The sequence below is a fragment of the Sporosarcina siberiensis genome (assembly GCF_042681925.1).
GTDB classification, from domain to species: Bacteria; Bacillota; Bacilli; order Bacillales_A; family Planococcaceae; genus Sporosarcina; species Sporosarcina siberiensis.
In genome coordinates, this window is record NZ_JBHUGI010000024.1 from 234,941 (window position 1) to 292,611 (window position 57,671).

Annotated in this window: 60 protein-coding genes and 1 riboswitch (1 of these 61 cut by a window edge); of the genes, 49 read left to right on the forward strand and 11 right to left on the reverse strand. The window is 36.4% G+C overall.

The window, feature by feature from the left end; translation table 11 throughout:
* The first annotated feature begins 193 nt into the window (after positions 1-193).
* From ACFSFY_RS09120 to ACFSFY_RS09160, 9 genes are all read left to right on the forward strand, one after another.
* Entirely contained in the window at positions 194-781 is a 588-nt protein-coding gene (locus tag ACFSFY_RS09120; protein ID WP_381537360.1) for a GNAT family N-acetyltransferase, read from the forward strand.
* Between the two features lie 217 nt (positions 782-998).
* Positions 999-1,700 (forward strand): response regulator transcription factor, encoded by a 702-nt coding sequence (locus ACFSFY_RS09125; RefSeq protein ID WP_381537362.1) that lies wholly within the window; start codon positions 999-1,001, stop codon positions 1,698-1,700.
* Positions 1,697-3,154, forward strand: a complete 1,458-nt coding sequence (locus ACFSFY_RS09130) for a HAMP domain-containing sensor histidine kinase (RefSeq protein WP_381537364.1) — start codon at positions 1,697-1,699, stop codon at positions 3,152-3,154. Before ACFSFY_RS09125 ends, ACFSFY_RS09130 begins: the two co-directional genes overlap by 4 nt.
* A complete protein-coding gene (locus ACFSFY_RS09135) occupies positions 3,151-4,239 on the forward strand; it encodes a LolA family protein (RefSeq protein ID WP_381537366.1) in 1,089 nt (362 codons plus the stop codon). The genes ACFSFY_RS09130 and ACFSFY_RS09135 overlap by 4 nt, the downstream gene beginning before the upstream one ends.
* A gap of 40 nt (positions 4,240-4,279) precedes the next feature.
* Entirely contained in the window at positions 4,280-4,462 is a 183-nt protein-coding gene (locus ACFSFY_RS09140) for a hypothetical protein (RefSeq protein ID WP_381537368.1), read from the forward strand.
* Positions 4,463-4,599: 137 nt separating this feature from the next.
* Positions 4,600-4,830: a hypothetical protein gene (locus ACFSFY_RS09145; RefSeq protein WP_381537370.1), complete on the forward strand. Its 231-nt coding sequence runs from the start codon at positions 4,600-4,602 to the stop codon at positions 4,828-4,830.
* Positions 4,831-5,148: 318 nt separating this feature from the next.
* A complete protein-coding gene (rlmD, locus tag ACFSFY_RS09150) occupies positions 5,149-6,540 on the forward strand; it encodes a 23S rRNA (uracil(1939)-C(5))-methyltransferase RlmD (RefSeq protein WP_381537372.1) in 1,392 nt (463 codons plus the stop codon).
* Positions 6,541-6,744: 204 nt separating this feature from the next.
* Positions 6,745-7,656 carry a tetratricopeptide repeat protein gene (locus ACFSFY_RS09155; RefSeq protein ID WP_381537374.1) on the forward strand — a complete coding sequence of 304 codons (912 nt, stop codon included), beginning with the start codon at positions 6,745-6,747 and terminating at the stop codon, positions 7,654-7,656.
* 508 nt (positions 7,657-8,164) lie between these two features.
* Positions 8,165-9,733, forward strand: a complete 1,569-nt coding sequence (locus tag ACFSFY_RS09160; protein WP_381537376.1) for a BCCT family transporter — start codon at positions 8,165-8,167, stop codon at positions 9,731-9,733.
* Positions 9,734-9,837: 104 nt separating this feature from the next.
* Here ACFSFY_RS09160 and ACFSFY_RS09165 read toward each other — a convergent pair whose 3' ends face one another.
* A complete protein-coding gene (locus tag ACFSFY_RS09165) occupies positions 9,838-10,374 on the reverse strand; it encodes a GbsR/MarR family transcriptional regulator (RefSeq protein ID WP_381537378.1) in 537 nt (178 codons plus the stop codon).
* Positions 10,375-10,582: 208 nt separating this feature from the next.
* Here ACFSFY_RS09165 and ACFSFY_RS09170 point away from each other — a divergent pair, with 208 nt between their 5' ends.
* The 7 genes from ACFSFY_RS09170 to ACFSFY_RS09200 all read left to right on the forward strand — a co-directional run bounded on the left by ACFSFY_RS09170 (position 10,583) and on the right by ACFSFY_RS09200 (position 18,209).
* Positions 10,583-11,845, forward strand: a complete 1,263-nt coding sequence (locus ACFSFY_RS09170; protein ID WP_381537380.1) for a quaternary amine ABC transporter ATP-binding protein — start codon at positions 10,583-10,585, stop codon at positions 11,843-11,845.
* Positions 11,838-12,686, forward strand: coding sequence for an ABC transporter permease (locus ACFSFY_RS09175; RefSeq protein WP_381537382.1), 849 nt, complete (start codon positions 11,838-11,840; stop codon positions 12,684-12,686). The genes ACFSFY_RS09170 and ACFSFY_RS09175 overlap by 8 nt, the downstream gene beginning before the upstream one ends.
* Positions 12,686-13,603 (forward strand): glycine betaine ABC transporter substrate-binding protein, encoded by a 918-nt coding sequence (locus ACFSFY_RS09180; RefSeq protein ID WP_381537383.1) that lies wholly within the window; start codon positions 12,686-12,688, stop codon positions 13,601-13,603. The genes ACFSFY_RS09175 and ACFSFY_RS09180 overlap by 1 nt, the downstream gene beginning before the upstream one ends.
* Before the next feature lie 77 nt (positions 13,604-13,680).
* Positions 13,681-14,595: a glycine betaine ABC transporter substrate-binding protein gene (locus ACFSFY_RS09185; protein WP_381537385.1), complete on the forward strand. Its 915-nt coding sequence runs from the start codon at positions 13,681-13,683 to the stop codon at positions 14,593-14,595.
* A 319-nt stretch (positions 14,596-14,914) separates the two neighbouring features.
* Entirely contained in the window at positions 14,915-15,391 is a 477-nt protein-coding gene (locus tag ACFSFY_RS09190; protein WP_381537386.1) for a glutathione peroxidase, read from the forward strand.
* Positions 15,391-15,846 carry a MarR family winged helix-turn-helix transcriptional regulator gene (locus ACFSFY_RS09195; RefSeq protein WP_381537387.1) on the forward strand — a complete coding sequence of 152 codons (456 nt, stop codon included), beginning with the start codon at positions 15,391-15,393 and terminating at the stop codon, positions 15,844-15,846. Before ACFSFY_RS09190 ends, ACFSFY_RS09195 begins: the two co-directional genes overlap by 1 nt.
* Before the next feature lie 410 nt (positions 15,847-16,256).
* Positions 16,257-18,209 (forward strand): bifunctional metallophosphatase/5'-nucleotidase, encoded by a 1,953-nt coding sequence (locus tag ACFSFY_RS09200; protein ID WP_381537389.1) that lies wholly within the window; start codon positions 16,257-16,259, stop codon positions 18,207-18,209.
* 163 nt (positions 18,210-18,372) lie between these two features.
* On the opposite strand, the gene ACFSFY_RS09205 is transcribed toward ACFSFY_RS09200, so the two are convergent.
* Together ACFSFY_RS09205 and ACFSFY_RS09210 are read right to left on the reverse strand one after the other, a co-directional pair.
* On the reverse strand, positions 18,373-19,251 hold the full coding sequence (locus tag ACFSFY_RS09205) for a DMT family transporter (RefSeq protein ID WP_381537391.1): 879 nt from the start codon (positions 19,249-19,251) through the stop codon (positions 18,373-18,375).
* 134 nt (positions 19,252-19,385) lie between these two features.
* Positions 19,386-20,336: an alpha/beta hydrolase gene (locus tag ACFSFY_RS09210; protein ID WP_381537393.1), complete on the reverse strand. Its 951-nt coding sequence runs from the start codon at positions 20,334-20,336 to the stop codon at positions 19,386-19,388.
* 251 nt (positions 20,337-20,587) lie between these two features.
* Between ACFSFY_RS09210 and ACFSFY_RS09215 the strand changes: the two genes are divergently transcribed.
* A complete protein-coding gene (locus ACFSFY_RS09215) occupies positions 20,588-21,298 on the forward strand; it encodes a YwaF family protein (protein ID WP_381537395.1) in 711 nt (236 codons plus the stop codon).
* Positions 21,299-21,401: 103 nt separating this feature from the next.
* Here ACFSFY_RS09215 and ACFSFY_RS09220 read toward each other — a convergent pair whose 3' ends face one another.
* Both ACFSFY_RS09220 and ACFSFY_RS09225 read right to left on the reverse strand, forming a co-directional pair.
* Positions 21,402-23,024 (reverse strand): ABC1 kinase family protein, encoded by a 1,623-nt coding sequence (locus ACFSFY_RS09220; protein WP_381537397.1) that lies wholly within the window; start codon positions 23,022-23,024, stop codon positions 21,402-21,404.
* 34 nt (positions 23,025-23,058) lie between these two features.
* A complete protein-coding gene (locus ACFSFY_RS09225) occupies positions 23,059-23,244 on the reverse strand; it encodes a hypothetical protein (protein WP_381537398.1) in 186 nt (61 codons plus the stop codon).
* 197 nt (positions 23,245-23,441) lie between these two features.
* On the opposite strand from ACFSFY_RS09225, the gene ACFSFY_RS09230 reads away from it, so the two are divergent.
* From ACFSFY_RS09230 to ACFSFY_RS09270, 9 genes are all read left to right on the forward strand, one after another.
* Positions 23,442-24,128, forward strand: a complete 687-nt coding sequence (locus tag ACFSFY_RS09230; RefSeq protein ID WP_381537400.1) for an endonuclease V — start codon at positions 23,442-23,444, stop codon at positions 24,126-24,128.
* Between the two features lie 249 nt (positions 24,129-24,377).
* Positions 24,378-24,872: a DsrE/DsrF/DrsH-like family protein gene (locus ACFSFY_RS09235; protein WP_381537402.1), complete on the forward strand. Its 495-nt coding sequence runs from the start codon at positions 24,378-24,380 to the stop codon at positions 24,870-24,872.
* A 51-nt stretch (positions 24,873-24,923) separates the two neighbouring features.
* On the forward strand, positions 24,924-25,223 hold the full coding sequence (locus ACFSFY_RS09240; RefSeq protein WP_381537404.1) for a rhodanese-like domain-containing protein: 300 nt from the start codon (positions 24,924-24,926) through the stop codon (positions 25,221-25,223).
* A gap of 37 nt (positions 25,224-25,260) precedes the next feature.
* Entirely contained in the window at positions 25,261-25,824 is a 564-nt protein-coding gene (locus tag ACFSFY_RS09245; protein WP_381537406.1) for a sulfurtransferase TusA family protein, read from the forward strand.
* A gap of 80 nt (positions 25,825-25,904) precedes the next feature.
* Positions 25,905-27,032 (forward strand): MBL fold metallo-hydrolase, encoded by a 1,128-nt coding sequence (locus ACFSFY_RS09250; RefSeq protein WP_381537408.1) that lies wholly within the window; start codon positions 25,905-25,907, stop codon positions 27,030-27,032.
* 62 nt (positions 27,033-27,094) lie between these two features.
* Positions 27,095-27,322, forward strand: coding sequence for a sulfurtransferase TusA family protein (locus ACFSFY_RS09255; RefSeq protein WP_381537410.1), 228 nt, complete (start codon positions 27,095-27,097; stop codon positions 27,320-27,322).
* A gap of 61 nt (positions 27,323-27,383) precedes the next feature.
* On the forward strand, positions 27,384-28,160 hold the full coding sequence (locus ACFSFY_RS09260; RefSeq protein WP_381537412.1) for a sulfite exporter TauE/SafE family protein: 777 nt from the start codon (positions 27,384-27,386) through the stop codon (positions 28,158-28,160).
* A gap of 556 nt (positions 28,161-28,716) precedes the next feature.
* On the forward strand, positions 28,717-30,510 hold the full coding sequence (glmS, locus tag ACFSFY_RS09265) for a glutamine--fructose-6-phosphate transaminase (isomerizing) (protein ID WP_381537414.1): 1,794 nt from the start codon (positions 28,717-28,719) through the stop codon (positions 30,508-30,510).
* 365 nt (positions 30,511-30,875) lie between these two features.
* A complete protein-coding gene (locus ACFSFY_RS09270) occupies positions 30,876-31,196 on the forward strand; it encodes a hypothetical protein (protein WP_381537416.1) in 321 nt (106 codons plus the stop codon).
* A gap of 193 nt (positions 31,197-31,389) precedes the next feature.
* Here the strand turns inward: ACFSFY_RS09270 and ACFSFY_RS09275 are convergent, their stop codons facing one another.
* Positions 31,390-32,583, reverse strand: a complete 1,194-nt coding sequence (locus tag ACFSFY_RS09275; RefSeq protein ID WP_381537418.1) for an MFS transporter — start codon at positions 32,581-32,583, stop codon at positions 31,390-31,392.
* A gap of 51 nt (positions 32,584-32,634) precedes the next feature.
* Positions 32,635-32,734: riboswitch (purine riboswitch) on the reverse strand.
* A gap of 129 nt (positions 32,735-32,863) precedes the next feature.
* Entirely contained in the window at positions 32,864-33,748 is an 885-nt protein-coding gene (locus tag ACFSFY_RS09280; protein WP_381537420.1) for a fructose bisphosphate aldolase, read from the reverse strand.
* Between the two features lie 265 nt (positions 33,749-34,013).
* Here ACFSFY_RS09280 and ACFSFY_RS09285 point away from each other — a divergent pair, with 265 nt between their 5' ends.
* The 4 genes from ACFSFY_RS09285 (at position 34,014) to ACFSFY_RS09300 (ending at position 37,283) form a co-directional block, all read left to right on the forward strand.
* On the forward strand, positions 34,014-34,367 hold the full coding sequence (locus ACFSFY_RS09285) for a DoxX family protein (protein WP_381537422.1): 354 nt from the start codon (positions 34,014-34,016) through the stop codon (positions 34,365-34,367).
* 178 nt (positions 34,368-34,545) lie between these two features.
* Positions 34,546-35,409, forward strand: a complete 864-nt coding sequence (locus tag ACFSFY_RS09290) for a DMT family transporter (protein ID WP_381537424.1) — start codon at positions 34,546-34,548, stop codon at positions 35,407-35,409.
* Between the two features lie 122 nt (positions 35,410-35,531).
* The gene (locus tag ACFSFY_RS09295; protein WP_381537425.1) at positions 35,532-36,431 is read left to right on the forward strand and encodes a mechanosensitive ion channel family protein; all 900 of its coding nucleotides are present in this window, start codon (positions 35,532-35,534) and stop codon (positions 36,429-36,431) included.
* Between the two features lie 138 nt (positions 36,432-36,569).
* Entirely contained in the window at positions 36,570-37,283 is a 714-nt protein-coding gene (locus ACFSFY_RS09300) for a hypothetical protein (RefSeq protein ID WP_381537427.1), read from the forward strand.
* 86 nt (positions 37,284-37,369) lie between these two features.
* On the opposite strand, the gene ACFSFY_RS09305 is transcribed toward ACFSFY_RS09300, so the two are convergent.
* Together ACFSFY_RS09305 and ACFSFY_RS09310 are read right to left on the reverse strand one after the other, a co-directional pair.
* Positions 37,370-38,131, reverse strand: a complete 762-nt coding sequence (locus ACFSFY_RS09305) for a YibE/F family protein (RefSeq protein ID WP_381537429.1) — start codon at positions 38,129-38,131, stop codon at positions 37,370-37,372.
* Complete coding sequence (locus ACFSFY_RS09310; protein ID WP_381537550.1) at positions 38,128-39,255, reverse strand: YibE/F family protein; 1,128 nt, start codon at positions 39,253-39,255, stop codon at positions 38,128-38,130. Before ACFSFY_RS09310 ends, ACFSFY_RS09305 begins: the two co-directional genes overlap by 4 nt.
* A 311-nt stretch (positions 39,256-39,566) precedes the next feature.
* On the opposite strand from ACFSFY_RS09310, the gene ACFSFY_RS09315 reads away from it, so the two are divergent.
* The 5 genes from ACFSFY_RS09315 to ACFSFY_RS09335 all read left to right on the forward strand — a co-directional run bounded on the left by ACFSFY_RS09315 (position 39,567) and on the right by ACFSFY_RS09335 (position 43,366).
* Positions 39,567-40,058 carry an LURP-one-related/scramblase family protein gene (locus ACFSFY_RS09315; protein ID WP_381537431.1) on the forward strand — a complete coding sequence of 164 codons (492 nt, stop codon included), beginning with the start codon at positions 39,567-39,569 and terminating at the stop codon, positions 40,056-40,058.
* 124 nt (positions 40,059-40,182) lie between these two features.
* The gene (locus ACFSFY_RS09320; RefSeq protein ID WP_381537433.1) at positions 40,183-40,713 is read left to right on the forward strand and encodes a D-glycero-alpha-D-manno-heptose-1,7-bisphosphate 7-phosphatase; all 531 of its coding nucleotides are present in this window, start codon (positions 40,183-40,185) and stop codon (positions 40,711-40,713) included.
* Between the two features lie 78 nt (positions 40,714-40,791).
* Positions 40,792-41,898, forward strand: a complete 1,107-nt coding sequence (locus tag ACFSFY_RS09325; protein WP_381537435.1) for a flavin monoamine oxidase family protein — start codon at positions 40,792-40,794, stop codon at positions 41,896-41,898.
* A 266-nt stretch (positions 41,899-42,164) separates the two neighbouring features.
* A complete protein-coding gene (locus ACFSFY_RS09330) occupies positions 42,165-43,082 on the forward strand; it encodes an HD domain-containing phosphohydrolase (protein WP_381537437.1) in 918 nt (305 codons plus the stop codon).
* Complete coding sequence (locus tag ACFSFY_RS09335; protein WP_381537439.1) at positions 43,079-43,366, forward strand: hypothetical protein; 288 nt, start codon at positions 43,079-43,081, stop codon at positions 43,364-43,366. The genes ACFSFY_RS09330 and ACFSFY_RS09335 overlap by 4 nt, the downstream gene beginning before the upstream one ends.
* A 155-nt stretch (positions 43,367-43,521) precedes the next feature.
* Here the strand turns inward: ACFSFY_RS09335 and ACFSFY_RS09340 are convergent, their stop codons facing one another.
* Positions 43,522-43,968: a universal stress protein gene (locus ACFSFY_RS09340; protein WP_381537442.1), complete on the reverse strand. Its 447-nt coding sequence runs from the start codon at positions 43,966-43,968 to the stop codon at positions 43,522-43,524.
* A 384-nt stretch (positions 43,969-44,352) separates the two neighbouring features.
* Here ACFSFY_RS09340 and ACFSFY_RS09345 point away from each other — a divergent pair, with 384 nt between their 5' ends.
* From ACFSFY_RS09345 to ACFSFY_RS09405, 13 genes are all read left to right on the forward strand, one after another.
* Positions 44,353-46,233 (forward strand): ABC-F family ATP-binding cassette domain-containing protein, encoded by a 1,881-nt coding sequence (locus tag ACFSFY_RS09345; RefSeq protein WP_381537443.1) that lies wholly within the window; start codon positions 44,353-44,355, stop codon positions 46,231-46,233.
* Between the two features lie 24 nt (positions 46,234-46,257).
* Positions 46,258-46,518, forward strand: a complete 261-nt coding sequence (locus ACFSFY_RS09350) for a NifU N-terminal domain-containing protein (RefSeq protein WP_381537445.1) — start codon at positions 46,258-46,260, stop codon at positions 46,516-46,518.
* Between the two features lie 15 nt (positions 46,519-46,533).
* On the forward strand, positions 46,534-47,655 hold the full coding sequence (locus ACFSFY_RS09355) for a conserved virulence factor C family protein (RefSeq protein WP_381537447.1): 1,122 nt from the start codon (positions 46,534-46,536) through the stop codon (positions 47,653-47,655).
* A 420-nt stretch (positions 47,656-48,075) separates the two neighbouring features.
* Positions 48,076-48,960 carry an ectoine/hydroxyectoine ABC transporter substrate-binding protein EhuB gene (gene ehuB, locus ACFSFY_RS09360; RefSeq protein WP_381537449.1) on the forward strand — a complete coding sequence of 295 codons (885 nt, stop codon included), beginning with the start codon at positions 48,076-48,078 and terminating at the stop codon, positions 48,958-48,960.
* A gap of 576 nt (positions 48,961-49,536) precedes the next feature.
* Positions 49,537-50,421, forward strand: a complete 885-nt coding sequence (gene ehuB / locus ACFSFY_RS09365) for an ectoine/hydroxyectoine ABC transporter substrate-binding protein EhuB (protein WP_381537450.1) — start codon at positions 49,537-49,539, stop codon at positions 50,419-50,421.
* Between the two features lie 68 nt (positions 50,422-50,489).
* Positions 50,490-51,152, forward strand: coding sequence for an amino acid ABC transporter permease (locus tag ACFSFY_RS09370; RefSeq protein WP_381537452.1), 663 nt, complete (start codon positions 50,490-50,492; stop codon positions 51,150-51,152).
* Entirely contained in the window at positions 51,149-51,838 is a 690-nt protein-coding gene (gene ehuD / locus ACFSFY_RS09375) for an ectoine/hydroxyectoine ABC transporter permease subunit EhuD (protein WP_381537454.1), read from the forward strand. Before ACFSFY_RS09370 ends, ehuD begins: the two co-directional genes overlap by 4 nt.
* Before the next feature lie 12 nt (positions 51,839-51,850).
* Positions 51,851-52,627: an ectoine/hydroxyectoine ABC transporter ATP-binding protein EhuA gene (ehuA, locus tag ACFSFY_RS09380; protein WP_381537456.1), complete on the forward strand. Its 777-nt coding sequence runs from the start codon at positions 51,851-51,853 to the stop codon at positions 52,625-52,627.
* Positions 52,628-52,808: 181 nt separating this feature from the next.
* The gene (locus ACFSFY_RS09385) at positions 52,809-53,246 is read left to right on the forward strand and encodes a BrxA/BrxB family bacilliredoxin (protein WP_381537458.1); all 438 of its coding nucleotides are present in this window, start codon (positions 52,809-52,811) and stop codon (positions 53,244-53,246) included.
* Positions 53,243-54,022, forward strand: a complete 780-nt coding sequence (locus ACFSFY_RS09390) for a class I SAM-dependent methyltransferase (RefSeq protein WP_381537552.1) — start codon at positions 53,243-53,245, stop codon at positions 54,020-54,022. Before ACFSFY_RS09385 ends, ACFSFY_RS09390 begins: the two co-directional genes overlap by 4 nt.
* A 266-nt stretch (positions 54,023-54,288) precedes the next feature.
* On the forward strand, positions 54,289-54,876 hold the full coding sequence (locus ACFSFY_RS09395) for a YpjP family protein (RefSeq protein WP_381537460.1): 588 nt from the start codon (positions 54,289-54,291) through the stop codon (positions 54,874-54,876).
* A gap of 139 nt (positions 54,877-55,015) precedes the next feature.
* The gene (locus tag ACFSFY_RS09400) at positions 55,016-55,954 is read left to right on the forward strand and encodes a thymidylate synthase (RefSeq protein WP_381537462.1); all 939 of its coding nucleotides are present in this window, start codon (positions 55,016-55,018) and stop codon (positions 55,952-55,954) included.
* 13 nt (positions 55,955-55,967) lie between these two features.
* The gene (locus ACFSFY_RS09405; protein WP_381537465.1) at positions 55,968-56,456 is read left to right on the forward strand and encodes a dihydrofolate reductase; all 489 of its coding nucleotides are present in this window, start codon (positions 55,968-55,970) and stop codon (positions 56,454-56,456) included.
* Positions 56,457-56,465: 9 nt separating this feature from the next.
* Here ACFSFY_RS09405 and trhA read toward each other — a convergent pair whose 3' ends face one another.
* The gene (trhA, locus tag ACFSFY_RS09410) at positions 56,466-57,101 is read right to left on the reverse strand and encodes a PAQR family membrane homeostasis protein TrhA (protein WP_381537467.1); all 636 of its coding nucleotides are present in this window, start codon (positions 57,099-57,101) and stop codon (positions 56,466-56,468) included.
* A 72-nt stretch (positions 57,102-57,173) separates the two neighbouring features.
* Between trhA and ACFSFY_RS09415 the strand changes: the two genes are divergently transcribed.
* Positions 57,174-57,671 carry the 5' portion of a DegV family protein gene (locus tag ACFSFY_RS09415; protein ID WP_381537469.1) on the forward strand. 342 nt of this gene lie beyond the right edge of the window, so the window shows 498 of its 840 coding nt (coding positions 1-498); its start codon is at positions 57,174-57,176; its stop codon lies beyond the right edge, outside the window.

Genomic DNA, 57,671 nt, shown 5'->3' on the forward strand with positions numbered 1-57,671 from the left:
AAGACCTTACTATTTATTTGGTAAGGTCTTTTGTGAACCGAGAGAATTACGTTATAATCTAGATTCTATAACCGTGGGAGCGAAATGGTTTTTGTGATACTCTGTCCTATAAGTCTGTTCATAAATGTAGTTGATACAGGTATAATTATAAACTGAAATTGAGTTTATAATTGGAACAAAGGAGGCGATGAGGATGAAAGAGATTTTATTGAAAGGAAAGCAAGTCACGCTAAGAGAGATGACAAAAAGCGATGCTCATGATCTCTATGAAGTTGCTCAAGACGAGCGAATTTGGGCTCATATGATGAATCGAATGGAAACTCAAAAAGACATGGAAAGTTACATTAATGCAGCTCTAAACGCAAAAGAACAAGGAAGTGAGTATCCCTTCGTCATTATTCATAATGAAACTAATAAGATCATCGGATCGACACGATTTATGGATATCAATTTGGCCCATCAACGGTTGGAAATCGGAAACACTTGGCTTAATCCTAAGTTTTGGCGAACACCAGTTAACACTGAATGCAAGTATTTGCTGTTCAAACATTGTTTTGAGGAATTACATTTGAACCGTGTGCAACTGAAAACAGATCATGAGAATATTCGCTCCCAACAAGCAATCAAGAGGATTGGTGCAAAAAAAGAAGGAATACTTCGCAATCATATCATTCGGGTAAACGGAACGATTCGCCATACCGTAATGTTTAGTGTAATTAAAGAAGAGTGGCCGGAAGTGAAAAAAAGCATTGAGTTAATTTTAGAAGAAGCCCATAAATAATAACTGTGTACAGATTCCATTGATGCAAACTTCAATATATATGTACAAATCACTGATGTTCTTTATTTACGCTCTTTTAAGCAGATAAATCTGATTCGCTACCATTCCAGCGGGTCTTTTTTTATTCCCAAAGATAAATGGTAGGATGATTATAAAGCATTTATAAAGTTTAGAAGATATCGCAAAAATGGTGTTAGTGTGATTAGGAGGAATTGTAATGTGTGAACAGATATTACTTGTGGAGGATGACGTGGATATTGCACGTATTGTCCGAGATACATTGCGTCAGGAAGGTTATGTAGTTACATGGGCGACAACGGGACTAGAGGGTTGGGATGATTTCCAAAAAGCAAGTTATGATTTGGTGGTTGTCGATTGGATGTTACCCGAGATGGATGGTATCACATTGTGCCAGAATATCCGATGGAAAAGTAATATACCGATTATTATGATCAGTGCGCGAAAAGAAGATGCGGACAAGGTAGAGGGGCTAGAAATTGGTGCGGATGACTATCTTGCAAAGCCTTTTAGTCTAGCGGAGCTAAAAGCACGCGTTGCTTCACAGTTGAGGAGATGGCGGCGATATAACGGTATCGAAGAACAGGTAGAGAGAGCGGAATATGTTTGTGGACTAAAGATTGAGTGGCAACAAAACCGAGTTTTTTCGAAAGATAAAGAACTATCACTGACCTTAAAAGAGTTTGAACTGCTGAAGCTACTTGCTCAAAATCCGGAACGCGTTTTTTCTAAAAGTGAATTGTATCGCCATGTGTGGCAACAACCAGAACTTGGTGATGCACATACAGTAACTGTACATATAAAGGCTTTGCGTGAAAAGTTAGAGGACCCTGTTAAGAAGCCACATTTCATACAAACCGTTTGGGGCAAGGGCTATCGTTTCATCGGTGAGTTGGAATGAAAATTAAAACATGGTTGTTGCTATCGTATTTCATTATCATGTTTTTGCCGTTACTAGCAGCATACGGTTTATTCGTGTGGATCAATTCTTATCATGATGACCGTAACGTCGCCGAGTATATGGATAATTTAGCCGAATTGACTGCAGTGCAAGATGTTCTAAAGGAACCATCGATTTATCGGCCAAATGGTGATTGGACAGAGGTTGAGCAGATTGCAAATGACCGGTTATCAATTACACTTTATACCGATATCGGTTTCATGTTATATTCCTCCAATCCAATGAAACAAACACCTATATCTTTTATTCCAAAAGAGAAACTATATAAAGAATTTTATGAGTTGCGGCAGAAGTTTGGGACTATTACATACAAAGAACCTGTGTTTTTTAAAGGGGTACTTGTTGGTGTGTATGAGATTGAATTGCTTCGTGATGAATGGGTGTCTGGTGTGGAGCGACGGTCCTTGCTAGTAATCGTACTTTTTTCAGTGTTTTTCATAGCATTGTTCATTGGAATGACATTCCTAGTCAATCGGAAGTTAAATAGGCCGCTTCATCTATTGATGGGTCATATGGATTCGTTTGCAAAAGGAGAGCAAGTACTACCAATGCCAACGCGTAAAGATGAAATTGGTGAACTTGCCGAGAGTTTCGAAATGATGAGACGGGACCTTGAAGCGGCAAACCGGAAACTTAATGATGAACATCGACAGAAGGAGTTTATGATTGCGAGCATTTCACATGATTTGAAAACACCACTCACTTCCATTCGGGCCTACGCAGAGGCTTTGCAGTCGGTGACGTTGACTGATAAAGAACAACAGGAATATCGGGAAGTCATCATTACAAAATCGAATTATATGAAACTGATGTTGGATGACCTTTTGATGTATACACTGTTGCAATCCAGTACGTATGAGATGGAGTTTGTCACTGTGGATGGTGAAGAGTTCTTCGACATGCTTGTCTCCGGCTATGAAACATTATGTGATGAGAAGTCTATTGTGTTAGTCGTGGAAAGTGCTGCAATTGGAAATTATTCGGTAAACACAAAACAACTTATGCGCGTTGTGGATAATATTATGTCAAATGCAATTACGCATTCGCATCGCGGCGGAAGAATCGAACTTGCAACTATGAATGTGGGAAATACGCCGGAATGGTGTTTTGAAAGTGTGAAAGAGGTACTTACACAGAAAGATGGTATGTATTTGATAGTACAAAACTCAGGATACGGACTTTCCGAAGAGGACCTGAAACGTGTATTCGAACCGCAGTTCCAAGCTGATCAGGCGCGGTCAAAAGCCGGAGAACGAGGAACAGGTTTAGGATTGAGCATTACAAAACAAATTATGGAAAAACACGGCGGCATGGTACAGATGGTTTCTAGTAAGGGACTTGGAACTGCGATCATTTGCTGGCTGCCGGAGTTGAAAGGGGAGTACCTATCATGAAATGGATAAAACCTACAATAGCTATTTGTGTCTTGCTGTTTTTCGCGGTTGGGGTTGCTGCGTGTAATTCAGGGGAAGGTGAGTTTTCTCCACAAGAAGTTATCAATACTGCATTGAAGGAAACTGATACTCCAATGTCGTACTACGGTGAATTTACACTTCAGTCAAACGATGACGAGGGCGACTATACAGCTAAAGAATGGGTATCAAAAGAAGGTGAACGACGAATTGAAATGACATCGGTAGAAGGCCCTGAACACATGGTCGTTGTCAATAACGGCTTAAATATTACGATGTATGACAAGGCAAGTAATAGCGTACAAATCATGGATATGTCCGAAGTAGATCTGCATCAAATAAGTGGACAATCTCCTCGCCAACAAGCTGAAAAAATGTTGGAAATGATCAAAGATTCGCATGAACTTTCGATAGTTGGTGATGAAAAAATTGCAGGACGTGATACGTATCATATCAGTGCCAAAGTGAAAGACACCAATACATTGTTTGGTGATCAAGAATTATGGGTTGATAAGAAAACATGGATGGTTCTAAAATCTGTTTCCAAAAGCGAGCAGTTAGTCCTCACACAGGAATATACGAAAATCGATTTTCAACATGATTTAAATAAGAATGTGTTCGTTTTTGACATCCCAGAAGGAGCAACAGTAGAGGCGATTGATTCGGAGAGCATTGCTCCAAAAGAAGCAACGAAGGAACAGGTTCAAGAGGCACTTGGTGCATACTATCAAGTTCCAGAATCTAATGATCTAAAGTTATCAACAATAACTTTTTATGAAGTTTTGGAAGAGCGTCCCGAGTTTTCATTCGACTACATGCAAAACGACATTCCAGCATTCTCGGTTACAGTGTTTAGAGAAACGCCGGATATGGAGTCATTGGATGAAATGCCTAATGAGGATGAAATCGTTATTCGCGGACAAAAAGGCTCTAAGTTAGAAAGTGGCGATTTTAGGTTGTTGAATTGGGAAGAAGCTGGCTTGCGGTATAGTGTGATTCTTGAAAACCCAATGATCGAAATTGACGAAGTCGTGAAGTATTTGGATGATATGAAGTTGGTCGAATGAAGGAAAATCAAAACATCAATACTTGACGGAGGTGTCTTAATTGAACTGGCCAGTTTTGAGAGATTGGAAGTGGTTAGTGTTGCAGGCTACAGCGATATTGTTTGCGATTGTTGCAATTGGGCTTGCGGTGGCTGATTTGAGGGGTTGGGTTATTGCAGCGGTGCTATCCATTATAATGAATACTTTTGGAGTGGCTAGAGCATCTCACTTATCAGGTTTTTAATCTTACACCGTTGCAGGATACGCTTGTAGTATCGAAACTGAAAATCCTAATTATTCAAGTCTATTTAAAAGGTTTTTTAAAGTAGGTTTCATGTTACAATTCGGAAATGAATATGAGCGAAAGGGATGAGTTTTTCAATGTTATGGATATCCACACAAGATAAGAAAAGCTTGATAAATATAAAAGAAGTTACGGTAAATGGGAAAAAAATAAAAGGGTTTGTTAGCAGTTCGACATTAGATGAATGGAGTAAAGATCTAGGGAAGTATGAATCAAATGAAAGAGCATTAGAAATCCTTAATGAAATTTTTACGAAAATGTCAGAAAGTAAAGGTGTTTTTGTAACATTCGTTATGCCCGAAAAATAAGGTTGAGAAAATAGTACTTCTATAAAAAAACATTGAAAAAACTTCAATGTTTTTTTATTTGATAAATTACTTATTTCCCTCCTACGCATATTTCATTTTGACTACTATATCAACGTTAACCTCTAGACAAAACTTCGAAATATGCAATTTTGAAAGAGTGTGCATTCGAAAAAGTTTTATGATTTTTTAATGTAGATGTAGGAATTGAAATTTAGTAGTTTTTCAGCAAATCACTAAAGATATATACTATAATTAGGTATGGACAATATAAACTTACGAGTTTGATTAATAATTGAATTTTATAAGGGGGATCATTCCTTGAGTACTGTTGAGAAAGAAACAATGATTGCTGAAATCGATTATATTGATGACAAAGGAAATGGACAAGCTGTATTATGGCGTGAAAGTACGGGAAGCAATCCTAAAAAATTAAGATTAACGATTCCACGTACAATCCCAGGTGAGTCTGTAGAGGTTGTCTTAAAACACCCAATTATGAGAAAGAAAAAAGCCATGCCGGAAGAAATCTTAATTCCTAGCCCTGAACGAATAGGTGCGTCTTGTCCACATTACGAACTTTGTGGCGGTTGCATGTGGCAACACTGGAGTTACGATGGCCAACTGAAACAAAAGACGAATCATGTAAAGGAAGCACTTAGAAGTGTGGGTATGAATCCAGACTTAGTAGAAGATACAATTGGAATGGAAACTCCCTGGCATTATCGTAATAAGATGGAATTTACTTTTTCTCCAGAGGGTGATATAGGTTTACATGAACAAGGGAACTACCTAAAGATTATTCCACTTGAAACTTGCTTGATTGCAGGCCGAAATATAGTCGATGTCATGTTGGAAGTTGGCAAATGGGTAAAAGAATTCGAACTAAAAGGATATAACAAAGAATTACATAACGGGCTGCTGCGTAATTTAATGGTTCGGGAGTCGTTCGCCACGGGTGAAATTATGATTGCCTTGTTTGCGACGGAAGCTCCTGATAGGGATTTAAAAGTTGCTACTGAAAACCTTATTGAAAGAATCACTGAGAAACTACCTAATGTGAAAAGTCTACTTTGGTTAGTGAACACAGAATGGGCAGATCGTACACAGTCCCAAGAAACTCATATATTAGCTGGTCGCGACTTCATTTATGATGAAATGGCCGGCTATCGATATCGTCTTTGGTTTGATACGTTTTTTCAAACGAATCCTGTGCAAGCGGAAAAACTCGTTGAACTAGCTTTAGAAATGGCACAACCGAAAGAAAACGAAAAAATGATTGATCTATTTTGCGGTGTCGGTACATTCTCTTTGCCATTTGCAGCACGTGTAAAGGAATTGGCTGGAATTGAAATTGTCGAATCTTCCATTGAATCTGCAAAACGAAATGCCGTAGATAATGATTTGCATAATACGACATTCCTAGCCAAAGACGCCAGACTTGGACTTGCAGAAATTCATGAGAGCTTCGGTTTCGCAGATCTTTTATTAATAGATCCACCGCGTTTTGGTGCGGGCGGAAAAGTGATGCGTCGAATTGGTCGTTCACAACCAAAAAGGATTGTCTATGTTTCCTGCAAACCGGACACATTCGCTGTGGACATTGCTGAATTACAGCAGTTCGGTTATTCACTTCAGAAAGTGCAACCGGTTGACCTCTTTCCACAAACAGTTCACGTCGAATGCGTTGCGCTTTTAACATTAGATAATTAAATATAGATAAAACAGGGAACAAACAAGATATTATATCTTTTGTTGCCTGTTTTTTAATAAGTAAGGATGCATTAACGAAACCAATATCAGATTCGAACGTAATGAATAGTAGAACGTCAAATATCTAAATCGAAAAATCTACTTAATAAAAGAAAAGAATATAATGGTAAGTAAAATAAAGATTTGTTGAAAGAGAGGACACTAATGTCACTAAATCAAAAAGCACTATTATTATTTGAAAGTAATCAATATAATGAAGCGCTGGCTTCATTTGAAAGAGCTGTGAGCAAGGAACGTACCGTGCAAGCATTGAATAATTTAGCATGGATGTATTTATACGAAGAAGAAGAAGCACAGCGTGCCAAAGTTCTGCTTGAGGAAGTTCTAGTTCATGATCCGCAATCTCATTTTCCATACAATATGCTTGGTGAAATTGCGATGCAAGAGAAAAATTGGTTAGAAGCAAAAGAAATATTGGAAAAATCAATCAAAATAGTACAATCAACTGAAGCGATACATAACCTAGCGGTAATTCATTACAAGATGGGTGATTTTCAAAAAGCTGTGAATTTCTTTTCGGAAATTGCAGAGGATTCTAATCTCATTCGCTGGTTCGAAGTCCTGGCACGAATTCGAAATCAAGATGTAATTACCGCAAAATCGATTCTTGATAGCTGGAACGAACATGCGGATGATTACACAGGAGCTATTGAACCGGCTGATGCATATGTGGAAATAGACTGTTTCAAAGAAGCTAAGATTATGTTTGAAAAAGAATGGGAGGAGTACTTTGTATCTCCTTATATTATCAACAGATATGCTTATGCTTTATTTCAATTGAATGAATTTCGAAAGTGTGAAAAACTCATTCAAGAGTCTATTGATAAGAAAATCATTGAAATAGTGGAAGAAAAGCAAGAGCCTTACGACGGACAATGGACAGAAGCTGACAAAAGTGATCGAATTGCAGAACTTCAATTTGAATTAACTGGACTTAGACAATTAACTACCAAGCTTGAAGCAGGTTATAGACCTCCGTTAGAAATTGAACTTCATGCAACGAGCAGCTGCTATTTGTTTGGCTGTGTGCAACATGGGAATGCGGAATATTTATGAATCTATTTTCAAAATGATGATGTAACATATCGTAAGCAAATAATGAAAGGCAAACCCCGTATATAATGATAGACAGAATCATTGAAAGTAAAAAGCATCTTTATTGATGCTTTTTTGCTTTCTAAAAATATATTTAAATCGCAATCCGTCTATAACTCTATTTCTAAAAAATGAATTTAATTATTGCAATAAATAAGAAGGTTTCGTTCACTGACAATAATGATAATTTCCCTTTCTATTTAATGATTTAGCGTATACAATAATAAGTCACTAAGAATTGTAGAGGAGCACATTGATCTGAAAAACATCATAAAAATAGGAACATTCTTACGAACGGCACCATTATCTGTCGTCTGAATAAAACTTCAGGCCTAAGGACATCATAAAAACTAGTGTAGATTAGGAATATTTGATGCTCAGTAATTTAAAATAAAATGAACTATACGTATCTGAAACAATTTTTATACAGTAAGCGCTTATGTTGTGTGCGTTAAATGGAGGTTATATTTTGAAGAAATATGAGTCGAAGACGGATTGGAACGTACTTTTCATAAGTGGTGGCTTACTTATCGCTTTTGTCATAGCATCATTCATCAATATTGATTTTGTTTCGAACATGGTCAATCAATCATTCAATTTTGCGGTTCAATATTTCGGGGCATTTTGGCAAGTTTTGTTATTAGGTACGTTCTTTATTGCACTCTTTTTGGGATTCTCAAAATACGGTAATATTCGTTTAGGTGGTGTTCAAAAACCAGATGTTGCCTATTTTAAATGGATTGCAATGATTATGACTACGCTACTTGCTGGTGGAGGTGTATTTTGGGCAGCAGCTGAACCGATGTTTCACTTTCTAGATGCACCACCTATTTTTGCTGGTAAAGGTGTAGTATCGGGCACTGCAAGCGCCATTATCCCGGCATTTGCGCAATCGTATTTGCATTGGGGATTTCTTGCATGGTCGATTCTTGGTACATTAGGAACGATTGTACTGATGTATGCCCATTATGAAAAAGGTATGCCGTTAAAACCACGGTCATTGCTATACCCGTTGCTTGGTGAAAGAATCATGAAAAACAGTGTGCTTGGTACTTTTATTGATGCTTCTGCGATTATTGCAGTAGCTGCGGGGACGATTGGGCCAATTGGATTTCTGGGCTTACAGGCCGCTTACGGAATGGAAGCATTGTTTGGAGTACCGAACAATTTGTTTACTCAAGTCATTATTATCATTTGCGTAGTAGCAATAGCCACAATATCCGCTATTACAGGTTTACGTAAAGGAATACAGTTTTTAAGTAATTTAAATATCATCATTACATTAATCTTAATGGTTGCAATATTATTGTTAGGACCAGGTGGCTTTATCCTTGATACCTTTCTCGCAGCTACTGGGGTTCATCTTCAAGAATTCCTTTCGATGAGCACTTTCCGCGGAGATTCAATTTGGTTAGGTTCTTGGACTATCTTTTTCTGGGGTTGGTTCCTGGGATATGGTCCAATGATGGCCATTTTTATTGCAACAATTTCACGCGGACGTACAATCCGTGAGTTGATTTTAGCGGTGTCTATTACCGCACCAATCGTTACTGCATTTTGGTTTACAGTGGTTGGAGGGGCAGGAATGTTCTATGAGCTCGCTCAGCCAGGAGTTGTTTCAGATGCGTTGAATACATCTGGAATGCCGGCTGCGATGGTGGCAATTGCACAACAATTACCGCTTAGTTCTTTCATTGCACCCCTTTTCTTGTTAGTAACAATATTATTTGTAGTTACAACCGCCGACTCGATGGCATATACAGTTTCGGTTGCAATAACGGGAGATGCTCATCCTCCAAAGACTATGCGTGTTTTTTGGGCAATTATTATGGGTACTGTAGCAATTGTGCTCTTAATGATTAGTGAAGGTGGAATTGAAGCGATTCAATCGTTTATTGTTGTTACGGCAATACCTGTTTCATTAATTTTATTGCCAACATTTTGGGCTGCTCCAAAAGCAGCGAAAATCATGTACGAAGATCAGTTTGGCGCAAAAGCAAAAGTTACTAGAAAAGTTATTGGTAAAAGAGAAAGATAAGACGTTGAGAAGAAATCAATCTATTAAAGGATTCCTAATAAAAAGACAAAAAACCCTGTCAATTTGACAGGGTTTTTTGATTGGCTTCATTAATGAATTTAAGTTTACTCATCTTCTATTGGAACAAGATTGAATATTTCATGGTCTTCAAAAGCATTTATTAGTCGGTCAAGCCAAGCATAATATTGCTTAATGTAGATGAGTCTTTCCATATCTGCTTTTGCTTCTTCTAATATAGTTGAACTAATTGTTTCATCTTCTATTAGCTGTTCTAGTTCCGAAACTGATTTTCTAATTGCGGCAGTATGAATTGAAACAGATCTTCTCCACTTCATTGTAAATGTGTCTATAAAACTTTGATACCAGTCTTCCTTTACCTCATATAAGTCCTTCCGTACTCCACGTTCCCATACGCGCTCTACAAGCTTCGCTTCGGATAAAGCTCGTATAGAAGTACTCATACTTGTTTTACTCATACCAAGCTCGTTGGCCATATCATCCAATGTAGAGGGCTTATTTTGGAAAAACATCATTCCAAACTGTCTACCTGCAGATGGAGGGAGACCGTATAAATGGATATTTTGTGCAATGGATTCCGTAATGCGCTTACGTGCTTTTTCTAGTCTTTCTTTACCATCCATAAAACGCGATCCTCTCTCTTGTTATATAGTGAAAAAAATATGTTTTAGTTTATACAGTATAGCTTAATATAGTTAACTGTGGAAATCAAATGAAATATACGGAAAAAACTGTACGTTCAAATTGTTTGTGTATATTGGTTGTATTACAAACAGATTACAGTTATGCTATTAAACATCAAAAGATTTTAAATTTGTAGGGAGTGTACGGATGCTAGAAAATGAAGCCAAAAAGAAAATTGAAGTTCAACAGACAACTAAAATTTTCGGCAAAAACAGTAAACGAGCAGCACAGCTGCTACGTGAAGGTAAGTCAAAAGATGAAATATTGAAAGAGACAGGCGCAACTATTGGTGTTAAAAATGCAACATTTGAGGTGTATGATGGTGAAATATTTGTCATTATGGGTTTATCTGGAAGCGGTAAATCAACACTTGTCCGTTTACTGAATAGACTAATTGAGCCAACATCGGGTCAGGTTTTGATAGACGGAGACGATATTGTCAAAATGAACAAGGAACAACTTAGAAATGTTCGTCGTAAAAAAATAGGTATGGTCTTCCAAAACTTTGCACTGTTTCCACATAAAACGATTCTTGCAAATACAGAATATGGTTTAGAAATCCAGGGTTTTCCTAAAGAAGAACGTGAAATGGATGCGAAAGTGGCATTAGGACTCGTTGGTTTAGCTGGATATGAAGAACAATTCCCAAGCCAATTAAGCGGTGGAATGCAGCAACGTGTCGGACTTGCTCGGGCACTCGCAAATGATCCAGATATTTTACTTATGGATGAAGCCTTTAGTGCTTTAGATCCTCTTATTCGTAAAGATATGCAAGATGAGCTTTTGCAACTGCATAGTGATATGGGGAAAACAATTATCTTTATAACACATGATTTAGATGAGGCCCTTCGAATAGGAGATCGCATAGCCCTAATGAAAGACGGGGAAATTGTTCAAATTGGAACACCGGAAGAAATCTTAATGAGCCCATCTAATGAGTATGTTGAACGTTTTGTTGAAGATGTTGATTTATCAAAAGTTCTTACAGCAGCTCATATAATGAAGCATGCCGATACGGTTCAAATAGATCGGGGTGCACGAGTTGCACTTAGATTGATGAAACGGTTACGTATTTCATCCATTTATGTTGTGGATAAGCGTGGACGTCTACTCGGCGCTGTAACAGCACAAGATGCGGTGACAGCAACAGAGAATAATCAGTTGCTTGAAGAAGTATTAATCACGGATGTCATTAAGATTCCAGAAGAAAGTGTACTAACTGATCTATTTGATAAGGTTTCAACTGCAACTATACCAGTTGCAGTAGTTGATACAGAACAAAGGTTAAAAGGAATCATCATACGTGGTGCACTAATTGGTGCATTGGCTGGTAATAATCAGTTCATTAACGAAAATGGAATTGTTGATGAAATCGTTGAACCGGAATCAGAGGTGAATACAAATGGATAAGTTCTTACCAAGATTACCATTTGCAGATTGGATAGATAACGGTGTCGATTGGCTTACTGAGACATTCGGTTCTGTTTTTGATGGTATTGCGGTCTTATTAGAAACAATTGTAGAAGGGTCCGTTGATATTCTTGCATTAGTACCGTCTATTCTTCTGGCCGTAATATTTGCCCTGTTAGCGTGGCTCATATCTACTCGAAAAATAGCTATTTTTTCATTAGCAGGATTTCTGTTCATAGATTACCTAGGTTATTGGTATCCAATGATACAAATGCTTGCATTAGTGCTCACTTCAGTAATATTTGCCATTGTAATTGGTATACCAATTGGAATATGGGCTTCACAACAAGCAACGACAAGAAAAATAGTGCTTCCAATTCTGGATCTCATGCAGACAATGCCAGCTTTTGTTTACTTGATACCAGCAATTTTCTTTTTCAATATAGGAGTAGTGCCAGGGGTCGTCGCATCCGTTATATTTTCGATGCCGCCGACAATCCGAATGACGATATTAGGAATAGAACAGGTGCCTAATGATTTAATTGAAGCAACTGATGCATTCGGTTCTACAACTTGGCAAAGATTAAGTAAAGTTCAAATACCACTTGCCAAACAGACGATGATGGCAGGAGTTAACCAGAGTATTATGCTGTCACTTTCTATGGTAGTAATTGCTTCAATGGTAGGTGCACCAGGGCTTGGAGCAAAAGTATATCAAGCCGTAACACAACTGAAAACAGGAGTCGGTGTCGAAACAGGTGTCGCCATCGTAATCGTAGCGATTATTTTGGATAGAATCACTCAGTCAGCCGGAACCAAAAATCAAGGGGGAAATAAATAATGAAATTAACGAAAAAAGTATTAGGTCTTAGTGCAGTTGCATTACTTGCTGTTGGATTAGCAGCATGTGGCAACGATAAAGAGGATAACAAAGATACTGACGAGAATTCAACTGGAGACAAGTCAGAAGCAGTTGGTGAAACAGTCGACTATAAAATTACAGGTATCGATCCAGGTGCAGGTATTATGGAAGCAACGGATCGAGCAATCGAAGACTATGATTTAGATGAGTGGTCAGTAGTAACTGGTTCTGGTGCAGCGATGACAGCTGCTTTGAAAAAAGCATATGACAAAGAAGAGCCCATTATTATCACTGGATGGTCGCCGCATTGGAAATTTGCAAAATATGATTTGAAATATCTAGAGGATCCTGAAGGTTCATATGGTGGTTCGGAAGAACTTCATACCATTACCCGTCTTGGATTAGAAGATGACTTTCCGGAAGCTCATGCTATGCTTCAAAACTTTAATTGGTTAGAAGAAGATATGGCTGAAGTGATGATTGAAGTCATTGACGGTGAAAAGCCTGAAGTAGCAGCTCAAAACTGGATAGATAAAAATGAAGAAAAAGTTACTGAATGGACAGATGGCATCGATAAAGTAGATGGCGATGAAATTAAATTTGTTTATGTTTCATGGGATAGCGCTGTTGCTAGTACGAATGTAGTGGCACTTGTATTAGAAGATCTGGGTTATGAAGTTGAAATGTTACAAGTGGAAGCAGGTCCTATGTGGGCAGCAATCGCTGATGGAAGTGCAGATGTACTATTAGCAGGCTGGTTGCCAATCACTCATGGAACTTATGCTGAAAAATTTGAAGGTAAATATGAAGATATTGGGACAAGTATGGTTGATGTTAAAATTGGTTTAGTAGTACCAACATATATGGACATCGATTCAATTGAAGACTTGAAGTAATAAGAGCATCAATTAAATTACCCAGCTAAGATTTTTTAAACTGTACATTTAATAAAAAAACTAGGGGGAAATAAATAATGACACTTAAGAAAAAAGTATTTGGACTTGGCGCAGTTGCTCTATTGACTGTTGGCCTTGCTGCATGTGGTAGCGATAAAGAGAATGACACAGACGAAGGTACTGCGGATACTACAACTAAGGAATCGATTGGTGAAACAGTCGACTACAAAATTACAGGTATCGATCCAGGTGCAGGTATTATGGAAGCGACAGATAGAGCAATAAACGACTATGCTCTAGAAGACTGGACGGTAGTAACCGGTTCTGGTGCAGCAATGACAGCAGCTTTGAAAAAAGCGTATGACAAAGAAGAGCCAATTATAGTGACAGGTTGGTCGCCACATTGGAAATTCGCAAAATATGATTTGAAATATCTAGAAGATCCTGAAGGTTCATATGGTGGAGCAGAGGAAATTCATACAATTGGTCGTCTTGGATTAGGAGATGACTTACCAGAAGCACATGCTATTCTTGAAAAATTCAATTGGGAACAAGAAGATATGGCTGAAGTAATGGTTGAAGCCATTGACGGTGCAAAGCCTGAAGTAGCAGCACAAAATTGGATTGATAAAAACGAAGAAAAAGTTTCAGCTTGGACAGAGGGCGTTGAAAAAGTAGACGGCGATAAAATTAAATTCGTTTATGTTGCTTGGGATAGTACTGTTGCAAGCACAAACGTAATGGCGCTTGTATTAGAAGATATGGGTTATGAAGTTGAAATGCTACAAGTAGAAGCAGGTCCTATGTGGACAGCAGTTGCCGATGGAAGTGCAGATGTACTTTTAGCAGGATGGTTGCCGATCACACATGCTACTTATGTAGAAAAATTTGAAGGTAAATTTGAAGATATTGGTACAAGTATGGTAGACGTTAAAATCGGTTTAGTAGTACCGACATATATGGATATCGATTCAATTGAAGACTTGAAATAATAAGTCTGATAGAATTTCACCCCAGTTTCCTTAGTGGAACTGGGGTGTTTTTTGGTTTTGGTTAGTTATACTCAAATAAAAACGATGGATTATAATCAATAAATCAATTAAATACCGGTGAAGCATTGATATTATTCTGTTTCAATTAGTACACAAGATAGAAAATATTCAAGACACCCTAGGACCTCTTACAATCAAGCATATATATTGTAATAATGATTTGCAACGCCTATAATCAAATCGTGTACGATGTATATTTAAATCTTTTAACTGTAAATGTCGAGGTCAAAATCTCTAGAAAATTAAAGGAGGAATTAGAATGGTATCCGTTTATGATTTTGAAGTAAAGAAACCAAATGGTGATACGCTGTCATTAAAAGAGTATGAAGGTAAACCTTTAGTCATTGTAAATACAGCGAGTAAATGCGGGTTAACTCCACAGTTTACCGGTTTGCAATCGCTATTTGAAACATACAAAGAGGATGGTCTAATGATTCTTGGATTTCCTTGCGATCAATTCAATGACCAGGAATTCGATAATATTGATGAAACTACGGAGTTTTGCCAATTGAATTATGGTGTAACATTCCCGATTATGGCTAAAATCAACGTTAATGGTGATGATGCAGATCCGTTGTTCAACCACCTGACTTCAGAGAAAAAAGGGATGCTCTCCAAGAAAGTTAAATGGAATTTCACAAAATTCCTAGTAGATCGTAACGGAAAAGTCGTTGAGCGCTACGCACCCCAAACAGCACCTGAAAAACTCGTGGAAGATATAGAAAAGTTATTATGATGAAAGACTTTCTGACGCTTGATAAACAGCTATGTTTCTCTGTTTATGAAACGGCGGGAGAATTTACTAAGTTGTATTCAAGCGTACTGAAGCCATTCGGGCTTACGTATCCGCAATACTTAGTCCTACTTGCTTTATGGGAACGTAATGGTATTACGATGAAAGAGCTAGGCGGGCAACTCGGCCTTGGTACAGGCACACTTACACCGATGATCTCCCGTATGCAAAGAGATGGCTGGCTCAGTAAAGCTCGTTCGACAGACGACGAACGGAAAGTATATGTCTCTCTTGAAGAGAAGGCATATCAGGAACAAAGCAATATCACGCAGCGAGTCACTGAAGAGATTCAACTGTGCAATATCAGCTTAACTGAATACAATGAGCTGATGACGAATTTGAATGAACTGCATAGGAAATTAAAAGAGCGGGCGAAACCCACTGATATTAAAATATAGAGCACAAACGAGCAGAGACCTAGTTAATGGGTCTCTGCTTTTATTTGGCCACTAATCGTTGCATTTCTTAAACAATTAGCAAGTTTGTCATTATCAATTTGATATCTCTCAAAAAAAATTAGTAGATAGGTGACCACAAAGAATTTTCTTTTTATTCGTTTAAAGATAGTCTATTCCTATATAATGAAGATAAAGAAATTAAATCATTTTATAAAAGGAAGATAAAACGATAGTTATTCAAAGATTTTAGAAGTGGATTATGAATATATCGATTGAATCGTAAAATCTAAAGTAATGAGAACTGATTAGAACAATCTCTATTTTAAAGGGTATAAGAAGCATATGTTTAAAGAGTAAATTATAGTGTCTGATCATCACACGATATAGGGGGAATTACAATTCATAAAATAGTGTTTAAGTTATTTTCAATACTCACATTGATTGCAGTGATAGTCGGCATTAATAGTTCAAACGGGAAGACTGCTTCACCCGAAGATTCGATTACAATTCTTTTCTCTCATGATTTACATGATAATTTTCTACCATTTGAAATTCGTAAAGGTCAAGAAAGATTTACAGTCGGCGGTTATGCACGCTTATACAGTACCATTAAAAAACAAAGAGAAATTGACCCTGATGCATTATTAGTAGATGCTGGAGATTTTGCCATGGGTACCTTATTTCAAACAATCTATGCCTCACATGCGCCTAGTCTTAGATTAATGGGTTTAATGGGATATGATGCTACAACTCTAGGGAATCATGAGTTTGACTTTAGAGCAGCGGGATTAGCAGCAAGTTTACGAACTGCAAAAGAAAGTGGCGATAAATTGCCTACTATAGTTGCCTCGAACACTGTTTTTCCGAAAGATGAAGATGGTGAAATACCTGTTGACTTACAAGATTTAAAAGAGGCAATGGAAGAGTATGAAGTGAAGGATTATCATATTTTGGAACGAAAAGGTATAAAAATAGGCATCATTGGTTTAATGGGTGAAGAAGCAGATGGCAATGCTCCTATGGCTGGGGTAACATTTGGCGATATTATTGAATGCGCTAAATCAACAGTGGCTACATTGAAGAATGATGAAAAAGTGGACCTTATCGTTGCTGTTTCCCATTCTGGTACATCCGATGAAAAATCCAAATCAGAAGACGAACTAATGGCAAAAAGTGTACCCGATATTGATGTCATTATTAGTGGGCACAGCCACACATTGTTAGAACAACCTATTTTAGTAGGGAATACGATTATAGGATCTGTAGGAGAATACGGCGAAAATTTAGGAGTTCTAAATATTTCACAAGATGATAATGGGAAATGGAAATTAAATAACTATGAATTAGTATTAATAGATGATGCCGTGGCTGCAGATCCTACGATTTCTGATTTAATTGATGAGTATAAAGAAATCGTACAGGAGAACTACCTAAATAATTTTGAAATGGGATTTGACGAAGTTCTTGCATACTCACCATTCGATTTTACAGCTTTTTCGGATTTAGGCGCTGAGCAGAAGGAAGAGCCAATAGGGAATTTAATTGGAGATTCTTTTATATATACGATTAAAGAACTTGAAGGCAACGAATACGAACCAATCGCTGCCGCAGTTATGCCATATGGGACTATCCGGGATACCTTTAGCAAAGGAAATATAACTGTTTCAAATGTTTTTAATGTCAATTCATTAGGAATAGGACCGGATGAGATTTCAGGGTATCCTTTATTAAATATTTATTTGACAGGTAAAGAATTGAAGACCATTGCTGAAGTTGACGCATCTGTTCAACCAATCATGAATGAGGTGCAGTTGTATGTAGCGGGTTTAAGTTATACTTTTAATACAAGAAGATTTATTTTCAACAAAGTAACAGATGTAAGTTTGCAAGACTTCGATGGTAAAAAAGAAGAGATTGACGACGAAAAACTTTACCGAGTTGTTGCAGGATTGTACTCCGCTCAAATGCTCCCTTATGTAAATGAAAAATCTTTTGGGATTCTGTCGGTCGTTCCGAAGACTAAAGAAGGTACACCTGTTACAAATTTTGAGGAACAAATCATTTATATGAATGGCGATCAAGAAGTGAAAGAATGGTATGCCATGGCAAACTACTTTAAGTCATTTGATAAAGTAAATGGTGTTCCACAGGTTCCAGTTTATTACAAAGTAATGCAAAACAGAAAAATTGTGGAAGAGAATTCGAATATTGTTGCAATACTTAAGAACCCTAATCAATTTATAGTTACTATTTATGCAATCGCCCTTACCTTACTGATAATAGTAGTCTTACTTATAACGTTCATAGTAAAACGAAGAAAACGTAAAAACAGAATTCGCGTACCTAAGAATCTTTTGACTTAAACATTGTTTAAAAATAACCTACTACTCACAAGGATATATGAGTAGTAGGTTATTTATTTCTAATTCCCTAGTTTCTTAAGAATGATTGCCATTGTGCCAGGGTTTTTAAATACTATCCAGAATCCCATTGTATGACGTGAAAACAGTTATGGCTAACAAAGCACTACTTCTTAGCCAGTTTAGCGGGAACAATTTCACCATCTTTATCTTTAAGGAACATGTAAAGTGATGCACCAAAAATGATTGCATATCCTAAGATACTATAGATGTCAGGTACTTGACTTAGAAAAGTAAAGCCAAGCAAAGCTGTGAATACGACTGTGAAATAATTAAACACTGAAATTTCATTTGGAGGCGCTAACTTATAGGCGAGTGTAATACCTAATTGACCAACTGTTGCAAACACTCCGCCGAGAAGCAAGTATACTGTTTGTTGAAGTGTCATAGGTTCATATATATAAATTACAAATGGCAAAAGAATGACCGTAGTAAAACCTGAAAAGTAAAAGACGATTGTATAAAACTGTTCTCTACCGCCAAGTGCCCTCAGTACAGTGTAAGCTGCACCAGCGAAAACTGCTGACAAAATACCCGCAGCATACGGAACGACATCTAGTGAAAATGATGGTTTGATAATAAAGAGCATTCCAACGAAGGCTATGACAATGCTGTATAGTTGAAATCGTTTAACATGCTCTTTCAGAAAAACAGCAGCAAATAGAATGGTGAAAAATGGACTCATTTTGTTAAGCATATCCGCATCTGCGATAACGAGATTATCAATTGCATAAAACAGTAACACAATACCGATTCCACCAAGAACTGAACGGAGCAGCAACAACGGTTGATTTTCACGTTTGCCAAATAACCGTTGTTTAAAATAAATGACGAGAAAAAATGTGATAATCATTGTTACGCCATTTCTGAAAATGGTCTTTTGTAGTGTAGGTACGTCACCTGAAAGCTTAACAAATAATGTCATAAGCGAAAAACCGAATGCTGATAAAATGATTAATAATATACCTTTATTTCGATTCGTCATAAAATCCTCCGGTTCAATTTGAATGCCTTAACCGGCTATTCATAGTATTGGGATATAAAGTTAGACCTGTACAATTTAAGAATCATCATCTAATAAATTTGAATTGGCAGCTGATATGACAATTGAATTCGCTATCAATTGGCTAGTACATGATCTAAAAACTTTTGAACGTGTTGCTCAAATTCAATTGTCTTATTGTCATAGGATTTAGTATGCCCTGCATCGGGAACAATCCACATCTCTTTCTCGCCACCCGCGGCTTCGTAGATTTGTTCTGCCATAATGGTGGGAACAAGGTCATCCGCATCCCCATGTATAATGAATAAGGGAAGTGTGTTTTTTTGTACTTGATCGACTACGGAAGCTTCTCCGAAGGTATATCCAACTCTTAAGTTTGTAATGATACTTGTAACATTTAATAGAGGAAATGCTGGTAAATTATAGATGTGCTTCAATTGATGCGCAAGTTCTTCTTTAACACTGCTGTATGAACTATCTGCAATAATACCTTTTACTTCATTAGGAAGTTCTTCACCACTCGTCATAAGAACTGTAGCGGCTCCCATTGAATTACCATGTAGAATTATTTGCTGATTACCGTATGTAGTTAAAAAGTCAATCCAATTTAAATAATCTAGACGGTCATGCCAGCCAAAACCGATATAATCACCTCCGCTATCTCCGTGACCACGTGCATCAGGCAATAATATATCAAAGCCTTGATCATAATAGAACTTGGCGAATTTCCCCATATCCTCACCAGTATTACGGAAACCGTGTGCAAGGATTACTGCTTTATTCTTCGGAATTTCTTGAGCAATAAACTGTGCTTTCACTTCAATTCCTTCGTCTGTTTCAAAGTTCACAATTTCTGGATGTTGTAGATTGAACCAATCTTTAGCATTTTGTAGATGAAGTTGATCATCTTCACTTGCCAGTGCATTTGTTGACGCGGATTCTGAATGTAAGACAACATCTGTACCTCTTTGCACAGCTTGGGAATAAAAATAATCTCCCGCAAATAGGAGGGCAACCGTTATCAATACAATTAAAATACTTGCCGTTAGTTTAATCTTTCTTTTCATTCGAAAACCCCTTTTTGATAAACCTTTATTCTACTGTCTTTAGTATACGTATAAACCTTCTAGCTTTCTATTAAAGTACTTCTTAAGCTTCTTTATTCCTATGTCAAAGAACTCACTGCAAAATGGTGCTTTTGTTCGAATTGTTAAGGAATCTTTTTACCTTATACACTATAATAGATATATACTATATAAATTGGATGAGAGGTATCAATCCCTCTTTAGAATTCTTCAATTGGAATGGGTTGAAATCGATGGCAGTATCTACTATACCTTCATTCACGCTTTTTTCAACAGTCCATTTTGTGTCACTTGGGACACTTTTACTCTTGATTATTTCAGTGTTTATCTTCAGAAAAGATTGTGGAATTCAACCAAAACAAAGACGGTTGTTTGAACGTTTTTTTGCACTATCTTTAGTGATAATGGAAATCCTATATCATGTTTGGATGATAAATACCGGGAGATGGAATTTAAGTAATTCACTACCGCTTGAATTATGCAGTATTAGCTTGGTTTTTACGATACTTTTACTTTGGACTGGTAATCGAAAATTAATTGATTTCGTATTTTTTGCCGGAATAGGAGGCGCCTTACAAGCGGTTATTACACCTGTTTTAGATGTCGGTTTTCCACACTTCAGATATCTCCATTTCTTTTATACGCATACAGGAATTATATTGACGACCTTTTACTTTCTTTGGATGAAAGAATACAGACCAACATTCAAAGGAGTTATCAAAACGATGGTTTTTTTAAATGTGCTATTACCGTTAGTAGTCGGAATGAATTTATTAGTCGACGGAAATTACATGTTTTTGAAAAACAAACCAGGTAGTAATAGCTTGTTGGATTTCTTAGGCCCACATCCCTGGTATATCTTATCACTTGAAGGCATTGCGTTTAGTATGTTTATCGTTTTATGGCTATTATTCAGGGGATCTCAAAGAACTCATAACGCCTGAAATTTCTTTAAATATAAAACCGAGCAAACTTCAGTCAGAAGTTTGCTCGGTTTTGATTTTATTAAGTTTTTAGTTCGGATTCTTTCGATTGAATGGTGTTCTATTATTTTCCTAACCGGTAAAATCTCCATAATGAGATCAAGAAAACAACACTAGAACCAATCATCAACTCACTGTAATCATCTATGAAACCATAAACCAAGGTCGTGAATGCACTTAGTGAAATAACCCCGGCGAATAAACGGTTTTGTAGTTTAACACGAAACCGACGTTCCTCTATATCACGCTGTTTTAAATAGTGATGAATTTCCTCAGGCGCCTCTAAAAACTTTGAGAGTTTGGGAGCGAAGCTACGTATTTGACCAATGTTTTGCAGCAGCATTTGTTTAAGTTCTTTTTTATTTGTGAATGGATTCTTGGCACGGCTGTGCTGTTTTGCCCATTCAGTGATTCTAGGACGCGCAATGATAAGCAAATCAATCTCAGGATCTAATACATGAAGTACTCCTACAAAAACAGAAACGGCTCGCCCTAAAAATGCAAAATCAGCCGGCAATTGGACAGGTTGAGTTCGAACGATTGTCTTTAGGTCATTCAGAAGATTATCTACTACAAAGCCGTTCATATCTTGTAAATCATTGGACTCGTAGGCTTTTACTACACGTTCAATTGCGCTGGCTAAAACAGGTCGATTCGCATTAGGAAGTAAGAAATTCAACGTTTCAAGTCCATCTAACACGCGATCATATTGCTTGAACAAGATGCCTTCCACAATAATGAATATAGCATCAGCGTCTTTAGATGTAATATTTACGACCATCCCGAAGTCAATCAAGACCAATGTGCCATCTGGTCGTATTAATAAATTACCGCCGTGGGGATCTGCATGAAACTGTCCTCCTTCGAGGATTTGTTCCAAAAATAAATGGAAGAGGCGAACAGATAATTCTTTCCGATCAATATGATGCTCCTTTAAAAATTGAAGGTCTGTGATTTTGGAACCTTCAATCCATTCCATAACCAATACCTTGCGAGTCGAAAATTGTTTATAGTATACAGGGAAATGCACACCATCTAAACTTGGAAATCGTTCTGAGAAACCTTGTCCATTTTTCATTTCTTGTATGAAATTCAGTTCCGCACCAATTACGTCGGTCATTTCTACGTATAATAAATCCAAATCAACTTGTTTACCTAATGAAGAAAAGCGTTTTGCAAGCCAAATGACGATTCGGATTGCTTTGAAATCCGCCCGCAAAATCCACTCAATATCTGGCCGTTGTATTTTAATGGCGACAGGAGAACCATCATGCAAGAACGCTTTGTAAACCTCTCCAATGGATGCAGATGCAATCGGTTCTGGTGATATGTTGGTGACATACTCTTGATGCGGTCTTTCCCATTCCTCATCCAGTAAACGTAATGCTTCCTCGGTAGGGACGGGTGTAACATGATCTGTTAAACCTTCTAATTCTTCAATGAAAGAAATTGGCATTATGTCTGCTCGGGTAGAAAGGAATTGTCCCAATTTTACCATTAATCCGCCCAGTTCTAGAGCGGTACGTTTGTATATTTTTGCTTGATTGGTCACTAGCTTATCCCACTTTACTGTTACAGCAGGAGTGAATTTGCCACGATGACGACGCTGGAATAACGCTACTTGAATGAAAAACACAACCGACATCCAGACACTTCGGATGATTCGATAATTTGCGGAACGTTTCATAAATAACACTTCTCCCTGTAGAAAATAAAGTATATTAGTTCGGTTTCATCTCTTTCAGACCATACTTCATTGCAGCTACAGCACTTATTCCATTCAAGATTATAGCTATAGCTAATAATAACCACTTAAACTTTTCAGGAAGGTCGAGAAAGATTGCCAAAACTAAAAATGTACAACCAATTACTAACATTAATAAATATATGAATAACTTCTTAAACAATGCTCGTTCACCCCTATTAGTTTCTACCCTTATTCTAGCATGAAAAACCATATGAACTTAGCGTTAAGCTATTGTTTCTTCCCACTATCCATTGTGTTACCAGAACTAGAACGAACAAATAGAGTGACAGGAATACTCAGATAGAAATTTTCTTTGAATATGGGCAGACTATTCGAAAAGGGGAGTGGATTAGCAAGATGAAAAACAAGATGATTAAAGAATATACTCGAATCCAAAATGGTTTGTTTGCAAAGGTCAGCTTAGAAAACAATTTTAAAATGGAAGAAATCCTACGAATTGCTGGAGTTGATATTGCGTATTGGGAGGAAAAGGGCTTTCATTATGGGACCTGTTGTATCGTTGTAATTAATTTTAGAACTAAAATAGTGATTGAACAATCAACTAGTAATGGGGAAATTACAGTTCCTTATATTCCTGGTTTTCTTGCATTTCGCGAATTACCTTTAGTAATGGAAGCTGTTGAAAAGTTAACTATGGACCCTGATCTATATATGTTTGATGGAAATGGTTATTTACACTATCGACATATGGGACTTGCAACACACGCATCATTTTATTTAAACAAACCAACAATCGGTGTGGCTAAAAACTATCTTAAAATTGAAAACACACCTTTTGTGATGCCAGAAAATGAAACTGGAGCTTTTACAGATATTCGTATTGGACAGGAGATTTATGGAAGAGTTCTTCGAACAGCAAAAGATGTGAAACCAATATTTGTGTCCAGCGGAAATTGGATAGATTTAGCTACAAGTACTGAAGTAGTGATGGCTTGTATAAATGAGAATAGTCGCCTACCGATTCCGGTAAGATTAGCGGATATAGAAACACGTTTGGCAAGAAGAAACTTAATATCAAAATGAAATTGCATTGTATTGAAGAAATTAATGATAAGTTCGTTTCTATTCCTAATTTAATATTGAATTGTATCTTAGCAATCAAGCTCTTTTTAAAGGGTATAGTAATACTCTAATATTAAATGAATTATTTTCATTGACAATATACTAGTGGGGGTATATATTGAATGAAGAACGAACTAACAATAGCAAGAATGTAGTTTGTAGATAAGATCATTTATATTTTTTTAGCGAATATAATACCTGCATGGGTATATGCGAGGGGATAGTAAATTGGAAACGAAAAGAACAACAATAGTATTATTTAGTGGGGATTATGATAAGGCGATGGCAGCTTATATAATCGCAAATGGAGCAGCGGCCTATGATCATGAGGTTACGATATTTCATACATTTTGGGGTATTAATGCACTTCGAAAACAAGGTTTTGTACCAGTAAAGAAAGGTTATTTAGAAAAAATGTTTGGATGGATGATGCCACGTGGAGCTGAAAAATTAGGACTCTCAAAAATGCAAATGGCAGGTATGGGACCTAAGATGATTAAACATGTTATGAAAAAGCATAATGCATTAACATTAACGCAACTAATTGAAATGGCACAGGAACAAGAAATAAAAATGGTGTCTTGTACGATGACGATGGATCTTCTTGGATTACAACAAGATGAGTTATTGGATGGTATAGAATATGCGGGGGTCGCTGCGTATTTAGCAGATGCACAAGATGGTAATGTGAATTTATTCATATAAAAAGGATTTATCGATAATCTGAAATTATCGCAAATTGAAAGGATGAGAGAGATGAAAGAAATTACAGTTCAAGAAGTTGTAGAAAAAATGGAGAATAATGAAGTATTAAACATGATTGACGTACGTGAAGTAGAAGAGGTTCGCGGAGGGCATATAGATGGAATCGTCAATATTCCCCTAGGTTTACTTGAATTTCGTATGAATGAACTAGATAAAAAGAAAGAATACATCATGATTTGTCGTTCAGGTGGACGCAGTGGTCAAGCGACAGCTTTTTTACAAGAATGGGGCTTTGATGTTACAAACATGACAGGCGGAATGATGGCTTGGGAAGAAGAGCAAAACAAGTAATTAAAGTATATCTTTTATGGTATAAGGGGGATTTCAAATGGCGATTAAAGCAGATGTAATACTAGATGCACAGGGATTAGCATGTCCAATGCCTATCGTAAAAACCAAAAAAGTTATGAACACACTCACGGATGGACAAATTTTAGAGGTAATTGCTACTGACAAAGGATCTAAAGCAGATTTGGCAGCATGGTCTGAATCTGTTGGGCATCAATATATAGGAACAATTGAAAAAGACGATGTGTTAACGCATTATATCCGTAAATGTTCAGATGATGAATTATTTGAAAAGGTATTTGAAAAAACAATTTCAAATGATGAAATCCTTTCGCTATCAAATAATGGAGGCCTCATTTTAGATGTAAGAGAAGAAGCCGAATTTGCATTTGGTCATATAGACGGAGCAAAATCGATTCCAATGGGTGAACTAGATGCCCGCTTAAATGAGTTAGACAAAGATCAAGAAGTGTATGTAATTTGTCGTACTGGAAAACGTAGTGATTTAGCTGCCAAAAAGTTAGAGAATAACGGTTTTGTTAACGTATATAATGTTTTACCTGGAATGACAAGTTGGTCAGGAGAATTGGTAAAGCAATTCTAAAAATAAAAACACATAGTGAGAGGCTGTATGTATTCTTTCGCTATAAAAAATAAAATTAATACCATAAGGGGGAATGAAGAGTGCCAATAATAAAATGGACAGCAAAAGATGTAGCTCGAAGAGTAATTGAAAATAAAGAGCTATTCATTTTAGATGTACGAAATAAAGATGCATTTAGTGACTGGAAAATTGAGGGACATAAATTTGAACACTTAAATATTCCCTATTTTGATTTATTAGATGGAGTAGAAGAAATTCTTTCAGATATTCCTACCGATAAAGATGTACTCGTTGTGTGTGCAAAAGAAGGATCTTCTATTATGATTGCGGAAATGTTAGCGGATGAAGGACGCCCAGCGGGATACTTATCTGGAGGTATGAAGTCTTGGAGTACGTATCTAGAACCTGTTAAAGTAGGCGATTTAGCAAATGGTGGTGAGCTTTTTCAATTTGTACGTTTAGGTAAAGGTTGTCTTTCCTATATGGTTATCTCTGAAGGTGAGGCTGCTATTATCGATGCGGTTCGATTTACAGACGTATTTATAGATTTTGCATCTGCGAAAAATGTTGCAATTACTCATGTTTTTGACACACATTTACATGCAGATCATATTTCGGGTGGTCGACATATCGCTGAGTTGACTGGTGCAACATATTATTTACCTCCTAAAGATGCGGAAGAAGTTGTTTTCGACTTTGCTCCACTTGAAGATGGTTTAAAGATACCAATTGGAACATCTAATATTGATATTGATGCATTGTATTCTCCAGGCCACACAATAGGTTCAACTTCATTCATTATTGATGGAAGATACTTATTAACTGGTGATATTCTATTCATCGATTCGATTGGTCGTCCTGATTTGGCAGGACTTGCAGAGGACTGGGTAGTTGATTTACGTAAAACTTTATACAGTCGTTATCGTGATTTAGCGGATGATTTAGTCGTTTTACCAGCACACTTCATGATTATTGAAGAACTGAATGCTGACGGAACAGTAGCTAAACGCTTGGGTAATCTATTTGCTGATAATCACGGATTAAATATTCAGGACGAAGAAGTATTCCGTAGCTTGGTTACAGATGATTTACCACCACAACCAAATGCTTATCAAGAAATTCGTCAGGTAAATATGGGAAGAATTACACCAGATAACGATGAACAAACAGAGATGGAAATTGGCCCGAATAGATGCAGCGTTCGGTAATGAAATCTTAGAATATTGAGCACTTAATTAATAATACTAACTTATGAAATGGAGATATTATAATGAATTCAACTAACATATTAGATGCGAAAGGGTTGGCGTGTCCAATGCCAATCGTTCGTACAAAGAAAGCTATCAATGCACTTGAAACAGGTGAAGTATTAGAAGTGCATGTAACTGACAAAGGTGCCACTGTAGATTTTCCAGCATGGGCAAATGCAAGTGGACATGAAATTCTAGAGCAAACTGATGATGCAGGGATACTTAAGATACTTATCAAAAAAGGATAATCGATTTGGCTAGTAAATAAACATCGAAATTAGTCATCTCGAGTAGGAAGAAGGAAGACATATGGATCTAACCTTTATCATCGTCATATTTTTAATTGGATTTATCGGCTCCTTTATATCTGGAATGTTAGGTGTCGGTGGTTCAATTATTAAATACCCTATGTTACTATATATCCCTCCCTTATTAGGGGTAGCTGCATTTACAGCACATGAAGTATCTGGAATTAGTGCTGTCCAAGTATTATTTGCTTCTCTAGCAGGTGTCTGGGCTTACCGAAAAGGCGGCTATTTACACAAACCACTTATTATTTATATGGGAGCTTCAATTTTAGTCGGAAGCTTTATTGGTAGTCTAGGTTCTTCTTTTTTATCAGAAACGGCAATAAATGTTGTGTATGGTGCATTGGCAACTATTGCAGCAATTATGATGTTTTTACCGAAAAAGCAAATTGACGATAAACTTATGCACGAAGTAACATTTAACAAGCCCTTAGCAGCTATTTTAGCGCTAATTGTAGGAATTGGCTCAGGCATTGTCGGTGCTGCAGGTGGTTTTATACTTGTACCTATTATGCTAGTCGTCCTAAAAATCCCAACTCGTATGACAATCGCATCGAGTCTAGCAGTGACATTTATATCTTCAATTGGAGGAAGTGTAGGGAAAGTCATGACTGGGCAAGTAGATTACTGGCCAGCTTTCATCATGATTATCGCAAGCGTTATTGCGGCTCCATTAGGTGCAAAAGTAGGGAAAACGATAAATACAAAAATTTTGCAAGGATTTTTAGCTGTTCTAATTTTACTAACGGCTATTAAGATTTGGGTAGACCTGCTATAATTCGTTGTAAATACTGTTGATTTTTTGTTAGCTCATTTCATCTAAGGTTCTATAAGTGTTACGTTAAAGCATTGTCATACGACAATGCTTTTTTGAGTATCTTATAAACGTCATCCACAATCAAATTAAAACTTAAAGTTTTCTAAATTATTTTAATTACTCAAATAATTAAGATAGAACTAATTGGCATACTCAATTTTATGAACTTTATGTTGACAGCAGAAAACTAGATTCGCTATAGTTAACTATGACGACGATAGAGTCCGTGCAAAAAGGGAGTGTTATGTGCACGTTAAAATCAGGAAAATAGTTGAAGCGCCAGCGCCAAAGAAATCACACAGTATTTTTGGCAGACGAGGTGGAGGTTTATCGAACATTCGGCGGATGCCTCCTGATCGCAGATATCCGATCAAATGCAGTTCCTAAAACACGGAGGTAACTCGGTGACATAAAAGGGATGTAGCAGATATCAAAATTCACGGTTAGTCCAGTGCAGAACTGCCTGAACGACCTATACAGTTCTGTTACCGGACTGCCAGACCGGAGGAACAAAATCATGTGCGGAATTGTAGGATATATCGGAAGAAATCAAGCAGCAGAGATATTATTGAAAGGGCTGGAAAAGCTTGAATATAGAGGATATGACTCCGCGGGGATTGCTTTTCAAACCTCGGAAGGTCTTACCATGTTCAAGGAAAAAGGACGAATTGTGGATTTAAGAGCCGTCATACCTGAAAAAATTGACACATATGTTGGAATCGGGCATACACGTTGGGCGACACATGGTGTTCCAGATCAGAAAAATTCACATCCACATAGTAGTGCATCTGGCCGCTTTACACTTGTCCATAACGGTGTTATTGAAAACTATGAAAAACTAATTAAAGAATACTTGAAAGATACCCAGTTTTCTTCTGAGACAGACACTGAAGTTGTTGTCCAACTCATCGAGCACTTTGCGGAGATTGGGATGTCCACAGAGGATGCCTTTCGTAAAGCATTATCATTGCTCCATGGTTCGTATGCAATTGCTATGTTAGACGAGGAAAATCCGGACACCATATTTGTAGCGAAGAATCGCAGTCCCTTGCTTGTAGGGATCAGTGAGGATTGTAACGTAGTCGCATCTGACGCTATGGCAATGCTTCAAGTAACCGATCAATTCATTGAACTACATGACGGGGAAGTTGTCTATCTTAGAAAAGACGGCATAATTATCGAAACTTTAGCAGGAGATAAAATCGAGCGTGCTTCGTATACTGCTGAACTTGATATGAGTGATATTGAAAAAGGAACCTATGACCATTATATGTTGAAAGAAATTGATGAGCAGCCAGGTGTCCTGCGTAAAATAATCGAAGCTTATAGTACAGAAGAAGGTACCTTAGATATCGCTCCAATGATCAAGCAGGCGTTCAAACAAGCAGATCGTCTTTATATTATTGCTGCTGGCACGAGTTACCATGCAAGTTTGATTGGAAAAGAATACTTTGAAAAACTAGCGGGATTACCAGTAGAAGTTCATATTTCTAGCGAGTTCGGCTATAATATACCTCTTCTTTCAAAGAATCCATTGTTTTTATTCATCACTCAGTCCGGGGAAACGGCGGATAGTCGACAAGTACTTGTTAAAATAAAAGCACTTGGATATCCATCGATTACGATGACCAACGTTCCAGGATCCACGCTATCTCGCGAAGCAGACCATACATTATTGTTGTATGCGGGACCAGAAATTGCAGTTGCGTCGACTAAAGCGTACACCGCCCAACTTGCAGTACTTGCAATTACAGCCCATGCAATAGGTGGAGGCGCACAAATGATAGACTTGAAAAAGGAACTCGCACTTACAGCAAATGCAATTCAAACGTTGACAGATATGAAAGAAGAGATTGCAAAAATAGCTAGAGAGCTATTAACCGATAAACGTAACGCCTTCTTTATTGGTCGTGCTCTCGATTATTATGTGAGTTTAGAAGGAGCATTAAAACTGAAAGAAATTTCCTATATTCAAGCAGAGGGTTTTGCAGGTGGGGAACTAAAACATGGAACGATTGCATTGATTGAAGAGGGTACACCCGTTATCGCACTCGCGACACAACCGAGTGTAAGTCCGAATATTCGAAGTAATGTGAAAGAGGTCCTGGCTCGCGGAGCACATGCCTGTATCATATCGATGGAAGGCAATAGCGAAACGGATGATCGACTCATCTTGCCTTATGTGCATCCACTTTTGACGCCACTTGTGGCTGTTATTCCCTTACAGCTGCTGAGCTATTATGAATCATTGCACCGAGGTTGTGACGTAGATAAGCCCAGAAATTTAGCGAAGAGTGTTACGGTGGAGTAATAAATCTACTTGAATAATATATCTTTGCTTTTCCCTCTTTGGATATAATTATCCAAAGAGGGTTTTATGCGTAACTTAATTAAATGACTTTTAGGTATTTGAAAACATAAACAAAAGTATAACAAAGCTTTACCTATATTTAACCTTAGATTGATATATTCAATATAAGATTAAATATAGAGAGGAAGAAATTTATTAATCGATACGTGTTTAGGCAAGGTTCGGCTGTTTCAATTCTCATACCGATTATAGTCGCTGGGATTTTTTTATATTCTTTATTGTCGAATGGTATTTTTACTCCTGCACTATTTATAGTTGTTCTATTTCCCGTCCCTTTCATTCTAAGCGCTTTAAGAACGAAACTAGTGATAGAGAATGATCTACTACGTTATCAAAAAGTATTTAGTGCAAAAGAGGTTTCATTAAAAGAGGTCTCTCAAATTGCAACAAACGTTGTTGGAATAAAGATCTCAAAAAGATTTACTCTTATTTCAGAGGGAGATCAGAACAGTGATTCCAGCGATTCAAAAAGATATATTTATGTAAGGGACAGAGCGGGGGAAACTATCTTTACTTTTCCTGAGGATTTGATACGTATGAAAGAACGGGCTCGATTTGCTGAACTTGTAACGAATATAAATCCAGACATTAAAGTATTTAATAATAAGATATACTTAGACAAGTGATTTTTGTGTAAAGCTGAGAAACAGAATAATTAATTTTAAAAATAGAAATCCAACAAAATAATCAATTTGTTGGATTTCTATTTTTGTTATAACTAAATTTGCGATATGGACTTGTATGCTTAAAGTAATTACTGCAACATTAGGATGACGAGTAGAATGAACATCAGAATATTTACATATAACATTAAGTTGTTTATTGGATTCTTCCGGTAATTTGTTGCGACTGTGCTTTTTTGTTTGTTTTTTGAGTAGATAGTGAAAGCGAAATTGCTGCACAGACAAAAGCGATAATGACAATGAAGCCACCAACTATCGGCATACTTGTAACACTACCTGTTTGGCTAAATGCGACTCCACCGACACCTGAACCTAATGCGATTCCAACTTGTAAAGCGGAATTATTAAAACTTTGATGAATATCAGATGAAGCCGGATCGGTTTGAATAATGTAATCTTGCTGTGCGGGTGCAAGTGCCCAACTGAGTGCTCCCCAAATCATCATAACAATAATAAATATTGGTAACGAAAATGTTGAGTAGGGTAATATAAACAAGCTAATTGAAAACAAGCCTAGGATGATTAAAATGCTTTTTTGAGAGCCTATTCTTGTTGCGAAACTACCACCGAGAGCACCACCGGCAACGGCAGCAATACCAAATAGGAAGTAAAATGCGCTAATCCAAGAAGAACTGAGGTTCATCGTTGTTTCAAGAAACGGTGTGAAATACGCATACACTGTATAATGTCCAGCCAACATGAACATTGTGGCTAAATGAGCAAAGACGATTTTAATATTGGCAAAGGATTTAAGTTGCTCTGAAAGTGGCTGTACTTTACCAACTGGAATTTTATCGAAAAACATACTAATTAATAGTATTGTACCTACAGTTAGAATTGCAATACAAAGGAAAACTGTTCTCCATCCGAATGCATTTGTAATAATAATTCCAATTGGTACACCGAGTACGAGTGATGAGCTGATTCCCATATAAATATACCCTAATGCTTTTGCTCGCTGATTTGGTTTTGCAATTCGAGCGGTAATTGTTAATGAAAGAACGATGATTAATGCAGCACTTACAGCAGTTAATACCCGAGCAGTCATCATCAACGCAAAAGTGGTACTAAAATATGTAAAGACATTGCCAAAGAAAAAAATTATTAATGTAATCAGATAGAGCTTCTTGCGTTCTATTTTGGCCGTGAGTGACAATAATACAGGTCCGGCAATGGCATAGACCAATGCAAAAACTGTAATGAGTTGACCAGCAGTTGCAATCGAGACTTGTAAATCTTCAGCAATCACTGGCAATATTCCACCTACGACCAATTCTACCAAACCTACTGTAATTGCAGAAATGGCTAATAAAAATACACGAATGTCCATATAAGTTCCTCCTACCAGGGGAATAATCCCTTTTTTTCCATACAAAAATCCCGATTACAAAAATGCTTTTGTAATCAGGATTTAACGGTTCCTGGTAGAGACCCTCGAACCATATTATCGAGGTTATACAGATCGATTCTTATAACGATATTTTTCCTACTTATTAATCTATCATGAAAGAAGAATCATGACAAGGAGTAAAATTTTGACTGCATTTTGAGTTATTAAAATTCTTTATTATGAAGCAAGAACTACTATGTCATGTAAATGCTACTTTCAATTATATTGATGATTCGTAAATGGATAAAACAGCTTTTTCAAGTGTGATGTTAAATTCATCATCTGTTTGATTCGCATTCAAGTCTTGGCTGAGTGCCCTTGAAAAACTTGCAATTAGACCATCATTTTCTTTCAGCTTAGCATTGGCAACATCTGTCGTATATCCACCTGATAATGCAACGACTCGTATTACTCTTGGGTGATTAATGAGCTCTTTGTATAAATTTTCTTTTGTTGGAATCGTAAGTTTCAACATTACATTTTCATTGTCTTTTAATTGATCAAGATGTTGAAGTATTTCAGCTTTTAATAGTTCTTCACATGCTTCTTTATCTGCACTGTGAATGTCCACTTCTGGTTCAATAATTGGGAGAAGACCAAAAGTAATGATTTTTTTACCAATATCAAATTGTTGTTGAACAATTGCTTTTATACCTTCTTCATTTGCCTCATAGATGACTGATCGCATTTTAGTTCCGAAAATATGACGTTCGTTTGCTCGATTTAGAACCACTTCCAAATCTGTAATTGGCTTCATGAGTTGAACGCCATTTTCTTTTTCGGAAAGACCTTTATCAATTTTAAGAAAAGGTGCAATCCCTTTTATTTCTGATAAATAATCAGCTGTAAACATCCCATCAATTTCACTTTCCATAGTTTGTTCAAATAGGATGGCTCCAAGAATATACTCAGCATTAAAAGCAGGGGAAGTGATGATCCTAGTCCGCATTTCATGCACTAAATTAAACATTTCTGATTCATTTGAATAAGAATCTTCAGAAATTCCGTAAGCACTAAGTGCTTTTGGTGTACTACCACCACTCTGATCTAAAGCAGCAATAAAACCTTTTCCGTTTGTTACTTTGTCTAAATGTTTTTCAATCATTTTATACTCTCCTCATTCCTATTTAATATAGTACTAAAGTGATTAGATTGTGACTGCATGAATCTCTGAGTTAAGTATCATTTTACCATATTCTAAGCAGCACTTGTAAAAACCAAGGAAATAATGTATTGAAAATCAGTCTAATAAAGGACTTCATATGATTAGCTGTATGATATTTCAATAAGTTCTAAGATTTGTTGTGGTTTATATCTAGATGCTATACTTTGAAAATGATTTTATATTACATAAATCTGGAGGTGTATTAATGAAAAAAATTGCATTGTATGGTTTTGTCGTCTTTTTTGTAGCAGCAGGTATTGCACATTTTACATTGGAGTCCTTTTTTTTGACAGCTATGCCTGAGTGGATACCGTTTCGTTTAACTATTATATATTTATCAGGAATAGCTGAAATCCTTATGGCAATTGGTTTATTCTTTAAAAACACCCGAAAAAAAGCAGGTATTTTGATTGCAGTCTTTTTAATATGTATATTTCCGGTTAATATATATATGGCTTTCATTCCAGAAAAGTTCGATATTCCGGGATACATTTTTTGGCTACGCTTACCATTGCAGGTCTTGTTTATTTGGTGGGTGCTAAAAATACGAAAGTACTAATTGATATTTGATAATGCGCTAACTATTTGATGAGCGTATGATTCTAAAAAGACTGCCTAAAACCTTTGAAGTTACTAGGTTTTTTTGGCAGTCTTTCTGTATAATAAACTAAAAGAAGTTATTTTTTCCACAGTACGATGGTTTCTGACAGTTGCGAGGAAAATGCAAGGAGCTCCCTATGAATAAAATTGTATTAATGATCTTTGTTCTGATATCAACAGCCCTAATGGGGTCTTCTTTTTCAATTGGAAAAATCGGCTTACAATATGTTTCTCCGTTATTAATGGTAGGAATACGGTTTCTTATGGCTGGAATTCTTATGGTAATATATGCGGGATTAACTAAAAAACCGCATCCAAAAAAAATTACTACATGGTTCAAGATTTTTTTAATCGGACTATTTCAAACTGCTGGTGTTTTTGCCGCGATTTTTATTAGTTTACGGACGATTAGTGCTGGGCAATCATCCATTCTAACATTTATGAATCCATTACTCGTCGTTGTTATCGGTTCTCTCGTATTAGGAATGAAGTATCGCCTCATCCAATGGATAGGAGTTCTTCTAGGATTCATTGGAGTGATGATTACTCTTGGTGGACAGTTTGAGTTTCAGTTTGGAACCATTCTGGGTTTTGGCGGAGCAGTGTCATGGGCAATTGCCACACTTCTAGTTCATCGTTGGGGAAAAGAAATCAATACATTGGTATTATCTGCATACCAAATGCTATTCGGTGGAGGAGTTTTATTACTTTGTAGTCTTTTATTCGAAGAGATACAATTTACAATTAATCCAACTTCAGCTTTTGTGATTATATGGCTTACACTCATGGCTTCAGTTGTCCAGTTTACAATGTGGTTCTATGTATTACAGCAAGGGGATCCAGCTAAAGTTAGTTCCTTTCTGTTTCTCGCTCCTTTTTTCGGTGTTCTATTTGGCTGGTTATTACTGCATGAAACAATTGGATCACATCTAATCTTGGGTGGCATTTGTATTTTCGTAGGGATATTTCTTGTGAATTGGATATCAAAAGTTAATGTATGACCAATCAGTCCTTTATACTCTGACATTTTCCTTTGTTTTTATCTTCACCGATACGCATTAGATAATTATAGTTTGAAATCAAGATATACTTATGGAACGTAGTATAAATGGAGTGTGAAATAATGCCAGAATTTTTATTAGATTATTTTTCCGGGCTTGCAGAAAGTTTACAATCTACATTAAATACTCCTGATGCATACTTAAATAAAATCGCACTGACAGTAGTAATCATAATACTTAGTTTGAGTATATATATATTCATTAAAAAACTCATTACTCGCACTATAAATGATTTTATGAAAAAGCTCCAACTGAAAAATGTCGCTAAGAATACAATGGTTACGTTGACAATAGTTGCAGTACTATTTATATGGGTACAGGCAATCAATGTACTGATTTTACTTGCCTTACTATTTGGTGTTATTGCGGTATTTATGGTTAGAGGCTTGACGAATAACTTGGTTGGCTATTTCGTCATTAGATACCGTCAATATTTCCAAATCGGTCATCGTATAGAAATTAATGGCATTATCGGCGATGTAGTGGACATAAATCTTATCAATTTCAAACTACTTGAAGTACGCCACGGATTATCTTCCGATGCTAGTACAGGACGCGTCATCAAGTTACCGAATAGTATTGTGTTCAATGAATCTATTGAGATGATTGGTATCACAAACTCATTTATTTGGCATGAGCTTAAATATACTCTTTCATTTGATAGTGATTGGCAAGCAGCAGAGAAAATCATGGTTGATGCAGGGAATACATATTTCGAAGAGACAGTTGTACCGGAACTGAAAGAGAAAAACAACCTAATGTCCAATGAATCTATGAACTCAAAGCCTGTTTTTTCAATCGATACGAATACCGAAGGAATTGTAGTGGTTTTACGTTATATGGTGAACTACAATCATGCAACAAAGGTGAAAACAGCGTTTCAGAGAAAGATATTACCGCAATTTAATGACAATCTACAAATCAATTATGCGATTATTGAAGTCAAGGTTTTTCAAGATTAAGTAACAATGTTCGATGAGCATTCTTTTTCTATTACTCAAGTCGAAACTTTCAAAAAAAAGAGTAATGCATTTAACGTTCCTTTAACATTCAGCTTCTATTATGAAGTATATGAGTTTAAATGAATGGAGGTTGACGTTATGAAGATGAAATTATTTCAAGGGTTGTCCATTATTGCTTTAATTGTATTACTATCAGGATGTAGTGGAACTGAAGGATTAATTGAAAGTGCGGAAAATCTTATTAACAGTGTCGATAAGCTCGTTCAAGATGAAACGGCGAAAAATAAAGATATCGATAATGAAGAGAGTGAGAAATCTCCAAGTGAAGAAAAAGTCGTAACATCAAAAGAAGTTAAAGTTGATGCGGTAGAGGATGAGCAGGAAGGCGAAGATCCAGAAACAATGTTTGGTGAGGATGAGGATGATGGTTCAGTATCTCCAGACTATTTCCCTGAAGTATCGCCTTATTATGATTTATATGATGGTGAAATCGACCCACCAAACGGCTATTTCCTTCCAATGTATGATGACTGGCAGTTAGTATCAGTAATTAAAGATGGATCAGGTGAGGGGTGGCAAGGTAAGTTCTGTTATGATTCAGATCCCTATTACGTTGCATCACAATACTTTGCGGATATAGAAGATTTGGGATTGAGGATTCAAGAATCTTGGTATGAAGATGATGGCCAAGAAACAGCTGAAGGATTTGATCATAAAAGGTTCGCTTATTACTATGGCGCTGACTATGATGGAACTATTGAAGGTTTAGATTTGGAAGTTAGTGGAAAGATTGAGTTCTTCACAGATTCACGCGGAGAGTATTGTGCTGTTTCTACATTTTATCTGCCGTAATTAAACGAAACGCCAGATGCTCTGCGAATATAAATTTGTAGAGCATCTGGTGTTTTATTGATATGGAATTTTCATACCAAGTTCAACTATTTTTCTTTAACTCTTAATAAATAATAGGCATTGATCCACGAACTGATTGGGATAACTAATGCAACACCTGTGCCCGCACAAAGAATCAGCATCAGTTCCGAACTGAATATTTTTGAATTGATGATTTCGCCTATGGAATACGACAAATCTTTAAACCAAATCAATAAAGCCAAATATCCGCCGAAAAAGGCGAAAAACAATGTGTTTGTATCGGCTCCTAAAATATCTCTACCTATATTTATGCCAGAGTTGACCAAATCTTTTTTTCCAATCTTAGGATTGTGCTTAACAATTTCATGCATAGCAGAGGCAATTGAAATGGCGACATCCATTATTGCTCCAATTGTACTTAATATAATAACAGAAACCCCTATCTTCATAAAATCGATGCCAATATATAAAGAATATCCGCTAAGTGCTTCTGTCTCTTCTTCCCCGAACCCTTGAATCATTAATGAATCCGAAACAAATACGATGAATACAAGTAAGATAACAGTAGTAATCATTGTCGATATGAATGCGATAATTGTTTTTTGATTTATTTCATTAATATAGAATAGGCTAATACATCCAATTAATACACTAGCTATGAATGTTAGAATGATTGGATTCATATCTGGATTGAGCATAAATGCCAAAGTGAAAAAAATGACTCCAAAATTTAAGAATAAAGAAAAGAACGAACGAAGACCTTTCTTTCCCCCAACCATAATCATTAATACCAACAAAATGATGGCCAACAACACGATTACATTCATAAGCGGGCCTGCTTTCGTTTAATGAAGAAAATGGACATATAAACGCCAATAGGAATCGTAAGTACAATTCCGATTCCTCCAGCTAAAGCACGTGCGACTTCCAATGAGAGGTTCATGGAAAACGTGAATCCCAAAGGAGTTACATTTTTGAAAGAGAGAACAAGCATCGGAATTGAACCACAAACATAGGCAAGAAACAATATATTCGTTATAGTGCCCATTATATCTCTTCCGATGTCCATGCCAGATTCTTTTAATGCTTTAATAGATATTTGATGGTCTCTCTCATATAAAGTAAAGATAGATGAAGATAATGTAATAGCAATATCCATAATGGCGCCCAGTGAGCCGATAAACAGACCCCCCATGAACACAAGACGATAGGGTCGAGTTAGGAATTGCATTTCTTCGTATCGTAGCCCCTTATCTCCCGTAATCCAAAAAACAAATGCGGTAATCGCTAAGGAAGTCAATGTGGCAACTAGGGTCGCTGCAATCGCTGCATATGTTTTTTCGTTAAAACCACTAACGAATAGTAACGAAGTGATTGTGAATAAAAGAATGCATATTCCACAAATGACCAACAGATTGATGGAAGAATATTTGACGTAAATATCCAGTGCAACTGACAGAATGAGTACATTTATTGTGAAGCTGATAATCGCAAACAGCCCTTGCTTTTTGCCAACAATCAATAGAGCAAAAATGAAAATCCATGCAATAATTAATGCGTGTTTATCACGTTTTACATCTGTTATGATGCCAGATAACTGCGTATTGGATACTAAACTTTTATTGAGGAGGACAAATAATTCATTTCCAACTCGATATTCTTGATCATAAGCGCCAGAATAGGAATACGAATTTACTAGGTGGATTTTCTGTCCTTTTGCCTCACCATTTTTTAAAACAGCTGTAATTTCCTGCTTAAATAACATATCTTCATTATTATGACGATCGGTTATCGATTCAGACTCTAATAGGACTATCTGAGTGACTTTGGCAATTGGACGATCGTAAAATGAATAGTTATGATTTACAAACATAACTGAAGTAAATAGTAGGAAAAGAAGTAGGATGAAAAACAAGCCCTGTTTAGATGTTAACTTTCTAAGTTTTTGTATAAGCACATTTAATACAACTCCTACAATCTTTTTTGGTACCTATAATTTAAGATACTTTGACGTTCATTTAAATAATGAAAATCAATTTCCAATATCAAATCCACTATTTTGGTAATTTGTTTCTTCACATTGTAATTATAACTCATTCATAGCACAAGAAGAACCAATTTGAGTGTGTTATCATATTTAGATGACTTACATACATCACTAAAAAATAACGTAGAATATAAGTAAAACAATTTTAAATTAGGGTATAAATTCTCGATGAGTAGCAAGTACATTTTTTTATAAATCATGAAGGAGGTCGTTATGTGAAAACGCTATATATTAAACAAAAGATTTTCAGTTTGGGTGGTAAGTTTACAGTAAAGGATGTAAATGAGGTGGATGTTTATTATATAGAAGGAAGTTTGATGAAGATTCCTAAAAGTTACTCTATAAAGAATGCAGAAATGGACAAGGTGGCATTGATTACGAAAAAAATGTTCAGTTTGATGCCGACATTTTTTGTTGAGACTGTAGGCCAAGAAGATGTAACAATTAAGAAGGAGTTTACATTCTTTAAACCCAAATATACAATAAACGCAATTGGGATCGACGTCCAAGGAAACTGGTGGGATATGAACTTCAAAGTTGTTCAAAATGGGGAAGTCATTGGTGTTGTTGATAAAAAATGGTTTACATGGGGAGACAGTTATCAAATTCAAATTATGAAAGAAGAAACGGAAAGCCTCATAATTGCACTTGTCGTAGCAATTGATTGTGCGAAAGCTACTCAAGCGGCAACTAATTCAAGTATTTAACATTATGAAAACGACTTCTCAATTCTAAATTAAAAAGCTGGATTTTACATAATCCCCATTACAATATAAAAGAATTAAATTAAGGAAATTACGCATACTACTCTAAAAAAAGGATTGATTATTTGTGAAAAAAGCAGTTTTTTTAGATCGAGATGGTGTTATTAATGAGGTACTAACAAGCCGGGTGAAATTTGTAAATCAGCCAGAACAGCTTTTTTTCTTACCTGGAGTGGCGGAATCCATACGACGGTTAAATGAAGTATTCGATTATGTTTTTGTTGTCACGAATCAAGGCGGTGTTGGTCTTGGTTTCATGAAAGAAGAGCAGTTACAGAAGATTCATGATCATATGGTAAACGAGTTGCAAAAAGAAGGTGCAGAAATAAAAGAGGTTGCTTATTGCCCACACAAACCAAAATCAGGCTGCGCTTGTAGAAAACCGAATAGCAAAATGATTGAAGATCTTGCTGAAAAATACGACGTAGAACTTTCTGCTTCTTATATGGTTGGCGATACAGATACAGATATCCTAGCAGGAAAAAAGGCAGGGACGAAAGCGGTCTTTATTGGAAATAATGATTCAAACGCAGACGCAGAATTCCCGAACCTAATGAACGCTGTAGTGTGGATTCTTAATGATGTAATGGAGCAATAAAAGGTTTCTTTTTCCATAATAATCGAGAGCAAAAAACCTTTTCAAATTGAAGTTGACAGAGAAAATGGAGGTTGAATGATGAGTGATCCAGTTATAATTGTCGGGGCAGGTGTTAGTGGCCTCCGTGCCGCCTTGTTACTTAGTTCACAAGGTATTGAGTGTAAAGTTTTTGAGTCACGGAACCGAATTGGGGGTAGAGTGCTGAGTAAGTCTGTTTTGGATAGGCTTGATCTAGGCGAATATGACCTTGGCCCCACATGGTTCTGGCCACAGCATGAACATTCAATTATTCGTCTTGTGAATGAACTTGATTTAAATGTTTTCGAACAATATACCAAAGGTGCCATCCTTTTTAGACAGGTTGAAAACGGACCAATAGAACGTCATGTACTTCCAGAGGGAGCAAATCCGAAATCTGTCCGACTAGGGGGTGGGATGACATCTCTCGCTGAGGCTATAGCTGCTAAACTTCCTATCGGTACCGTTGAATTATCTTCCCGGGTAACAGAAATATCTATAGATGAAAAAGGCAAGACTATCGTTCAAGTAAATCTACCCGATGGACAGAAAAAACGCATACGTACAAAAGCTGTAATTCTTGCGTTACCACCAAGAATTGTAGCCCAATACATAAGTTTCACTCCTGCTTTACCATTGAATTTAAAGATGAGTTTGGAAGAGAAGTCAACCTGGATGGGCGGACAGGCCAAAGTAATCGCGGTTTATGATCGTCCTTTTTGGCGAGAAGATGGACTTTCCGGTCAAGCAATTAGTAGAGTAGACATTCTTCAGGAAATTCATGATGCATCAGTAGAAGAAGGTTCTGGAGCACTTTTTGGATTCTTTGGAATATCCTCCAAGAGACGGCAAGAAATAGGGGAGGAAAAAATTCTAGAGCTTGTTATTGATCAGCTCGTTCGATTTTTTGGACCTCTTGCTGCAAAACCGATTTCACTTTTATACAAGGATTGGTCAGTTGATTCTGAAACTGCGGTCGATTCTGACTCAGAACCAATTACTGCTTTTCCAGACTATAGTGTACCGAATGGTTTAGACGTGTGGGAAAACAAAGTCTTTTTCGCTGGTACAGAAACCTCATCTGAACACGGGGGACATCTCGAAGGTGCTCTTTTAGCAGCCGAACGCGCGGTTACTGAAGTACTTCGAGTATTCGATTGCATATGACAATTTGTCGGAGAGTGCTAAGTATCATAGATGGAATCTCATTTCTTTACCATTAAATATATATAGTTCAGAGTATTCAATAAATCCGACAAATGATGAAAAAAGTAATGTATAATAAATAGTATCAGAGAACAACAAAATACCCACTCCTATTCGAATTGCAGCACTTGAGCTTACATTTCATCACAAATTATCAGTTATAAATCACTATAATAACATCATAGCAGAATAAGCGTGCTCAATATTAATTATTAAGGGGAATTATTATGAAAATACTAAGGAATAATAAACTAGAGAAAATATATTTAAAAACTATGGAACTCTCTTTATTAGCTTCTGGAGATGGGACGGAAATCATTCATCACAAATTATATAAAGGTGCAAGATTGGCAATTATTCCTGATGAGAATTGGACTGCACTTGAGTTTATTACCATTCTGTCTGGAAAACTAACATATAATTCTCTAGGTGGTGATATTGTATTGGAGGCTGGAGACTCAGTAAATTCATGCCCAATAACGGAACATGTAATTTTCATTGCTGAAACAGAGGTTAATCTACTTTATGTGACTTCCCAACCCCAGTTTCACTATTACAGCAACTCAGTTAAAGATATGTTGGATTTGGCTTTACAAGTTGAGCAAAAGGATGGATACACTGCGGATCACTGTGAAAGAATTAAAGAACTATCCATGAAGGTCGCAAAGGTAATGGGTTTATCCCCAGATAAGCTATTCATATTAAATTTGGCAGCATTTTTACATGATATCGGAAAAATTAAAGTTCCCAATGAAATATTAAATAAGCCCACTGGGTTGACCGATGTGGAATATGAAATAATGAAAAAACATACTACTTGGGGTAATGAAATCTTATCTGGAACGAATTTTGTTGAATTAATTAAAGCGGGGGAAATTGTAGAGCAGCACCATGAGAGGTTTGACGGTAGAGGATATCCAAATCAACTAAAAGGTGAAGAAATTAAAATTGAAGCTGCAATAATTTCTGTAGTTGATGCTTTTGACGCCATGACATCAGACCGAGTATACCGAAAGGGTTTGGAAATCAAGGTTGCATATGAAGAACTGGAGAACAACAAAGGAACTATGTTCAACCCAGAAGTCGTAGACGCATTTTTACTAATGATGACCGAAACCGATTCCCGGAAGGAGGTGATTACATGAGAAAAGTTTTGTTGATGATGGCTGCTGTTATTATGCTTCAAACCTTCTTTATTGGTGGTGCTAGTGCAAAGTATGTTAAGAGTTCGGATAAAACAATCTCTATCAATACTGGACTAAAATTGGTTATTCCATTCAATACAGCTAAAAAGTCTTTTGAACTTCAAGAAGCAGTTCATAAAAACTTGAAAACAACTACAGGGCTAGATTTAGATTATTTTTATTTATGGATTGAACTAGATGGGCAACCTATATTAGCTGTTGATCCAATAAGAGGTATGTATTAATCTTTCGGTGTTTACTTATGCTATTATTCTTATACAAACATGGAGAAAATGGTCTGCCAACATGCTTTTATTGTGGGATGTTTTATTGAACTTAAAAAAAGTTGTCTTGCAACCAGACTTGAGCTGGCCTAAAGACAACTTTTTTTGTATAAACATTACACTTCGGGTGTACGAATAACGAGCACATCACATTTCGCCGTACGAACAATGCTCTCTGAAACACTACCGATAAAGAATCGCTCTACAGTGTTTAAACCAGTTGCCCCACAAATGATTAAATCAATTTGAAGCTTCTTAGCAATATCGCGTGAAATCATCGTTTTGGGAGATCCATACTCAACCATCACACTTACTTTACTAATTCCAGCCGCCTCTGCTTCCACCTTATATTCATTAAGAAGGTCAACTGCGAATTTGTTTGCAAGTTCAGCATTTTCTCGATCATATGTTTCAACAGCCGAATAAGAACGTGTATCAACAATATTTACCAAGTTCAATGCCGCATTGTTTTGTAATGCTATTGCAATTGATTTTTTAAAAGCCATTTCGGATTCTTCAGAACCATCAATCGCAACTAGTATCTGACTGTATTGTAATGTCATTTAATATCACTCCATTCAAATTATTGTTTTTCAATTTACCTTTTCGTTAAAAAGTATAGAATACCCTTTTTATTTACAAGAATTCATTCTATTCGACAAGGAACAATTAAAGAAATTGCCAACGTTTCTCGATTTCTTACATCGATAAGTCTTCATATATCAACGGTTACAAAATTACTGATGATGATGGTTGGTCATTTTTTTATAACCCAATTAATTTGCGAATGAAATCACATCGGTAATTCTTACTCTACTGCTCCGGATGGTTTTCGTATTTAAAACGAAGAAAACAAACATAAAACACACTTAAAAGCCCGTACCCTTTCAATCTCCCCCTACAATCGGCTATAATGAAATGTAGCTATTAGAAATGGATGTGAAGTCATGAGTCAATTGATCGTTGAAAACCTGACAAAAACAGTTGGGGAAAAAACGTTGTTTAAAGATATTGCATTTACAATTGCAAGCGGAGAGAAAGTAGGACTCATCGGCATAAATGGTACAGGAAAATCGACCCTTTTATCAATTATTGCAGGAGTTGATGGTGCTGATACAATTTCAATGGATCATCCGAATAAATTTAGGATTGCGTTTTTACCACAAGTACCCGATGAAGACCCTAATTTAACGGTTATGGAAACTGTATTCCGAAGTGATGCACCTATAATTCAAATAAACTTAGAATACGAACATGCACTTGAAGCACTTTCAGTAGATCCAGAATCTACAGCAAACCAGGATCGATATGGTGTTGCACAAAATAATATGGATGGACAAAACGCATGGGATATTAACACAAAAGCACGTACAATACTTTCAAAGCTAGGGATTGAAACTTTTGATAAAAAAATGGGCGATCTTTCAGGCGGTCAGCAAAAACGTGTGTCCTTGGCAAAAGTACTGATTGAACCTGCAGATTTATTGTTACTGGATGAGCCTACCAACCATCTTGACGTAGAATCCATAACTTGGCTTCAAGATTATATGAAAAATGAACAAGGGGCAGTAATCTTTATCACACACGATCGCTATTTCTTAGACGGTGTAGCAACACATATTTATGAAATTGCTGATAAAACACTGTATTCGCATACGGGGAATTACGGCGATTATATTGAAGCTAGAGCGCTTCGTGAAGAGATGAATGCAGCAACAGATGACAAGTTACGGAATCGTTATAGAACTGAATTGAAATGGATAAGACGCGGTGCCAAAGCTAGATCTACGAAACAAAAAGCACGGATTGATCGTTTTGATGATCTTTCAGATAAAATGAAAAAAGACAATAATGATGGAACTGAAATGGAAGTAGCAATGAAATCCACTCGACTCGGTAAAAAAGTTATTGAAGCTATTGGCATTTCTAAATCTTTTGGAGATAAAATGATTATTGATGAGTTTTCTTGCTTACTCCAGTCCGGTGACCGAATAGCGGTTGTAGGACCAAATGGCGTTGGTAAAACTACATTACTCAATATGTTTTCCGAAGAAAGTGTTCCTGATGCTGGTGAATTCGATAAAGGATCCACTGTTAAAACTGCACATTTTCAGCAGAACACTCCATTTATGGATCCGAATAAAAGAATAATTGAATACATTCGAGAAACTTCGAATGATATTGAAGATGGTTCAGGAGTACGTATATCTGCAAAACAGATGCTCGAGAGATTTTTATTCCCAACATCTGCTCATGGAACTCCTATAGGTAAACTATCTGGCGGGGAACGAAAGCGTCTCTATTTATTGAAGTTATTAATGGAACAACCAAACGTTCTTCTGCTAGATGAACCTACAAATGATCTCGATTTGGAAACTTTATCAGTGTTAGAAGGCTTTATTGATACGTTCCCAGGCGTAGTAATTACTATTTCTCATGATCGTTTCTTTTTAGATCGAACTTCAACGAAACTTTGGGTTCTTGATGGCTCAGGTAAAGTAGATACATGGATGGGCAGCTATTCAGATTACTTAGAAAGTTATGTTCCATCTAAAAATGTCAGTACACCAGCAGCTGTTTTAATTGAGGAGCCCATACTTAAAAAGCAAGTAAAGAAAATGACGTTTGCTGAAAAGAAAGAATGGGAAACAATCGAATCCGATATGAAAGCAAAAGAACTTGAAATTGAGACTACTGAAACAACTATGGCATCCACAGGCTCTGATTACGATAAACTAAGAGAGTTAACTGAAACTCTTGAAACATTAAATGCTCAATATGAAAAACTTTTCGAACGTTGGACTTATTTACAGGAACTTGTATATTAATATTAATTATAGGGGGAAATATAAATGAAAATACTAACGATTGAACCAACACCAAATCCGAATTCTATGAGAATTGTTCTTGAGGAGCAATTACCTTCAGGAACGAGCTACAATTATACCAAATCAGATGCAGACACAGCCGTTGAGCCTATGCGTCAAATATTGAACATACCAGGAATTAACGGTATATATCATGTGATGAATTTCATGGCTGTTGAAAAAACAAGTGATGTGGAATGGTCTGATGTTTTACCACAAATTGAAACGATTATTCCAAAAGTTTAAGGGGGGTCATCTACCTTGAAAATTGTAACTATCGAACCCACTCCAAGCCCAAATTCGATGAAAATTGTAGTCGATAATGAGTTGCCAATGGGAACCTCATTTAATTATAAAAAAGACGATGCGGCAACAGCTACGCATCCTATGTCAGCGTTATTAAAGATTAATGGAATTCGCGGGATTTATCATGTTATGAACTTCCTAGCTGTTGAGCGTGCAGGTAATGTAGCCTGGGAAACGATTCTTTCTGATGTACAATCGGTATTAAATGATGAACAAGGGAAAGAAGCCTCTACAGAAGTTGTCGCAGATGATAATTATGGCGAAGTTTATGTTCATGTACAAACATATAAAGATATTCCACTCCAAGTAAAAGTTTTTGATAGTTTATCGGAAGAGCGGTTTGGACTTTCCGAGCGTTTTTTAAAGGCAATGGATAAAGTACAAGGTGTAGAGGTAGAAAACTATATTCTGCTACGTAAGTGGGCAGATTATGGAATTCGCTATGGAGACAAAACTGAACTAGGTGAAATTGTGGTTGCGGAAGTAGAAGCCGCTTATCCAGATGAGCGTTTAAATGAAATCATTCGAAGGTCTAAGGAAGGTCATGTAGATGCAATTCAACGAGGAAAAAAGATCACTCTCGAAGAATTTTCTGTTGAAGAATGGGAAAAAAGATTTCATTTACTCGATCAAATGCCAGATCCTGATGCCTCAGATTTTATAGTACTTGATGCAGCGCTTGTCGATGAGAAAATGTCTATTCGACGACTCGCTACAGTTTATTTAGGGATGATTGAAGATAAAGCAGTTGTTCCTTATATTGAAAAAGCACTATTAGATCGAAGCTGGGCTGTAAGGCGTACCGCAGCAGATTGCATGAGTGATTTAGGGTACGAGGAATTTGAACCAGCGGCTATAAAAATACTTGGTGATCGTAACAAGCTCGTTCGATGGCGCGGTGCAATGTTTTTGTATGAAACAGGTACTAAAAATGCATTACCCGCTCTACGCGAAGCTGAAGAGGATCCAGAATTTGAAGTGAAGCTCCAAGTTCGAATGGCAATTGAACGAATTGCAGAAGGTGAAGATGCAAAAGGTTCCGTTTGGAAACAGATGACAGAAGCTCGTGAATCATAAAAAGAATAAATACGTAAGCAAATGTTTCTATCATTTGCTTACGTATTTTTTTATTCAAAATTTAATATTAGTTTTCAGGTCAATATAGTAACTTAATGATACAGTACAACAATAAATATATATGATTAAATTTATAACGTAAACAATCATTAAGGATTTACAATAGGAAAAAATTAATAAAAGAAGATTGTCAAAACTTCTTATTTTGGGACACTTTATTCTTCTTATAAAAATAAAGTAATATAAAATAATCTATTGTTACTGAATGGACGGAGTATATACAGTAAGTGTTAGAGCAGCATTAATATTTTAATAAATCGGAAGTATTTACATAAAACGATTTGAAATATCAATTTAACTGTGTTAAGTTTCAAATGTTAAGAATTTCAATAGTGTTTGAAAACACATTAGGAGGATATTTTGAAAAAATTAGTAATGGCTTTTAGTATTTTCGGGTTATTGTTTCTCATTGCGGCATGTGGTTCTGATGAATCTAAAGATTCAAGTAGTGAAAGTGTTTTAGAACAGCTGAAAAAAGATGGGAAAGTAAAAGTTGGCTTTGCAAATGAAAATCCATTTGCATATGAAGATGAAAATGGCCAGTTAAAGGGTGCTGCTGTTGAAATTGCCACACAAGCGCTTAATAACCTTGGTATAGAGGAAGTTGAAGGGCATCTTTCAGAATTTGGAAGTTTAATACCTGGTCTATATGCTGGGAAATTCGACTTAATCACTGCGGGTATGTCAATAACTCCAGATCGTTGTGAAAATGTTAGTTTTGGTGAGCCTGAATTCCAAAGCGGTGGTGGTCTTATCGTGGAAACAGGCAACCCAATGGAACTTAAAAGTTATAAAGATGTTGCTGCAAATCCAGATGTAATCATTGCGTCTCGTAGTGGCGCTACTGAAATTGATTTCTTAAAACGTGAAGGTGTAGATGAAAGTCAAATTATGAAAGTACCTGATATGGCCGCTGCTCTTTCTGCAGTTGAATCAGGCAGGGCTCATACTACCACTGCAACTGAGATTGCACTTACAATTGCTTTAGAATCTTCCAACCAAGATAAACTAGAAATCGTAAATGATTTTATACAACCAGAACTTGAAGGTGTTCCAGGATACAGTGCTGCCGCATTTCGTATAGAGGATGATGAGTTCAGAGAAGCATATAATACAGAACTAGCAAAGTTGAAAGAAGAGGGTAAGATTGCTGATTTAATAACTCCTTCTGGATTTAATGCTGAAACGAATATTGTGGATGTTAATTTAACCACAGCAAGTATATGTAGTGGTGAAAATTATTAATTAAAATGAAGGCCAAGTCTTTATAGATTTGGTCTTTTTTATATTTAAAAAATATGAACTGTACTCTTTTTCCGATTACTCTTCTTTATCTAGTTGATCTGGAAGATGATCTAGACATGTAATTCATTTTAAAAAATAGCTATATATAAAGTTTCACAATTCATCCACATATATATAAAACTCCAATATGGAATAAAATAACTGGGAAATAAAATCATTGAATATTTTCATGGAATAGTTTATATATTATATAACTTCATGAATAACAATTGAAAATGCTTGAAATTTTCAATTCAACAAACATAAGGTTTGAAAAAGGCGGGAAAAACAAACGAAATTAAATTGGTGAAACTTCTCATTTTTAATCATTTTTCCAGTATTTTAAAATAATTTTATAAAATTTATAACTTTTTTCAAACCTGTTATAAGTCCTTATACCACGTACGTTTGAATAACATTGACATTTTTATAATTCTATTGTATTTATTCGAAACGATTTGATGTTTAAATTTAGCTATGTTACCGTTTAGAAGTTGAGATATTTCATAGGTATTAAAAACTATTTAGGAGGATATTGTGAAAAAATTATTGTTGGCTTTAAGTATTTTTAGTGTAATGTTTCTCGTCGCAGCTTGTGGATCTGATGAATCGAAAGATTCAGGAAGTGAAAGTGTTTTAGAAAAGCTGAAAAAAGATGGAAAAGTAAAGGTTGGTTTTGCAAATGAAAAACCATATGCATATGAAGATGAAGATGGTGAGTTAAAGGGCGCAGCAGTTGAGATTGCTATACAAGTGCTTAATAACTTAGGTATAGATGAGGTTGAAGGGCATCTTTCAGACTTTGGTAACTTAATACCAGGTCTTGCTGCCGGTAAATTCGATTTAATTACTGCAGGTATGGCGATAACGCCCGATCGTTGTGAAAACGTGAATTTCGGAGAACCAGAAATCCAATATGGTGAAGGTCTTATCGTCGCTACCGGAAACCCTATGGAACTTAGAAGCTATAAAGATGTAGCTGCAAATCCAGATATTAAAATTGCAGTTATGAGTGGTGCTACTGAAATAGACTTTCTAATACGTGAAGGTGTGGATGAGAGTCAAATTATGAAAGTACCCGATATCCCCGCTTCTTTTTCTGCAGTTGAATCAGGAAGAGCACATGCGACTACAGGTACCGAAATGACAATTAAAATGGCACTGGAATCAGCCAACCAAGATAAATTAGAATTCGTAAATGATTTTACACAACCTGAAATTGAGGGGAATCCAAGTTTTGGTGCTGCTGCATTCCGTATTGATAATGATGAATTTAGAGAAGCTTATAATGCTGAGTTAGCTAAGTTGAAAGAAGAAAATAAGATTGAAGATCTTATAACACCTTCTGGATTTAGTGCTGAAATGAATATTGTAGATCCGAATTTAACAACAGAAAGTATTTGTAGTGGTGAAAATTACTAATTAAAATGAAAGGGCCACGCCTTTTATAGGTTTGGCCTTTTCTTTATTTCAAAAATGGAGTTGTTTTTATGGGTTCCACAATCGATATTTCATTCGTATTGCTTAAAGGTATTAAAGTAACACTCATTGTTTTAGTATTTTCTATACTACTTTCAACTATTATTGCATTTGTAGCGGGACTGTCTAGAAGCTCAAGTAATTTTTTATTAAATAAATTTACTGGTTTCTACGTTGAAATCTTCCGTGGAACATCATTGATTGTTCAACTGTTTTGGTTTTCGTATGCGCTACCTGGGTTGTTTAATATCCATTTAGGTAGTGATATATGGACTGGTATATTGGCAATTTCATTAAATTATGGAGCTTATATGTCTGAAATCGTTCGTAGTTCAATCAGTGCGGTTGCTAAAGGTCAAACAGAAGCCTCAATTGCATTAAACATGTCGAAATTCCAACGGATGCGTCTCGTTATTTTGCCACAGGCAGTACGAATGATGTTACCTGAGTACGGAAATTACTTGATACAGATATTAAAAGGGACATCACTTGTCTCATTAATAGGACTTACGGATATTTTGTATTACGGAAATATATATAAGAGTACACACTTATCAGAAACACCAAGTGTATTTTTATTAGTATTAATCTTCTATTTTATACTGGCACTTCCTTTAATCGCGTTTACGCGTAAAATGGAAAAAGTGTCTAAGAAAGGGGTTGCACAAGGATGACTTGGAGCTGGGAAGTCTTTTTTGAAGTAATTCCAATCATATTCAAAGGTCTATGGATAACGTTGGGTTTAACAATTGCTAGCTATCTCTTTGCCGTTGTTTTCGGTTTCTTTTGGTTATTGGCAAATCAAATTCCATCGAAGATAGTTCGCTGGATCGCTAGATGGACTGCGGAATTTATAAGGTCCACTCCGCCTATTGTTCAGCTATTCTTTATTTATTACGCATGGCCGATGGTACCTGTTATCGGGGTTTCGCTTAACCCGTTCGCAGCAGCAATAATCGGTCTGGGTATTCACTTTAGTACGTACTTGTCTGAAGTTTATCGATCTGGTATTGAATCAGTTAGTAAAGGTCAATGGGAAGCATCGACTGCATTGAATTTATCGACAAAAGACAAATGGTTGAAAGTGATTTTACCACAAGCAATACCGCCTGTAATTCCAATGCTAGGTAATTATTTAATAATGATGTTTAAGGAAGTTCCGTTAGCATCTACTATTGGTGTTGTTGCAATGCTTCACTTAGCAAATGATTACGGTGCCCAACATTGGAAATATGTAGAGCCATTAACTGTTGTAGCGCTATTCTTTTTAATTTTAAGCTATCCAGCAGCATTGTTTGTGAAAAAACTAGAAATCAAATACAATCGAAACTTTTCGAAAAAGTCTGCTACTGATATGTGAGGAGAATGAATAATGGAAGAACCTATTGCACAATATTTTGATGTACACAAATCATTTGGAGAAGTTGATGTATTAAAAGGTATCAATTTATCAATCCAACCTGGTGAAAAGATAGCATTAATAGGGCCCAGTGGTTCTGGTAAAACTACAATCATTAGGTTGCTTATGACACTTGAACAACCAACTGCTGGAAAGATGGAAGTGAATGGAAAAAACTTATGGCAAATGAAGAAAAACGATAAGCTAATTCCAGCAAATGATAAACATTTACGTGAAGTTCGTGGAGATATTGGAATGGTTTTTCAGCATTTCAATTTATTCCCCCATATGACAGTATTGGAAAACTGCATGAGTGCTCCCATAAGTGTGAAAAAAGAAAGTAAAGAATCTGCACGTAAACATTCGCTGGAAATGCTTGAAAAAGTGGGTCTTAGTGATAAAGTAGATTTGTTTCCTGATCAGTTATCGGGTGGTCAAAAACAACGAGTAGCTATGGCTAGAGCATTAGTCATGCGACCGAAGATTATGTTGTTTGACGAAGTAACCTCTGCGCTCGACCCAGAGCTTGTTGGTGAGGTTCTCGAAGTAATTCGTGACTTAGCTGATGACGGTGATATGGCAATGGTTCTCGTAACACATGAGATGGATTTTGCAATTGATATCGCGGACCGGGTAATATTTCTCAATGAGGGTGTCATTGAAGCTGACGGTACACCGGCAGAAATCATTGAGAATCCAGAAAGTGAACGTTTACAAGACTTTCTAAGTCGATTTAGATCCACTCATTAAATACAAAAAGTTCCAGGTTGTAGCTTGTATACAACCTGGAACTTTTTATCTTTTCGAATAAACTAGGCATCACTTAAATTAGAACTCAACATTTTTTCAACGAATAGTATATATTCAATGAAAAGATTGAGATAAAGCTGTATATTGAAACTGAAACACATCTTTGAAAGGGGATACAACAATGAACGCTTATGATGAGTATATGAGAGGCATCGTTCAACCGATGCGCGAAGAACTTGTACAACATGGATTTACGGAGCTAACGAGTGCGGAAAAAGTTCAAGAAACAATGGATAAATTAGAAGGTACTGCGCTAGTTGTTATCAACTCGGTTTGTGGTTGTGCAGCGGGTCAGGCTCGTCCTGCAGTGAGAGAAGCTCTGGATTCGACTGAAAATAAACCTGATCATTTATTCACAGTTTTTGCTGGGCAAGATAAAGAGGCTACTGAGATGTTTAGAGATTACTTTCCAGAAGTACCCCCTAGTTCACCTTCAATCGCTTTGTGGAAAGATGGAGCTCTTGCATATTTTATTCCTAGAGAACAAATTGAGAATTCCCAAATGGAACAAATAAAAGATCATTTGACAGGTGTTTTAGAACAATATTGCAGCAAATGAAAACAGTTATTACAACTAGTGGCAGACCTGATAATCAAACGAGCTTACTAGCAAATGAGGCAGCTACTGTTCTTGGCTATGAAATTATCGAACGAAACAAGTTATCGATTAAAAACATTCAAAAAATAAACAACGCAAATTGTATTATAGCTGGAAAAGATCGTTTTGAGTTGTATCGAATTGGAATGGAGAAACCTTTTTTCTTCCATCCCAATTCAGCGGCTTTTCGAATGAAGCGACTTATCAATGGCGAAAAAGACCCTTTAATAGAAGCAACTCAATTAAAAAGTGGAATGTCTTTTCTAGATTGTACACTTGGACTCGCGTCTGACAGCATCATTGCGTCTTATATTGTTGGAGAATTGGGCGATGTTACTGGTATTGAATTAGACCGCGACATTGCATTCATAACGATGAAAGGATTGCTTTCGTTTCCATCTGACTCGAATAAGTTAATTGACGCTATGCTTGGCGTACATGTTGTTCAAGATAATGCTATTGATTACTTGAAAAAGCAATCCGATTCTAGTTGGGATATCGTTTATATAGACCCGATGTTTAGTGAACCTATTAATGAATCTTCCAATTTTACTCCATTAAGACAAGTAGGTGCAAAAAACTCTCTAACTGAAGAGTGGGTGGAACATGCCTTCCGCGTTTGCAAAGAACGGGTCGTTATCAAAGACCGATTCGATTCGCCAATATTTGAAAAATTCGGATTCAAGAGATACAATAGACCAAACACTAAATTCCATTTTGCTTCACTCGAAAAATGAAAAAGCCGCCTCTCCCAAAAAGGAAGTGACGGCATTTGCGAATTAGTTTGTAAAGTTTAGGGAGCTCAAATAAATAACTAAAGCGAGCATTCCCAGACCGATAAATAATTCAACATTCATCAGTAAAAACCTCCTTCAAAAAAAACGGACATTTATCTACATATTTATTGTACAATGAAAGTTACAAAGAAGAAACCTTTTGATTACTATTTCGTCAAAGTAACTCAGAAAGTTAAAAAATCGTACACAAATGTAGGTGAGAATCAATGAAAAAATGGTTGCAGAAATCGCTTATCGCCTCTGTTGCGCTCCTGACTTTTGGTGTGATCAATCCAGGTCATGAAATATGGACGCTCTTACAAGACAAAGACGACTCTAAACAAATGAATGCATCCCAGTTTGAGCAAACATATGATATTGACTTTACCGAGACCAGCCCAATAGATATTGTCGAAACGATTGAAGATAATCTTATATCCTCAGCAAGAGATTTATCTTTTATGAAATTCGGATCTAGAATAGGGCCTGTTATTTCGGATGAGTTTAATGAGGTCATTTTCCCGAAAATTGACGAGGCTATCCGTATGACGTTAAGAGAATCCGATGATTTACATAAACGACGGATATCAATAAGTGAAAAACCTGCAGGAGATTACTCTGAAAAAGTTTTCCACATTTATGATATGGATCGAAAAAAAGACATCATTCGTTTTCATGTTCGAACAGAAAAACGACCACAAGATGGTTTCTTTTTCAACTTCCATTACCATATATCAGATGACGATTTTGTGGCACACCATACTATTGGAGATATTTATTGGTCCAAAAATACACCACCGAAATGGTTATCTTAACTACCATTTCAGTGGTGTATTTTTTATATCCAAAGTGAATTTATTTTAACTGACTGCAAATTCTTATATGTGTAAGTTTATTTCTGTTATACTGAAGGTTATTTTTGTATACTTAAGATTAGTGCTAGGAGGATATTATATGAAGCAATATTTAGAGTTATGTAATCACGTTCTTGAAACGGGAACAAAAAAAGAAGATCGAACAGGGACAGGTACAATTAGTGTTTTTGGATATCAAATGAGATTTGATTTGAATGAAGGCTTTCCATTAATGACTACTAAAAAAACTGCATTTCGATTAATTGTATCTGAACTTTTATGGTTTTTAAAAGGAGATACAAATGTTCGTACACTTATTCAAGATCGTAATCCAATCTGGGACGAATGGGCATTTGAACAATGGATTTCTAGTGACGAGTATACAGGTCCCGATATGACCAACTTTGGTCTTCGCGCTGTGAACGATGCTGAGTTTTTAGAAGTTTATAGACAGGAAATGAATTATTTTAAAGAACGAGTTCTAGAAGACGAACAGTTTGCAAATAAATATGCAGATCTCGGCCCGGTGTACGGGAAACAATGGCGTTCTTGGTCAGCAGGAGAAGAAACGATTGATCAAATTACAAATCTTATTGAGGGCATTAAAACAAATCCGGATTCCAGACGTCATATTGTTACGGCATGGAACCCAGCGGAAGTAGATAATATGGCTCTACCGCCTTGCCATGCATTGTTTCAGTTTTATGTTTCTGATGGTAAATTATCATGTCAACTTTATCAAAGAAGTGCTGATATCTTCCTAGGCGTTCCATTTAATATTGCATCTTATGCACTTCTCGTTCATTTAATTGCTCATGAGTGTAATTTAGAAGTCGGTGAGTTTGTGCATACACTTGGAGATGCACATATATATTCTAATCATATGGACCAAGTGAACGAACAACTTTCACGTAAGCCTAAATCATTACCAACGATAAAAATCAACTTAGAAAAATCTATTTTCGATATGGAAGTAGCGGACATAGAACTGGAGAATTACAATCCAGACCCAAGAATTAAAGCACCCATTGCCGTATAAAGGAGCGATATAGATGATTTCACTATTAGTAGCACATGATTTAGATCGAGTAATCGGAGTAAATAATGATTTACCATGGCATATTCCTGAAGATTTAGCCTACTTTAAAAAAATGACGCTTGGAAAAGCAATTATTATGGGACGTAAAACATATGAGTCTATTGGAAGACCGTTACCAGGTAGATTAAATATTGTTCTCACAAAAAATGAAAGCTACACAGCTGAAGGTGTTCTTGTTTTCAATGATTTAAATAAAGCGATAGAAAAAGCACGAGAATACAATGAAGAAGTCATGGTCATCGGTGGGTCCGAAATATTCAAAATGGTATTGGACGTTGCAGACCGCTTATATATCACAGTAATCGAAAAACATTTTGATGGTGACACGTTTTTCCCAACATATGATTCTGAGTGGGAGATCAGCTCTACTTCTGAAAAAGAAATATCTGAAAATGGTATTCCTTACACATTTTTTGTTTATGAAAGAAAACAAAAAATATAGTAATTCGGTTTATGTATAAAAGAGAATACTAAAATACATGAATGCACTTCCAGCAAGTACAAAAAGGTGCCAAATTGCATGATTGTATGGAATTCTCCGTACAGCATAAAAAACAGAGCCGAATGTATACAGCAGGCCTCCTATGACCAAAAGTATAAAACCATCAAATGTTAAATTCAGATAAAGTGGTTTGATGCCTATTAGTACTAACCAACCCATTACAACGTAAAAGATAAGCGATATATATTCAAATCGGTGAATAAAGAAAACTTTAAAAAGTACACCCAAAATAGCTAGGCCCCATATGATTCCGAAAAGTGTCCAACCCAATGAACCTTTAATAACAATTAGGGTAAATGGAGTATAGGTCCCTGCAATGAGTATATAAATTGCAGAGTGATCAAGAATTGAAAACAGTTTTTTATGTTTAACAGGCATACTATGCAATAGTGTACTCATAAGGAAGAGTAGAAGCATTGAACTTCCGAAAATAGTATAACTAATGATATGAATTGTAGACCCATATTCAACTCCTTGTAAAATCAGTAGTATTAAAGCAGGTATTGTAAGAATAAAACCAATGGCGTGTGTGATGGCATTCCAAAGTTCTTCTTTACTCGTTTTGAAATCGAATGATGACGTCATTATAAAACCCCCTTTTCAACGATTATATAGAAGAGTATGAACTAATTCCATAACTAGAGAGGAGATCATCCAATGAAGAAAGTTTATATCGTTACAGATTCTACAGCAGATTTGACGAAGGAGGATATTAAGAAATATAACCTCCATATTGTGCCCTTAACACTTTTAATTTCAGGTGAAACATATATCGACGGTGTCGATGTATTACCGGAACAATTTCTTAGAATGATGGCATCTGCCTCTGAATTACCAAAAAGTTCTCAACCAGCAGTTGGTGTTTTCAAAGAACTTTATGATGAGCTAGGTAAAGATGGTAGTGAAATAATCTCAATACATATGACAGCCGGAATGAGTGGAACTGTAAAATCAGCTCAGGCAGCAGCTGAAATGACAGATTCAAAAGTTACTGTCATAGATTCAATGTTTATTTCTCATGGGTTATCTTTTCAAGTACTTGAGGCCGCTGAAATGGCGAATGCTGGGAATACAAGTTTAGAAATTGTTAACCGTTTAAATACTGTTCGAAAACAAACGACATTATTCGTTGTTGTTGATGTATTGGATAACCTC

Coding starts and splice junctions, on each gene's coding strand:
- ACFSFY_RS09120 (WP_381537360.1), top strand. CDS start 194: ATGAAAGAGATTTTATTGAAAGGAAAGCAAGTCACGCTAAGAGAGATG.
- ACFSFY_RS09125 (WP_381537362.1), top strand. CDS start 999: ATGTGTGAACAGATATTACTTGTGGAGGATGACGTGGATATTGCACGT.
- ACFSFY_RS09130 (WP_381537364.1), top strand. CDS start 1,697: ATGAAAATTAAAACATGGTTGTTGCTATCGTATTTCATTATCATGTTT.
- ACFSFY_RS09135 (WP_381537366.1), top strand. CDS start 3,151: ATGAAATGGATAAAACCTACAATAGCTATTTGTGTCTTGCTGTTTTTC.
- ACFSFY_RS09145 (WP_381537370.1), top strand. CDS start 4,600: ATGTTATGGATATCCACACAAGATAAGAAAAGCTTGATAAATATAAAA.
- ACFSFY_RS09155 (WP_381537374.1), top strand. CDS start 6,745: ATGTCACTAAATCAAAAAGCACTATTATTATTTGAAAGTAATCAATAT.
- ACFSFY_RS09165 (WP_381537378.1), bottom strand. CDS start 10,374: ATGGATGGTAAAGAAAGACTAGAAAAAGCACGTAAGCGCATTACGGAA.
- ACFSFY_RS09170 (WP_381537380.1), top strand. CDS start 10,583: ATGCTAGAAAATGAAGCCAAAAAGAAAATTGAAGTTCAACAGACAACT.
- ACFSFY_RS09175 (WP_381537382.1), top strand. CDS start 11,838: ATGGATAAGTTCTTACCAAGATTACCATTTGCAGATTGGATAGATAAC.
- ACFSFY_RS09180 (WP_381537383.1), top strand. CDS start 12,686: ATGAAATTAACGAAAAAAGTATTAGGTCTTAGTGCAGTTGCATTACTT.
- ACFSFY_RS09185 (WP_381537385.1), top strand. CDS start 13,681: ATGACACTTAAGAAAAAAGTATTTGGACTTGGCGCAGTTGCTCTATTG.
- ACFSFY_RS09190 (WP_381537386.1), top strand. CDS start 14,915: ATGGTATCCGTTTATGATTTTGAAGTAAAGAAACCAAATGGTGATACG.
- ACFSFY_RS09195 (WP_381537387.1), top strand. CDS start 15,391: ATGAAAGACTTTCTGACGCTTGATAAACAGCTATGTTTCTCTGTTTAT.
- ACFSFY_RS09205 (WP_381537391.1), bottom strand. CDS start 19,251: ATGACGAATCGAAATAAAGGTATATTATTAATCATTTTATCAGCATTC.
- ACFSFY_RS09210 (WP_381537393.1), bottom strand. CDS start 20,336: ATGAAAAGAAAGATTAAACTAACGGCAAGTATTTTAATTGTATTGATA.
- ACFSFY_RS09215 (WP_381537395.1), top strand. CDS start 20,588: ATGGCAGTATCTACTATACCTTCATTCACGCTTTTTTCAACAGTCCAT.
- ACFSFY_RS09220 (WP_381537397.1), bottom strand. CDS start 23,024: ATGAAACGTTCCGCAAATTATCGAATCATCCGAAGTGTCTGGATGTCG.
- ACFSFY_RS09230 (WP_381537400.1), top strand. CDS start 23,442: ATGAAAAACAAGATGATTAAAGAATATACTCGAATCCAAAATGGTTTG.
- ACFSFY_RS09235 (WP_381537402.1), top strand. CDS start 24,378: ATGCGAGGGGATAGTAAATTGGAAACGAAAAGAACAACAATAGTATTA.
- ACFSFY_RS09240 (WP_381537404.1), top strand. CDS start 24,924: ATGAAAGAAATTACAGTTCAAGAAGTTGTAGAAAAAATGGAGAATAAT.
- ACFSFY_RS09245 (WP_381537406.1), top strand. CDS start 25,261: ATGGCGATTAAAGCAGATGTAATACTAGATGCACAGGGATTAGCATGT.
- ACFSFY_RS09255 (WP_381537410.1), top strand. CDS start 27,095: ATGAATTCAACTAACATATTAGATGCGAAAGGGTTGGCGTGTCCAATG.
- ACFSFY_RS09260 (WP_381537412.1), top strand. CDS start 27,384: ATGGATCTAACCTTTATCATCGTCATATTTTTAATTGGATTTATCGGC.
- glmS (WP_381537414.1), top strand. CDS start 28,717: ATGTGCGGAATTGTAGGATATATCGGAAGAAATCAAGCAGCAGAGATA.
- ACFSFY_RS09275 (WP_381537418.1), bottom strand. CDS start 32,583: ATGGACATTCGTGTATTTTTATTAGCCATTTCTGCAATTACAGTAGGT.
- ACFSFY_RS09280 (WP_381537420.1), bottom strand. CDS start 33,748: ATGATTGAAAAACATTTAGACAAAGTAACAAACGGAAAAGGTTTTATT.
- ACFSFY_RS09285 (WP_381537422.1), top strand. CDS start 34,014: ATGAAAAAAATTGCATTGTATGGTTTTGTCGTCTTTTTTGTAGCAGCA.
- ACFSFY_RS09290 (WP_381537424.1), top strand. CDS start 34,546: ATGAATAAAATTGTATTAATGATCTTTGTTCTGATATCAACAGCCCTA.
- ACFSFY_RS09295 (WP_381537425.1), top strand. CDS start 35,532: ATGCCAGAATTTTTATTAGATTATTTTTCCGGGCTTGCAGAAAGTTTA.
- ACFSFY_RS09300 (WP_381537427.1), top strand. CDS start 36,570: ATGAAGATGAAATTATTTCAAGGGTTGTCCATTATTGCTTTAATTGTA.
- ACFSFY_RS09305 (WP_381537429.1), bottom strand. CDS start 38,131: ATGAATGTAATCGTGTTGTTGGCCATCATTTTGTTGGTATTAATGATT.
- ACFSFY_RS09325 (WP_381537435.1), top strand. CDS start 40,792: ATGAGTGATCCAGTTATAATTGTCGGGGCAGGTGTTAGTGGCCTCCGT.
- ACFSFY_RS09330 (WP_381537437.1), top strand. CDS start 42,165: ATGAAAATACTAAGGAATAATAAACTAGAGAAAATATATTTAAAAACT.
- ACFSFY_RS09335 (WP_381537439.1), top strand. CDS start 43,079: ATGAGAAAAGTTTTGTTGATGATGGCTGCTGTTATTATGCTTCAAACC.
- ACFSFY_RS09340 (WP_381537442.1), bottom strand. CDS start 43,968: ATGACATTACAATACAGTCAGATACTAGTTGCGATTGATGGTTCTGAA.
- ACFSFY_RS09345 (WP_381537443.1), top strand. CDS start 44,353: ATGAGTCAATTGATCGTTGAAAACCTGACAAAAACAGTTGGGGAAAAA.
- ACFSFY_RS09350 (WP_381537445.1), top strand. CDS start 46,258: ATGAAAATACTAACGATTGAACCAACACCAAATCCGAATTCTATGAGA.
- ACFSFY_RS09370 (WP_381537452.1), top strand. CDS start 50,490: ATGGGTTCCACAATCGATATTTCATTCGTATTGCTTAAAGGTATTAAA.
- ehuD (WP_381537454.1), top strand. CDS start 51,149: ATGACTTGGAGCTGGGAAGTCTTTTTTGAAGTAATTCCAATCATATTC.
- ehuA (WP_381537456.1), top strand. CDS start 51,851: ATGGAAGAACCTATTGCACAATATTTTGATGTACACAAATCATTTGGA.
- ACFSFY_RS09385 (WP_381537458.1), top strand. CDS start 52,809: ATGAACGCTTATGATGAGTATATGAGAGGCATCGTTCAACCGATGCGC.
- ACFSFY_RS09390 (WP_381537552.1), top strand. CDS start 53,243: ATGAAAACAGTTATTACAACTAGTGGCAGACCTGATAATCAAACGAGC.
- ACFSFY_RS09395 (WP_381537460.1), top strand. CDS start 54,289: ATGAAAAAATGGTTGCAGAAATCGCTTATCGCCTCTGTTGCGCTCCTG.
- ACFSFY_RS09400 (WP_381537462.1), top strand. CDS start 55,016: ATGAAGCAATATTTAGAGTTATGTAATCACGTTCTTGAAACGGGAACA.
- ACFSFY_RS09405 (WP_381537465.1), top strand. CDS start 55,968: ATGATTTCACTATTAGTAGCACATGATTTAGATCGAGTAATCGGAGTA.
- trhA (WP_381537467.1), bottom strand. CDS start 57,101: ATGACGTCATCATTCGATTTCAAAACGAGTAAAGAAGAACTTTGGAAT.